General features: G+C 52.7%; 61 protein-coding genes, 2 tRNA genes and 2 pseudogenes (1 of these 65 only partly in view). 38 read left to right on the top strand and 27 right to left on the bottom strand.

Going from position 1 to position 56,166, the window contains the following annotated elements:
* The 11 genes from BMW31_RS00005 to BMW31_RS00055 all read left to right on the top strand — a co-directional run.
* Positions 1-238, top strand: a 238-nt coding sequence (locus BMW31_RS00005; RefSeq protein ID WP_177166238.1) for an ATP-binding protein, incomplete at its 5' end; no start/stop codon positions are given.
* 164 nt (positions 239-402) lie between these two features.
* Positions 403-1,440, top strand: coding sequence for a conjugative transposon protein TraJ (gene traJ, locus BMW31_RS00010; RefSeq protein WP_091819500.1), 1,038 nt, complete (start codon positions 403-405; stop codon positions 1,438-1,440).
* A gap of 23 nt (positions 1,441-1,463) precedes the next feature.
* Positions 1,464-2,087: a conjugative transposon protein TraK gene (traK, locus tag BMW31_RS00015; protein WP_091819502.1), complete on the top strand. Its 624-nt coding sequence runs from the start codon at positions 1,464-1,466 to the stop codon at positions 2,085-2,087.
* Between the two features lie 4 nt (positions 2,088-2,091).
* Positions 2,092-2,382 (top strand): hypothetical protein, encoded by a 291-nt coding sequence (locus tag BMW31_RS00020; RefSeq protein WP_091819506.1) that lies wholly within the window; start codon positions 2,092-2,094, stop codon positions 2,380-2,382.
* On the top strand, positions 2,375-3,643 hold the full coding sequence (gene traM / locus BMW31_RS00025; RefSeq protein ID WP_091820190.1) for a conjugative transposon protein TraM: 1,269 nt from the start codon (positions 2,375-2,377) through the stop codon (positions 3,641-3,643). Before BMW31_RS00020 ends, traM begins: the two co-directional genes overlap by 8 nt.
* A gap of 30 nt (positions 3,644-3,673) precedes the next feature.
* Entirely contained in the window at positions 3,674-4,630 is a 957-nt protein-coding gene (traN, locus tag BMW31_RS00030) for a conjugative transposon protein TraN (RefSeq protein WP_091819509.1), read from the top strand.
* Positions 4,624-5,217, top strand: coding sequence for a conjugal transfer protein TraO (locus BMW31_RS00035; protein ID WP_091819512.1), 594 nt, complete (start codon positions 4,624-4,626; stop codon positions 5,215-5,217). Before traN ends, BMW31_RS00035 begins: the two co-directional genes overlap by 7 nt.
* Before the next feature lie 12 nt (positions 5,218-5,229).
* Positions 5,230-5,715, top strand: coding sequence for a DUF3872 domain-containing protein (locus BMW31_RS00040; protein ID WP_091819515.1), 486 nt, complete (start codon positions 5,230-5,232; stop codon positions 5,713-5,715).
* Complete coding sequence (locus tag BMW31_RS00045) at positions 5,702-6,208, top strand: glycoside hydrolase family protein (protein WP_091819519.1); 507 nt, start codon at positions 5,702-5,704, stop codon at positions 6,206-6,208. The genes BMW31_RS00040 and BMW31_RS00045 overlap by 14 nt, the downstream gene beginning before the upstream one ends.
* A 364-nt stretch (positions 6,209-6,572) precedes the next feature.
* Positions 6,573-7,025, top strand: coding sequence for a YjdF family protein (locus BMW31_RS00050; RefSeq protein ID WP_091819524.1), 453 nt, complete (start codon positions 6,573-6,575; stop codon positions 7,023-7,025).
* Positions 7,026-7,207: 182 nt separating this feature from the next.
* On the top strand, positions 7,208-7,663 hold the full coding sequence (locus BMW31_RS00055) for an HU family DNA-binding protein (RefSeq protein WP_091820191.1): 456 nt from the start codon (positions 7,208-7,210) through the stop codon (positions 7,661-7,663).
* Between the two features lie 48 nt (positions 7,664-7,711).
* Here BMW31_RS00055 and BMW31_RS00060 read toward each other — a convergent pair whose 3' ends face one another.
* The 8 genes and pseudogenes from BMW31_RS00060 to BMW31_RS00100 all read right to left on the bottom strand — a co-directional run bounded on the left by BMW31_RS00060 (position 7,712) and on the right by BMW31_RS00100 (position 13,413).
* Positions 7,712-8,986 carry a PcfJ domain-containing protein gene (locus BMW31_RS00060; protein WP_091819528.1) on the bottom strand — a complete coding sequence of 425 codons (1,275 nt, stop codon included), beginning with the start codon at positions 8,984-8,986 and terminating at the stop codon, positions 7,712-7,714.
* An 18-nt stretch (positions 8,987-9,004) separates the two neighbouring features.
* Positions 9,005-9,535 carry an antirestriction protein ArdA gene (locus tag BMW31_RS00065; protein WP_091819532.1) on the bottom strand — a complete coding sequence of 177 codons (531 nt, stop codon included), beginning with the start codon at positions 9,533-9,535 and terminating at the stop codon, positions 9,005-9,007.
* Positions 9,536-9,546: 11 nt separating this feature from the next.
* Positions 9,547-9,963 (bottom strand): PcfK-like family protein, encoded by a 417-nt coding sequence (locus tag BMW31_RS00070; protein WP_091819536.1) that lies wholly within the window; start codon positions 9,961-9,963, stop codon positions 9,547-9,549.
* A 61-nt stretch (positions 9,964-10,024) separates the two neighbouring features.
* A pseudogene (locus BMW31_RS00075) lies at positions 10,025-10,671 on the bottom strand (hypothetical protein).
* A gap of 128 nt (positions 10,672-10,799) precedes the next feature.
* Entirely contained in the window at positions 10,800-11,147 is a 348-nt protein-coding gene (locus BMW31_RS00085) for a hypothetical protein (RefSeq protein WP_091819548.1), read from the bottom strand.
* Between the two features lie 139 nt (positions 11,148-11,286).
* Complete coding sequence (locus tag BMW31_RS00090; RefSeq protein ID WP_091819551.1) at positions 11,287-11,754, bottom strand: DUF1896 domain-containing protein; 468 nt, start codon at positions 11,752-11,754, stop codon at positions 11,287-11,289.
* A 35-nt stretch (positions 11,755-11,789) separates the two neighbouring features.
* Positions 11,790-13,016: a site-specific integrase gene (locus BMW31_RS00095; RefSeq protein ID WP_091819553.1), complete on the bottom strand. Its 1,227-nt coding sequence runs from the start codon at positions 13,014-13,016 to the stop codon at positions 11,790-11,792.
* A 312-nt stretch (positions 13,017-13,328) separates the two neighbouring features.
* Positions 13,329-13,413: transfer RNA gene (locus BMW31_RS00100), tRNA-Ser, on the bottom strand.
* Between the two features lie 216 nt (positions 13,414-13,629).
* Here BMW31_RS00100 and BMW31_RS00105 point away from each other — a divergent pair.
* Positions 13,630-16,254: an endonuclease MutS2 gene (locus tag BMW31_RS00105; RefSeq protein WP_091819555.1), complete on the top strand. Its 2,625-nt coding sequence runs from the start codon at positions 13,630-13,632 to the stop codon at positions 16,252-16,254.
* A gap of 61 nt (positions 16,255-16,315) precedes the next feature.
* Here BMW31_RS00105 and BMW31_RS00110 read toward each other — a convergent pair.
* The 7 genes and pseudogenes from BMW31_RS00110 to BMW31_RS00155 all read right to left on the bottom strand — a co-directional run bounded on the left by BMW31_RS00110 (position 16,316) and on the right by BMW31_RS00155 (position 21,250).
* Positions 16,316-16,389 (bottom strand) — tRNA-Thr (locus tag BMW31_RS00110).
* 339 nt (positions 16,390-16,728) lie between these two features.
* A complete protein-coding gene (locus BMW31_RS00120) occupies positions 16,729-17,091 on the bottom strand; it encodes a hypothetical protein (RefSeq protein WP_091819560.1) in 363 nt (120 codons plus the stop codon).
* A 149-nt stretch (positions 17,092-17,240) separates the two neighbouring features.
* Positions 17,241-18,242, bottom strand: a pseudogene (locus BMW31_RS00125) (type IV secretion protein Rhs); the annotation flags it as partial.
* 301 nt (positions 18,243-18,543) lie between these two features.
* Entirely contained in the window at positions 18,544-18,909 is a 366-nt protein-coding gene (locus tag BMW31_RS00130; RefSeq protein WP_091819562.1) for a hypothetical protein, read from the bottom strand.
* An 856-nt stretch (positions 18,910-19,765) separates the two neighbouring features.
* Positions 19,766-20,194 carry a YbbC/YhhH family protein gene (locus tag BMW31_RS00145; RefSeq protein WP_091819564.1) on the bottom strand — a complete coding sequence of 143 codons (429 nt, stop codon included), beginning with the start codon at positions 20,192-20,194 and terminating at the stop codon, positions 19,766-19,768.
* A 216-nt stretch (positions 20,195-20,410) separates the two neighbouring features.
* The gene (locus BMW31_RS00150; RefSeq protein ID WP_094148831.1) at positions 20,411-20,809 is read right to left on the bottom strand and encodes a hypothetical protein; all 399 of its coding nucleotides are present in this window, start codon (positions 20,807-20,809) and stop codon (positions 20,411-20,413) included.
* Positions 20,810-21,250 carry a hypothetical protein gene (locus BMW31_RS00155; protein WP_091819569.1) on the bottom strand — a complete coding sequence of 147 codons (441 nt, stop codon included), beginning with the start codon at positions 21,248-21,250 and terminating at the stop codon, positions 20,810-20,812.
* A 953-nt stretch (positions 21,251-22,203) separates the two neighbouring features.
* On the opposite strand from BMW31_RS00155, the gene BMW31_RS00160 reads away from it, so the two are divergent.
* From BMW31_RS00160 to BMW31_RS00205, 10 genes are all read left to right on the top strand, one after another.
* Positions 22,204-22,725, top strand: coding sequence for a DUF4199 domain-containing protein (locus BMW31_RS00160; RefSeq protein WP_255404760.1), 522 nt, complete (start codon positions 22,204-22,206; stop codon positions 22,723-22,725).
* Between the two features lie 43 nt (positions 22,726-22,768).
* Positions 22,769-23,731, top strand: coding sequence for a glycosyltransferase family 2 protein (locus BMW31_RS00165; protein WP_091819575.1), 963 nt, complete (start codon positions 22,769-22,771; stop codon positions 23,729-23,731).
* Positions 23,719-24,198, top strand: coding sequence for a DUF6452 family protein (locus BMW31_RS00170; RefSeq protein ID WP_091819577.1), 480 nt, complete (start codon positions 23,719-23,721; stop codon positions 24,196-24,198). Before BMW31_RS00165 ends, BMW31_RS00170 begins: the two co-directional genes overlap by 13 nt.
* Positions 24,146-24,841 carry a DUF6048 family protein gene (locus tag BMW31_RS00175; RefSeq protein WP_091819579.1) on the top strand — a complete coding sequence of 232 codons (696 nt, stop codon included), beginning with the start codon at positions 24,146-24,148 and terminating at the stop codon, positions 24,839-24,841. The genes BMW31_RS00170 and BMW31_RS00175 overlap by 53 nt, the downstream gene beginning before the upstream one ends.
* Positions 24,842-24,854: 13 nt before the next feature.
* Positions 24,855-25,886 (top strand): FAD:protein FMN transferase, encoded by a 1,032-nt coding sequence (locus BMW31_RS00180; protein WP_091819582.1) that lies wholly within the window; start codon positions 24,855-24,857, stop codon positions 25,884-25,886.
* Positions 25,887-26,067: 181 nt separating this feature from the next.
* Positions 26,068-26,736, top strand: coding sequence for a Crp/Fnr family transcriptional regulator (locus tag BMW31_RS00185; protein ID WP_091819585.1), 669 nt, complete (start codon positions 26,068-26,070; stop codon positions 26,734-26,736).
* Positions 26,737-27,035: 299 nt separating this feature from the next.
* Positions 27,036-29,219, top strand: a complete 2,184-nt coding sequence (locus BMW31_RS00190; protein ID WP_091819590.1) for a M3 family metallopeptidase — start codon at positions 27,036-27,038, stop codon at positions 29,217-29,219.
* Position 29,220: 1 nt separating this feature from the next.
* The gene (locus BMW31_RS00195) at positions 29,221-29,649 is read left to right on the top strand and encodes a deoxycytidylate deaminase (RefSeq protein ID WP_091819594.1); all 429 of its coding nucleotides are present in this window, start codon (positions 29,221-29,223) and stop codon (positions 29,647-29,649) included.
* Between the two features lie 50 nt (positions 29,650-29,699).
* The gene (locus tag BMW31_RS00200; protein ID WP_091819596.1) at positions 29,700-31,349 is read left to right on the top strand and encodes a S41 family peptidase; all 1,650 of its coding nucleotides are present in this window, start codon (positions 29,700-29,702) and stop codon (positions 31,347-31,349) included.
* A complete protein-coding gene (locus BMW31_RS00205) occupies positions 31,346-31,894 on the top strand; it encodes a 5-formyltetrahydrofolate cyclo-ligase (RefSeq protein ID WP_091819599.1) in 549 nt (182 codons plus the stop codon). Before BMW31_RS00200 ends, BMW31_RS00205 begins: the two co-directional genes overlap by 4 nt.
* A gap of 502 nt (positions 31,895-32,396) precedes the next feature.
* On the opposite strand, the gene BMW31_RS00210 is transcribed toward BMW31_RS00205, so the two are convergent.
* Together BMW31_RS00210 and recF are read right to left on the bottom strand one after the other, a co-directional pair.
* The gene (locus tag BMW31_RS00210) at positions 32,397-32,687 is read right to left on the bottom strand and encodes a DciA family protein (RefSeq protein ID WP_091819604.1); all 291 of its coding nucleotides are present in this window, start codon (positions 32,685-32,687) and stop codon (positions 32,397-32,399) included.
* Between the two features lie 2 nt (positions 32,688-32,689).
* The gene (recF, locus tag BMW31_RS00215) at positions 32,690-33,787 is read right to left on the bottom strand and encodes a DNA replication/repair protein RecF (protein WP_091819607.1); all 1,098 of its coding nucleotides are present in this window, start codon (positions 33,785-33,787) and stop codon (positions 32,690-32,692) included.
* A gap of 205 nt (positions 33,788-33,992) precedes the next feature.
* Here recF and BMW31_RS00220 point away from each other — a divergent pair, with 205 nt between their 5' ends.
* From BMW31_RS00220 to BMW31_RS00240, 5 genes are read left to right on the top strand one after another with little or no spacing between them, the layout of a single operon-like run.
* Complete coding sequence (locus tag BMW31_RS00220; RefSeq protein WP_091819609.1) at positions 33,993-34,694, top strand: tetratricopeptide repeat protein; 702 nt, start codon at positions 33,993-33,995, stop codon at positions 34,692-34,694.
* The gene (ribH, locus tag BMW31_RS00225; protein WP_091819614.1) at positions 34,694-35,170 is read left to right on the top strand and encodes a 6,7-dimethyl-8-ribityllumazine synthase; all 477 of its coding nucleotides are present in this window, start codon (positions 34,694-34,696) and stop codon (positions 35,168-35,170) included. The genes BMW31_RS00220 and ribH overlap by 1 nt, the downstream gene beginning before the upstream one ends.
* A gap of 6 nt (positions 35,171-35,176) precedes the next feature.
* On the top strand, positions 35,177-35,674 hold the full coding sequence (locus tag BMW31_RS00230) for a 3'-5' exonuclease (protein ID WP_091819619.1): 498 nt from the start codon (positions 35,177-35,179) through the stop codon (positions 35,672-35,674).
* 34 nt (positions 35,675-35,708) lie between these two features.
* Positions 35,709-36,428: an AlkZ-related protein gene (locus tag BMW31_RS00235; protein WP_091820192.1), complete on the top strand. Its 720-nt coding sequence runs from the start codon at positions 35,709-35,711 to the stop codon at positions 36,426-36,428.
* Positions 36,429-36,431: 3 nt separating this feature from the next.
* Positions 36,432-36,812 carry a hypothetical protein gene (locus BMW31_RS00240; RefSeq protein WP_091819622.1) on the top strand — a complete coding sequence of 127 codons (381 nt, stop codon included), beginning with the start codon at positions 36,432-36,434 and terminating at the stop codon, positions 36,810-36,812.
* 117 nt (positions 36,813-36,929) lie between these two features.
* Here the strand turns inward: BMW31_RS00240 and BMW31_RS00245 are convergent, their stop codons facing one another.
* Positions 36,930-37,517, bottom strand: a complete 588-nt coding sequence (locus tag BMW31_RS00245; protein WP_255404761.1) for a DUF4738 domain-containing protein — start codon at positions 37,515-37,517, stop codon at positions 36,930-36,932.
* Between the two features lie 163 nt (positions 37,518-37,680).
* Positions 37,681-38,088 carry a hypothetical protein gene (locus tag BMW31_RS00250; protein WP_091819629.1) on the bottom strand — a complete coding sequence of 136 codons (408 nt, stop codon included), beginning with the start codon at positions 38,086-38,088 and terminating at the stop codon, positions 37,681-37,683.
* Between the two features lie 293 nt (positions 38,089-38,381).
* Between BMW31_RS00250 and BMW31_RS00255 the strand changes: the two genes are divergently transcribed.
* The 5 genes from BMW31_RS00255 (at position 38,382) to BMW31_RS00275 (ending at position 41,953) form a co-directional block, all read left to right on the top strand.
* Positions 38,382-39,002: a hypothetical protein gene (locus BMW31_RS00255; protein ID WP_091819631.1), complete on the top strand. Its 621-nt coding sequence runs from the start codon at positions 38,382-38,384 to the stop codon at positions 39,000-39,002.
* 27 nt (positions 39,003-39,029) lie between these two features.
* Positions 39,030-39,272, top strand: coding sequence for a hypothetical protein (locus BMW31_RS13225; protein ID WP_143049118.1), 243 nt, complete (start codon positions 39,030-39,032; stop codon positions 39,270-39,272).
* Positions 39,273-39,439: 167 nt separating this feature from the next.
* A complete protein-coding gene (locus BMW31_RS00265; RefSeq protein WP_177166244.1) occupies positions 39,440-40,114 on the top strand; it encodes a DUF4230 domain-containing protein in 675 nt (224 codons plus the stop codon).
* An 88-nt stretch (positions 40,115-40,202) separates the two neighbouring features.
* Entirely contained in the window at positions 40,203-40,793 is a 591-nt protein-coding gene (locus tag BMW31_RS00270) for a DUF4230 domain-containing protein (protein ID WP_091820193.1), read from the top strand.
* Between the two features lie 413 nt (positions 40,794-41,206).
* Entirely contained in the window at positions 41,207-41,953 is a 747-nt protein-coding gene (locus tag BMW31_RS00275; protein WP_091819637.1) for an MBL fold metallo-hydrolase, read from the top strand.
* A gap of 292 nt (positions 41,954-42,245) precedes the next feature.
* Here the strand turns inward: BMW31_RS00275 and BMW31_RS00280 are convergent, their stop codons facing one another.
* Together BMW31_RS00280 and BMW31_RS00285 are read right to left on the bottom strand one after the other, a co-directional pair.
* Positions 42,246-42,884 carry a response regulator transcription factor gene (locus tag BMW31_RS00280; protein ID WP_091819639.1) on the bottom strand — a complete coding sequence of 213 codons (639 nt, stop codon included), beginning with the start codon at positions 42,882-42,884 and terminating at the stop codon, positions 42,246-42,248.
* Positions 42,885-42,901: 17 nt separating this feature from the next.
* A complete protein-coding gene (locus BMW31_RS00285) occupies positions 42,902-43,384 on the bottom strand; it encodes a PaaI family thioesterase (RefSeq protein ID WP_091819640.1) in 483 nt (160 codons plus the stop codon).
* 171 nt (positions 43,385-43,555) lie between these two features.
* Between BMW31_RS00285 and BMW31_RS00290 the strand changes: the two genes are divergently transcribed.
* On the top strand, positions 43,556-43,912 hold the full coding sequence (locus tag BMW31_RS00290; RefSeq protein WP_091819642.1) for a DUF190 domain-containing protein: 357 nt from the start codon (positions 43,556-43,558) through the stop codon (positions 43,910-43,912).
* Here BMW31_RS00290 and BMW31_RS00295 read toward each other — a convergent pair.
* Positions 43,909-46,455 carry a DUF5686 and carboxypeptidase-like regulatory domain-containing protein gene (locus BMW31_RS00295; RefSeq protein ID WP_091819644.1) on the bottom strand — a complete coding sequence of 849 codons (2,547 nt, stop codon included), beginning with the start codon at positions 46,453-46,455 and terminating at the stop codon, positions 43,909-43,911. The two genes, BMW31_RS00290 and BMW31_RS00295, sit on opposite strands and share 4 nt — an antisense overlap.
* 377 nt (positions 46,456-46,832) lie before the next feature.
* Between BMW31_RS00295 and BMW31_RS00300 the strand changes: the two genes are divergently transcribed.
* From BMW31_RS00300 to BMW31_RS00315, 4 genes are read left to right on the top strand one after another with little or no spacing between them, the layout of a single operon-like run.
* On the top strand, positions 46,833-47,303 hold the full coding sequence (locus BMW31_RS00300; protein ID WP_091819646.1) for a phosphatidylglycerophosphatase A family protein: 471 nt from the start codon (positions 46,833-46,835) through the stop codon (positions 47,301-47,303).
* Positions 47,291-47,725: a GtrA family protein gene (locus BMW31_RS00305; RefSeq protein WP_091819648.1), complete on the top strand. Its 435-nt coding sequence runs from the start codon at positions 47,291-47,293 to the stop codon at positions 47,723-47,725. The genes BMW31_RS00300 and BMW31_RS00305 overlap by 13 nt, the downstream gene beginning before the upstream one ends.
* Complete coding sequence (locus BMW31_RS00310) at positions 47,722-48,372, top strand: CDP-alcohol phosphatidyltransferase family protein (RefSeq protein ID WP_091819650.1); 651 nt, start codon at positions 47,722-47,724, stop codon at positions 48,370-48,372. Before BMW31_RS00305 ends, BMW31_RS00310 begins: the two co-directional genes overlap by 4 nt.
* 11 nt (positions 48,373-48,383) lie before the next feature.
* Positions 48,384-49,235: a phosphatase PAP2 family protein gene (locus tag BMW31_RS00315; protein ID WP_091819654.1), complete on the top strand. Its 852-nt coding sequence runs from the start codon at positions 48,384-48,386 to the stop codon at positions 49,233-49,235.
* Here BMW31_RS00315 and BMW31_RS00320 read toward each other — a convergent pair.
* The 5 genes from BMW31_RS00320 to BMW31_RS00340 form a co-directional block, all read right to left on the bottom strand.
* Positions 49,204-49,914, bottom strand: a complete 711-nt coding sequence (locus tag BMW31_RS00320; RefSeq protein ID WP_410524419.1) for an HAD family hydrolase — start codon at positions 49,912-49,914, stop codon at positions 49,204-49,206. The genes BMW31_RS00315 and BMW31_RS00320 overlap by 32 nt on opposite strands.
* Complete coding sequence (locus tag BMW31_RS00325) at positions 49,911-50,858, bottom strand: CDP-alcohol phosphatidyltransferase family protein (RefSeq protein ID WP_091819660.1); 948 nt, start codon at positions 50,856-50,858, stop codon at positions 49,911-49,913. The genes BMW31_RS00320 and BMW31_RS00325 overlap by 4 nt, the downstream gene beginning before the upstream one ends.
* Positions 50,821-51,648, bottom strand: a complete 828-nt coding sequence (locus tag BMW31_RS00330) for an ATP-grasp domain-containing protein (protein WP_091819662.1) — start codon at positions 51,646-51,648, stop codon at positions 50,821-50,823. The genes BMW31_RS00325 and BMW31_RS00330 overlap by 38 nt, the downstream gene beginning before the upstream one ends.
* Positions 51,645-52,370: a nucleotidyltransferase family protein gene (locus BMW31_RS00335; protein ID WP_091819665.1), complete on the bottom strand. Its 726-nt coding sequence runs from the start codon at positions 52,368-52,370 to the stop codon at positions 51,645-51,647. The genes BMW31_RS00330 and BMW31_RS00335 overlap by 4 nt, the downstream gene beginning before the upstream one ends.
* A 304-nt stretch (positions 52,371-52,674) precedes the next feature.
* Entirely contained in the window at positions 52,675-53,376 is a 702-nt protein-coding gene (locus BMW31_RS00340) for a head GIN domain-containing protein (RefSeq protein WP_094148823.1), read from the bottom strand.
* A gap of 137 nt (positions 53,377-53,513) precedes the next feature.
* Between BMW31_RS00340 and BMW31_RS00345 the strand changes: the two genes are divergently transcribed.
* On the top strand, positions 53,514-56,166 hold the 5' portion of the coding sequence (locus BMW31_RS00345) for an acyl-CoA dehydratase activase-related protein (protein ID WP_091819668.1). 1,676 nt of this gene lie beyond the right edge of the window; only the first 2,653 of its 4,329 coding nucleotides appear in the window; its start codon is at positions 53,514-53,516; its stop codon lies beyond the right edge, outside the window.

A 56,166-nucleotide genomic window follows, 5' to 3' on the forward strand; every position in this document is an offset into this window, starting at 1 on the left:
CGACGATGCCTTCCTCGTACCGCTGGACGCCAAGGAGCGCCCCATCCTTTTGGAAATCATCGAAGACCGCCATGACAGGAAGTCAATCGTCATGGCCTCTCAACTCCCTGTGGAAAACTGGTATGATGCCATCGGTGACCAGGCTGTCGCCGATGCCGTGCTTGACAGGATCGTACACTCATCACACCGCATCGAACTCTTCGGCGAAAGCATCCGCAAGATGAAGGCTAAGAAGTAAACAGGGCAAAATAAAAATGACCCCGCCAGTCAGGACTTTAGAGGGGGCAAAATAAAAAAGTTTTCAGGGGGCAACGTCGCTTTGCCCTCGGGGGTCAAACGCGCTCGGCTTTTCCAATCCCACAGGCAGGACAACAATAAAACATTTACCAAACAGATTCGCTTATGGATTTTGCCAGTTTACACGAGCTTCTACGCTCGACCTACGACGAGATGATGCCCCTCTGCGCCCAGATGACGGGTATTGCCAAGGGGATAGCGGGCTTGGGCGCACTCTTCTACATCGCCCTTCGGGTGTGGGCTTCCATTGCCCGTGCCGAGGCGATAGACGTGTTTCCGCTGCTCCGTCCCTTTGTGCTGGGCTTCTGCATCATGTTTTTCCCGACCATCGTGCTGGGTACGATGAATGCCGTACTCTCACCTGTGGTGCAGGGTACGGAGATGATGGTGCATCAGCAGGAGGGCAACTTGGCGGAACTGACCGCCAAGAGGGATAAGTTACAGGAGGAAGCATATCTGCGTAATCCCGAAACTGCCTATTTGGTCTCCAACGAGAAGTTCGATGAGAAGATAGAGGAAATGGGTATCATCGGTCCGGAGGATGCCGTGACGATAGCGGGGATGTATGCCGAGCGTGCCGCCTACCAGACGAAGCAATGGGTTATGAAATTGGTACACGATTTCTTAGAACTTCTCTTCCATGCTTCGGGGCTCATCATCGACACGCTGCGTACCTTTATGCTTATCGTCCTCTCGATACTCGGTCCGATTGTCTTCGGCATTGCCGTTTGGGACGGGCTGTCGGGCTCGCTCACGGCTTGGTTCTCACGCTATATCTCGGTCTATCTGTGGCTTCCTGTAAGCAGTATCCTGACGGCACTGCTCACCAAGATACAGGTCTTGATGATGCAGAAGGACATCGAGGCGCTCAGCGACCCGAACTATCTGCCCGATTCGGGGACGTGGTATTACATCGTCTTCTTCCTCATCGGTATCGTGGGCTACTTCTGCGTGCCTACCGTGGCAGGCTGGATAATCGAGGCAGGCGGCGGTATCGGCTCCTACGGTCGCAATGTCAATCAGACGGCACAGCGTGGCGCACAGGGTGCATACACGGGCGGCAAATATGTGGCAGGTGGCGCAGGTGCAGCCATCGGCAACGTGGGAGGTCGTATCAAGGGCAGGCTGTTCAAGGGAAAATAATCACCAATAAAGAAAGGAAAGAAATGGAATTCAAATCACTCACCAATATCGAGACTTCCTTCAGACAGATACGGCTCTACGCCTTTGTCTTCGCCATCGTGTGCGTGGCAGTGAGCGGCTATGCCGTCTATGCCTCGTATGCCTTTGCCAAGGAGCAGCGGGAGAAAATCTATGTGCTTGACCAAGGAAAGTCGCTCATGCTCGCCCTCAGCCAGGACGCAAGCCGTAACCGTCCCGTGGAGGCAAGGGAGCACGTCCGCCGTTTCCACGAACTGTTCTTCACCATCGCGCCCGACAAGGATGCCATTGAGGGAAATATGCAGCGTGCCTTCCTCTTGTGCGACAAGTCGGCTTTCAACTACTACAAGGACTTGGCGGAGAAAGGTTACTACAATCGTGCCATATCGGGCAATGTAAACCAGCGCATAGAGGTGGACTCCATCCGTTGCAACTTTAACGCTTACCCTTACGAGGTAACGACCTACGCACGACAGTTCATCGTCAGACAGAGCAACGTCACGGAGCGAAGTCTTGTCACGACCTGCACGCTGCAGAACTCCGTCCGCTCGGACAACAATCCGCAGGGCTTCCTGATGGAGCATTTTCTTGTGCGTGAGAACAGGGATATTCAAACCTATAAACGATAAGGCTATGGCAAGGAAAGGAAACCATCCGCTCGCCCGCCATTATCTGAGGCTTCATCTGTGGCTCCGCCATCGGTGCGAGAAGCTCACGATAAGACAGCGCAAGGAAATCGTCTATGGGCTGAGCATTGTCTATCTTATCTGTTCCCTTTGGATGATAGCACAGCTCTTCCTGCCTCCAAAGGAGGAGAAACTGCCTATCCCCAAGGGAACGATAATAGACAGTAACATCTATACAGATAGTGTGTTTATACAACTTTATCAACGATATTCAACTAACAGCAATGAAAATGGATAATAAACAGAAAGAACAACTGAAGAAAGGCCTGGTCTTCGGAGGGCTGGGACTGCTATTCGCCCTCTCGATGTGGTTCATCTTCGCCCCGTCGGGCAAGGACAAGACCGCTGCCGGGCAGGGCTTGAACGACAGCATACCGCAGGCGACCACCGAGCAGCTGACGGGCAACAAGCTCAAAGCCTACGAGCTGGGCGACAAGGCGCACGAGCAGCAACAGGCACGCGAGGAGATGGGACGACTGTCCGACTACTTCGCCGAGAATACGGCTCCAACGGAAGCGGAACGTGCCGAAGCAGCCGCTTCCACGGCAAAGATTGAAAGCTCGATGCGCCGTTATGAGGAAAACAACCGTCTGCTTAACTCTTTTTATGCCCCCGATCCGCATGAGGAGGAGCGTGAGGCAATGCGTCAAGAGATAGACAACCTCAAAAAGGAATTATCCTCCAAGGACAGCAGGGAGGATGATGAGGAGAAACGACAGCTCACCCTCATGGAAAAGAGCTATCAGATGGCGGCGAAGTATCTGCCCAAGACATCTGCCATTCCTCCGTCCTTGGGCAATGCCTTCTCGGACGGCAAGGAAAGCACCGCCACAATCACCGATATGGAAACTGCAAAGGGGCAGGTTACGCAAGCCAGCACTCCCACAATGGAAGTATTGGCAGAGCGCAGGCAGGTGGTGTCCTCGCTTAATCAGCCGATGAGCGATGCGGATTTCATTGCGGAATACGGCATGAAAGCACGCAATTTAGGTTTCCATTCGCTCACAGGCACGGCTGTTTCCACGATGCGCAATACGCTCAAAGTGGTGGTGGACAGGACAACCACGCTCAAGGAGGGCGACAATGTGGTACTCCGCCTGCTGGAGACTGCCAAGGTGCAGGGACTGCGTATTCCACGGCAGAGCCGGTTGATAGCCGCTGCCAAGATTGAGGGCAACCGCATGCACCTGCTCATCAGGAGCATTGAGGTGGACGGGCATATCATAGCCGTCAAACTCTCGGCATACGACACGGACGGACAGGAGGGTGTGTATATCCCCGGCTCGGAGGACATCAACGCTCTCAAAGAAGTCGGGGCGAACATCGGCGGCTCGATGGGGACTTCGTTTACTTTCGCTTCATCCGCCAAGGACCAGATTATTTCCGAGGCAGCCCGTGGTGTGATGCAGGGCGCAAGCCAGCTTCTCCAAAAGAAACTGCGTACCATCAAGGTAACGCTCAAAGGTGGTTATCGCCTCTTTTTAGTACAAACAAAATAAAACCATAAAACATTCAAAATAATAGCAACAATGAAGAAACTTATTTTATCACTGGCTTTGCTTGCCACGATGGGAGCGACAGCCACTGCACAAGACATCGACAACGGCACACCGCTTGTGCCTAACCGCCCTCTCTCTTCGGGAGAACTCTTTCAAGGCATGAGCCGTGCCATTCCTGGCGCTCGTGTCGTCCTGCCGTACGGCTTGGACGTTACCTTCGACAAGACCGTGCATCTCATCTTCCCCTCTGCCGTCCGCTATGTGGACTTAGGCTCGCAGAACATCATTGCCGGAAAAGCGGAGGATGCGGAGAACGTGCTGCGTGTGAAGGCTGCCGTGAAGGACTTTGAGACGGAAACCAACATGAGTGTTATCTGCGAGGACGGCTCGTTTTATGCCTTCAACGTAAAATATGCCGACGAGCCGGATAAGCTCAGTGTGGAGATGAAAGACTTTCTGTCGCCAACAGACGGACGATTGCCAAGCAACCGTGCCGATATCTACTTCAAGGAACTCGGCAACGAGTCGCCCGTATTGGTTAAGCTGATGATGCAGACCATCTATCAAAACGACAGACGCACCATCAAGCATATCGGCACACAGCAGTTCGGCATGAAGTTCCTGCTTCGTGGGTTGTATGCCCATAATGGTTTGCTGTATTTCCACACCCGTATGGAAAACGGCACGAATATGCCGTACTCGGTGGACTTTATCACGTTCAAGGTGGTGGATAAGAAGGTCGCAAAGCGTACTGCCATTCAGGAGCAAGTATTGCAGCCCTTGCGTGCCTACCATCAGGTGATGCAGGTGAAAGGCAAGGATAGCGAGCATTCGGTGTTTGTGCTGGAGCAGTTTGCCCTCTCGGAGGACAAGCAGCTGGAGGTAACACTCTATGAGCGAAACGGAGGGCGCACGCTGACCTTTTATGTCGAGCAGGAAGACCTGTTGCTCGCCAAGAAGATTGACAACCTCAAACTCAAATGGTAGGTGCTATGAAGAAGAAACTCATTTTATCGGTTTGCGTGGCGGTGGCAATGGCTTTTAGTCTGCCATCGCACGCACAACGGCTGATACCCAAACAGAAAGGAATGGAAGTCATGGGCAGCGTTCCCCTTATCAAAGGAGAAAAGTTCTTTGCCAAGGATAACTTCGGTGTGGGTGTATCGCTCACCCGTTACTTGAAGCGTGAGAACTATACCTTTGTCTTGGCAGAGTATGAACAGCAGAATATGCCGTATAGGAATTATGGCATAAAACTCAAGGATGCCCAGCTTCACTTGGGCTATATGCACCCGATACTCTCCGACAATGGCAAGAACGTGTTTCTCTATGGTGGCATATCCGCCTTGGGTGGCTACGAGGAACTGAACGAGGACAAGAAGCTGCTGCCCGATGGGGCAACATTGCTCGACCGCTCGCGCTTCGTCTATGGCGGTGCCGTGCATCTTTCCTTAGAGTGCTTCCTGACGGATAATGTCCTCCTGCTGCTCAAAGGGCAGGGACGGATGTTGTTCGGTACGGATGTGCATCGTTTCCGTCCTGCACTCTCGGCAGGGCTTAGGTTTAATTTTTAAGCAAGAAGAAAAATGAAAAAGAAGAATTTAAGTTCAATATGGGTAATGGGCGTGCTTGCCTTTGCCGTGTTTTGCTTATCTGCTTGTGATAGGGAGTTGGATGTGGAGCAGTCTTATCCGTTCACGGTTGAGACGATGCCCGTTCAGAAGGACATCGTCAAGGGACAGACGGCGGAGATACGCTGCACCCTCAAACGAGGGGGCGAATTTGCCGACATACGCTACACCATCCGATATTTCCAGCCCGACGGCAAGGGAACACTGAAAATGGACGACGGGACGGTGTTAAAACCCAACGACCGCTATCCGATCACGAAAGATGTGTTCCGCCTGTATTACACCTCGCTCTCCACCGACCGCCAGACGATTGACGTGTACGTGGAGGACAGTTTCGGTAAGATGCAGCAGCTGACTTTCAGTTTCAACAACGAAAAGGCGGAGGATAAGGAAAAATCCGCCATAGTAGTAACCAAAGCCTTGAACGATGCGAACGGCTAAACGCCTTGCCTTATTCTGTATGGTGTGCCTGTTCTGCCAGCCGATCCTTGCCCAGCGCAAGATGCGGTTGGCGGACTTGCCGCCTTTTGAGCGTGCCGTGGCCGTCGTGAAATACTTTGAGGGACTGCATGGCTGGAAGGATTATCCATACGTCGGATATGGTCATCAGTTGCAGCCGGGTGAGCACTTCACGGCAAACATGACGGAACGGCAGGCGGACTCGCTGCTCCGTGCCGACCTTTGGAAATGCTTTGAACACTTCAAGGGATATGGCAAAGATGCCCTGCTGCTGACCTTGCTTTCCTACAATGTGGGTATGGGGAGGTTGCTTGGCTATGGCAAGCAATCCAAAAGCCGACTGCTGCGAAAAATAGAGGCTGGGGATAGGAATTTCTATCGGGAGTATGTCTCGTTCTGCCGATACAAGGGCAAGGTCTTGAATGGATTGGTCAAACGCAGACAGGTGGAGTTTGTGATATTTTATGTACCTTGATAGAGTAAAAGGTCTGAATTTTAAATAGGTCTCTGTATTGTATGTATACTATATGGCAGTAAACACCATTCTTTTTCTCCAATATTATATGATAGTATAGAAATTTTTATTATCTTTGCAACCGAACATGTCAGCCAAGACGGGTTAGCTTCTGTTACTATCAGAAAATATCAGCGGAAGTTTCTAACTAAACAGTTAATATGGTTTGATGACCATAGGCTTGTATGCTCCCAATAAGGGGGTACGGAGAAGTGCTTTTTAGGGAAAATGTTCCCACAACGCTTCTTGACATCAGTATAGGGCAGCCCTAACCGTTGTGTGAGGTACTGCTTGCGTATTGAATTATTAATTGTTTAGATGGAATATGGCAACAGTAACAGAATTTAATGGCAACGAGCACATTGTCTCAATTGTCTATGATGAACCATTTTGGATTGCTCTTTTCGAGTCATTCTATGAGGGTACTTACTCTGTAGCTCGTGAGGTAATCGGAACTTCCGAGCCTACCACTTCCGATATTGTTATGTTTTTGGAGAATCTCGACTGGCAGCGGCTACATTACACGGTGCCAACAGTTGAGGAAAGGCAGAAAAAGTACAAGGTTAGTTTCAAGAAGCAACAGAAATTAGCGCAAAAAACTATGAAATCCTCTAATTACAAGTATGTTTACAGTAAGGCGCAGGAAGAACTGAAAAAACAGCAAGAGCAAGACCACAAGACGAAAAAGGCTTTGGCAAGACACCAAAGAGAAGAGGATAGAGAACGGAAATTTGAAATTCGGCAAGCTAAGAAAAAGCAGAAACATAAAGGAAGATAAATAGTTATATATGATGTCATTTTCTCTCAAATATGATGTCATATTTAGTTGGAAATGATGTCATATTTTCGTATATTTACCGTTGAAAACCTAAGAACATGCCAGCCGACAATGGAAAGCCCCTCACCTTGACTGGTGGCGAAGCATCAAAAAAGAGGAGCAAAACTAAATATCAAACAACTATGGCAAACAGACCATTAGCCTACACGCTTACCGAGCGTAAGGCAACCATCGGAGCGATGGCGGGGAAGACCGTGCTTCAGGCACGCCCCACAGGGCGCAAGCGTATTGACCACCGCAGTTTTTGCGACGAAGTGGGACACGCAACGACATTCACAGGCGCAGAGGTGGAGGCTGTGCTCCGCCTTGCCGCCGAAATTGCGAAGCGGCACGTGGAAAACGGAGACATCGTGGAATTTGGCGACATCGGTACGCTCACGCCATCCTTCCAGAGCAAAATCGTGGAGAAGGGCAAGACGGAGTTCAACCCCAACATCCACATCACCAAGCCAGTCGTGCGTCTTTCGCCTTCGCGCAAGTATTTCACGCTCTCGGGCGTAAGTTATGAGCGTGTGGAAGCACCGGCGAAGAAAACGAAACCGTCAGGTAGTAGTACTGAGGAAGAGGATTTACCGTGATTTTATTTGAAAGCGGAGTGATAACTTGTGGGTATCGCTCCGCTATTTTTATGCCGTCGCTTTCATTCGTTGGCTGATTAGCCTTCGGTTGGCATTGACAAGATTCACTATCTGCTCGTGGTATTCCGTGTTCTTGTTGCACACTCCACGACTTTGCACCACTTCCAAAGTCTTTAATGACACCTCTATCGTCTCTATCCGTTTGCCCTCAATGGTAGCCGAAAGGATAAGTGAGTCCTCTTTGAGATAATACTCATTGGAGAATACGCAATGGTGCATGGTCGCTCCCTCCTCCAAATGCTCCCGCACGCTCTCCAATACGTGGACTTGGATTGTTCCGTCCGTGAATGATATACCGAAGAACTTGGATTTTAGTTCTTGGAAACGCTTTTCATCTTCCATCGCCTTTTGCCGTTTCGTGGCAATCTCCTCCCTTTCCCTTTGTCTGTTGAGTTCCGTATGTCTGCGGTCGTGCTCGGCTTTAAGGTCGGCAGGACAAAGGTACTTCAGGCTGTGTGTGTCCCTGCCCAATCTGCGGAGCATGTCCACATAGTCGCACCAAAGGGAAATGTCGGTTATCTCGTAGCCGTTGCGGACTGCAATCTTATAGGACTGCCAATACTCGTCAAACGCTTTTCTTTTGCCAAGAAAATAGCGCAGGTGGTCTGTACGTCCCGACTTCATCAATGTTTCGGCTCGGCTGTCGGAAAGCAACGCAGGTATCAGCGTTGTTGGCTCTATGCCATAGAAATTGTCCTCAAAGCCATTCCTGCGCAGGGTGTCCGACACCTTGAACTTCGGATATATCGGGGAAGTGGCAGCATATCGGTAGGCATCGTTGTCGTTGCGTATTGCCATAGGGGTGTAGAACGAAAAGGTATCGACGTACCAACCCATCGTGCGTGGAATGGCGACTATGGCTTTCCTTCCCTCAGCGTTCCACCAATACTGCCCGATTTCAAGCGCATGATATTCAGCCTTGCAGCCTTTCTCCATTTCAGCCACGAGAAGGAACATTCGCAATACTTGGTACTCTCCGCAAGCGGTAAGCGTGGTGAAATACCGTTTCTGTTGCAATTTACGTTCAAAGGTTTCTCTGACCTGCAACCTTGCCCTGCAATGGGGGCAGGTGCAGGTTTCTTTGGGTTTGCCCATCACCCAACTAAGTCCGCAGTCCATACAGGTGGTGCGACCTTTGGGCAGTCGGTAGGCAAAGTGGCTTATGCACTCACGGAAAACCCACCTGCTCTGTGTCTTGGTTATCGGGCGAAGGTGCTTGCTCTCGGCAAGTATTGCCTTCTCAAACTTGTTTCTCGGTTTCATTTTCTGTCCTCCTTGTTTTTACTCGTCACGGAATACATATCCGCTCTCAAACCAATACCCCTCGTCAAAGAGTTCGTCTGCATACTTGTCATAATCGAAGTACCGCTCTGCAAACTCGGATAGTTCGTGTTCCATTCCTACTATTTCCCTTGCAAAATCTTCTTTGCTCACATATCTGCCCACAAAAGCGGAATGAAATTGCTTCATTAGGAAATAAACGGAAGAGGTCAAGTCCTTGCCGGTATTCTCCACCCATATCCAAAAGGCACTCATGTTCATACTGTCCAATTTCTCCAACTCGTCCCGAAGTTCAAAGAAGTTGCTGTCCAAATGCCCCTCGTCAATGAGTTCTTCGGGAATGTTCTCCCAATCTTGGAACATCAATTCGGGTTCTTCCTCGTCTTGGTGGAGTTCGTGGCACACTTCCATAAACTCGTCTTGGTCGTAACAACTCGAAAGGTCTATCCACTTACCTTTTAGTGAGCCTTCGTTGTACTTCCCATAAGTACTTACATAGATGCGTGCTTCGCTTAAATCGTATCGTTCCATAATCTTTACTTTTAGATGTCAAACAATGAAGGCTGTATCACCTCTGCCGTTTCTTTCTTTTGAGGTCTTGCATTACGGCTCTGTATCTTGGCAAGTTCCTCACGTTGATATTGCGCAATGGCTTGCTTGCGTGCTTCTGCCTTCTCCTCCTCCGTGAGTTCCACAACGTGGTTTACCATTACTCGGCAGTCGGTTGCCTTTCCCACCTCTATCTCGTCCTCGTCATAGTAGTGGACTGCCATAGAGTAGATTTCATCGTCGTCAAATCCGTTGCAGCCACATTTCTGCACTTGATTAAGAATGTAGGTTACACACTCCTCAATGCTTTTTTTAGGTTTCATCAAGTTGGGGGCAAACAAAGGGTCTGTCATAGCACGCTGATTGAGGTATTCGGCTATCGTGCGTGTGAAATGTTCTGTTCCTTTCATAGTCGTATATGTTTTGATGTTGTTAATACTTGGGAATTTGGCTTTCACTTCGTCCGCCGATTTACAATTCCACAATCTGATTGATGCGTCCATATAGGTAGGCTCTTAGGCTCGTTCTGTCGGGTGCGTAATACTCTGCCCATTGTCCGTATTGAGCCACAAGGTATTTCTTCAGCACATCGAAGAAGTCAAATCGCCAACCTTGCAAGGGAACGGCTGTACGGAAGTAGGTGTTTGAGTTCACGGCTTCACATAGCCAGTCCTTTTCTTCACGGCTCATACGCTCGCCACGATTGAGTTTCGCACGCAGGAGGTACACCTTGCTGTTTGAAAGGCTCTCCAATGGGTTCACGTCCCATTGCACGAACTTGGTTGCCAACACTTGCTCACTTTGTCCAACCACAGAGTTAATGCGGTAATGAGAGGAGGAGCTATATCCTTTTTTCTTCATCGAAGATGTTGTATATACTTTCTGCTTATCCATAGCGACATTTTTTTATGCGTCCAAAGATCGGAGTATGCTGATTCCTTTTTGTAGCAATACACGAGGTAGCGGGGCGGGGCTTGCACAAGGTTTTGGCGAAAAATACTACCCGCAGGGATGGAGATTTTTCAGACAAACCGGAGGCACCGACCTTGGGAAAACCGCAAGCCCCGTACTACCTTTGCGGATAAAAAGGGAACAGCATCCGTCTTGCGACATCGCATATTGTGGAGATATGGAAGAGAAGCGAAAGTGCAACGCCTGAAACGGAAAACAAAAAAGGTGGCTATCTGCAAAATGCGAGATAACCACCTCATGAAATATAAATGAAAAGTTTACAGAAACGTGCTTCTCAAAGCACGCAGAGCAGGATGGCGCAGAGTATCGCCAGCCAGAACAGAAAGCTCAGAAGCGTAAATGTCACTTTCAGGATTACACGGACTATAAAGCGCAGTATCAGAAAACCTGCAATGACTGACACGGCAGTTACGACTTGCGGCGTTACCATCTTTGAGATAAGGTAAACTGCACCGATGACAAGGGAAAGCAGAAGGACGGGTTCGATGAAGCGTGTCCAACCGAAGCGGCGGACTTGCTTGGGAGAAGTAGGCTGCTGCCTGTTCCTGTCGGTCTTGTTCGATGCGTCTGCCTTGATGAAGGCAGGTGTGTGAACGTCTTGATTCATGATGATTGTATTCATAATCGGGGCTTTTAATAGTTCAAGAGCGATAACAAGATGCGCAGACTACACAAAGGCAAGTGTTTGCAGAACTCTTGGCGTGTGGAGTGGAGCGTGTATCTTGGCTCTTGACACTACAAAAGCTCCCGATGGTGTTACATCAAGTTATGCTCTCACTGCCTATCGTTGGCAGACCATTGACCTCGATGAGCAGAACGATTGTCCCTGTCAGCTCGGTGTATAGTTTCTCATACTCCGGACTCGCACTGAAGTCGTCCGTCAGTTCATACTTGTCGAAGACGCTTTGCACAGCCTTGTTTTTCAGAAGTATCGGGGAAAGCCTTTCGGGAAGTGGGGAGGGCAGTTCCTTCTCAAACTCATTTTCCAGCACGGAAACAAGCGTGTCGTATTTGGAGAAATGTAACCCTCGATGCAGCACCTCGCTTGCCATTGTCTCCGCTTCCGGATGCGAGAAGCCTTGCGCCACTGCATCGCAGTAAGTAGTAAGGGCATCATCGGCTCTTGCCGTTATGAACGGCTTGTCACTCAGCATTTCGGGGAAATGCTCACTGAGGTAGTTCTCCAACTTCAGACGGAAGTAGGAAAGTTCTTTCTTTGTCGTTTCCATAAATCTTTTATTTTAGGGTTGTTATACTTTATTTGTTATCGGATCCCCATCGCCTTGTTGAACTTGTCGAGCTTGCCAGAAAGTTGCTCCATATCATGCTCTATCTTCTTGTTGGTGATGCGGGCGTAGATTTGTGTGGTCTTAATATTGGTATGTCCCAGCATCTTCGACACGCTTTCCATCGGAACGCCCTTGCTCAGTGACATCGTGGCGAATGTATGGCGGGCAAGATGGAAGGTCAGATTCTTCTTGATGCCACAAATATCGGCAATTTCTTTCAAATATGCGTTGGTTTTCTGATTCGTTAATATGGGAAACAGTTTGCCGTCCCGATAGGTCTTGTGGCTGTACTTGGCGATGATACTCTTGGGTATATCCAGCAAGAGTACATTTGTCTCCACGCTGGTCTTCTGTCTTTTGGTCATAATCCACTGCTTGTCATCGAGCGTAACGATGTTGTCTGGTGTGAGATTGGACACGTCAATATATGCCAGTCCCGTGAAGCAGGAGAATATGAAAACGTCCCTTACCAGTTCTAAGCGGTGGATATCCAGTTCTTTGTTAGCAATCTTCATGATTTCCTCGTCCGTGAGAAAGCCGCGATTGACAGGCTCCAAGTGAAAACGGTGGTTGAGGAAGGGGTCGTGAAGAAGATAGCCACGTTTTTGCGCATAGATGGTTACGGTCTTGAGTGCCTTCATTTTCTTGACAGACGTGTTGTATGCGCAGCCTGCCACCGTGCTCAGATACAACTCAAAATCCTGTACTACGGATGGTGTGAACTCTGTGAGCCCTATATCCTTCCTTCCATGCTTATAGACAAGGAACTCTGCGAAATGTCTTCTCAAAACGCTGTATTTCTGAAGGCTGTCCTTGCTGATGGTATGTCCTACACGCTGTCTGACATCTTCGTTGAACCTGTCGAATACAGGGAGAAAAGTTGTGTACTCCCTGTCTTTCCCCACAAAAAACGAGCGGATTTTCTCCAATGACAGGGAGGGGTCGTCCTCAAATTTGTGATAGATGTTATTCAGTGTAGCAGAAATAGAGTCCAATGCGGCATTGGCGGATAAGGCTTCAGCCGTCCGGCCTTTGAGCCGACTTGTGGCATTGTTCCATACAGTCTTGTCCACGAAGATTTTCGTAGATCCAAAATTAGCCATCTCTCCGTTAAGGAATACCCGGAGCATTACAGGCGACTTTCCTTCTTTGTTCTCATAGTTTGAGCGTAGGTAGAAGGACACCTTGAAATTTGTTCTCATAATGCATCTTTCTTTTGTGTAGCACTCGGCTGCAAAGTTAATACTTAATACGTTGAAAAAGAAAGAGTTGATGCCGTCAATATGGTATTCAGAATACCGTCACTGCTACATTTTTTGCTGCTGCATTTTTTGTGTAGCAGTATGTGTAGCAGAAATTGACCGAAAGATGACCGTCAAAACATAAGGTTATGCCGTCAGGCAACGGAGGTATATACAAAGAAAAATCGTTGTAAAACCTTGATTTTACAACGATTAGCTAATTTTTGAAGGCTAAAATGACAACCTTTGTGAAGTCCTTTTGAAGCCTATTAGCGGAGAGAGAGGGATTCGAACCCCCGGTGCCTCGCAGCACGACGGTTTTCAAGACCGTTGTAATCGACCACTCTACCATCTCTCCTAATGATGGCCCATGTTGCTTCCTTTTACAAAAGCGAATGCAAAGGTATAAATTTCTGGTCAAAACCATGAACAGGAAGGACAAAAATAACAGTGTATTAACCTATATTAACTATACAAAATCAATGAGCGTTCCTTAAAAAAAGTAATTTTGCACACTGATGACAGAAAACTTTCTCATTAAATACAGGAGGTTTTCTCATTAAAAGAGAACGAGATGATATACCCTACAAACTTCGAATCAAAAATAGGTTTTAACGAAATACGAACCTTGCTCAAGAAACATTGCATGTCTATACCAGGCAAGGAACTGGCCGACGGGATCGCTTTCCAGAGCCAGGCCGACACCATCAACACCCAGATGGAGCAAATACGAGAATTCAGGCGCATGCAACAGCTGGACGAGGAGATACCCTTCAGCAGCTTTTCCGATCTAAGAGAAACCCTGAAACGTATCCGCATAGAAGGCTCATTCATGGAAGAGGAAGAGCTTTTCGACCTACGACGCTCACTCGACACCACCCGAAAACTCAAGGAATTCCTGACTCGCGGCACTGCAACTACAACTGCCTCGCAACCAACCGAACCCAACGAAAACGAAAAAGACACGGCCGAAGCCCTGTTCCCTGCCCTGGCCGCATTGACCGAAGGCGTTATCACTTTTCCGCTCATCATTCAACGCATTGACCAACTGCTCGACAAATTCGGTCACATCCGCGACACTGCTTCCCCCGATCTGGCACGTATCCGACGCGAGTTGGCACACACACACAGCTCTATTTCGGGTATTCTGAACGGTATCTTGCATGCCGCACAACGCGATGGGCTATTAGATAAGGACGTTGCTCCAACCATGCGTGACGGCCGACTGATGATTCCAGTAGTGCCACAGATGAAACGCAAGATACATGGCATTGTTCATGACGAAAGCACCTCGGGCCGCACTGTCTATATTGAACCGGCCGAAGTGGTAGAAGCCAACAACCACATACGCGAGTTGGAGGCGGAAGAAAGGCAAGAGATAGTCCGCCTGCTAAAGGAGACCACCAAGCTCGTGCGGCCTCATGTTGCCGAAATTCTCTACTCGTACCAGTTTCTGGCTTACATAGATTTGGTGCAGGCCAAGGCCGAACTGGCAAATGATTTTGACGCTTTTGAGCCGACGGTTGCCGACACTCCCGTAACCGACTGGATAAGGGCACGCCACCCGTTGCTGGAACAGAAACTCAAACGGGGTGCCGAAGCCACTCGCGGCATTGTGCCCTTGGACATCACCCTCACCCCCGAGAAGCATATCCTCATCATCTCCGGCCCCAACGCAGGCGGAAAATCAGTCTGTCTCAAGACCGTAGGTTTGCTGCAATACATGGTGCAGTGCGGCCTCTCCATCCCCGTGGGCGACCGTTCGAAGGTTGGCATCTACCAGGATTTGATGATCGACATCGGCGACGAGCAGAGCTTGGAGAACGACCTTTCCACCTACTCCAGCCATCTGTTGAACATGAAGAACATGATGCGGCAGGCTTCTGATAAAACGCTCATCCTCATCGACGAGTTCGGCACAGGCACCGAGCCGCAAATTGGCGGCGCCATAGCCGAAAGCGTTCTTAACCAGTTCTGCCGTCGTGGCGCATGGGCCGTCATCACTACCCACTACCAGAACTTGAAGCACTTTGCCGATACGCACGAATGCGTAGCCAACGGTGCCATGCTTTACGACCGCCACGAGATGCGCCCCCTCTTCCAGCTGTCCATCGGAAGACCGGGCAGCAGCTTTGCCATAGAGATTGCGCGCAAGATAGGATTGCCCGAAGAGGTCATTGCCGAGGCCAGCGAAATCGTTGGCTCCGACTACATACAGAGCGACAAATACCTGCAGGATATTGTTCGCGACAAGCGCTACTGGGAGGCCAAACGCCAGGCCATACACCAGCGGGAGAAGGAACTGGAGCGCGCCATGCAGCGCTACGAGATCGACCTTACCGACATGGAGCGCCAGCGCAAGGAAATTCTGCGCCGAGCCAAGGAAGAAGCCATGCAGCTGCTGGCCGAAAGCAACAAGAAGATAGAAAACACCATACGCGAGATAAAGGAGAAACAGGCGCAGAAGGAAGAAACCCGCAAAATTAGAGCCGAACTCAACGAGTTCAAGGACCAGCTTGCGGATGTCGACACAAAAGCCAAAGACGAGGAGATTGCCCGCAAGATAGAACAAATCAAACAGCGCAAGGAGCGCCACCAGAAACACAAGGAAGAGAAGGCCAACCGGCAGAAGCAGGCAGCAGAATCGCTGCGCAAGGCTGCCATGCGCCCTTCGGAAGAAGACCTAAAACCGAAGGTGGGCGACACCGTCCGCATGAAAGGTCTGTCGTCCGTAGGTACCTTGGAGTCTATTGACGGCAAGATGGCAGTGGCCATCTTCGGCGGCATGCGTACCAAGCTGCGGCTCGACAGGATTGAGAAGTACCTCCCCCACCCTGCCGACGGCACGGCAGAACAACCCGCCAACAAGACCAAGGCCGCAGAGCTGCAAGAGAGCTTGCAATCCTACAACATGTCGCACATGACGCAGGAAACCGTAGACAGCCACAAACGTAACTTCCATCAGGATCTCGACGTGCGCGGCATGCGGGGCGACGAAGCGCTCAATGCCGTGCAGTATTTTATCGACGACGCCATCCTGGTGGGCATGCCGCGCGTGCGCATCCTGCACGGCAAGGGCAACGGCATCCTGCGGCAGCTTATCCGCGACTATCTGGCAGGCATTCCCAACATCACCCGCTACGCCGACGAGCACGTACAGTTCGGCGGTGCCGGCATCACGGTGGTAGACATTGGATAAACTCAGCAGGACATAAAAAAGAAGAAATGAAACCCATCATTTCATTCCTTCTCTTGTTTTGAGCCTCTTGTCGGATTCGAACCAACGACCCCGAGATTACAAATCACGTGCTCTGGCCAACTGAGCTAAAGAGGCGGGTGGGCAAGCTATTCATATCGCGCCGCTACAACCAAGTACCCTTGCTATGTTCCCATCCTGGGGGATTCCGAGGGAGCTGGCCGTATGAGACTTGCCCATATCACTTTTGCGGGTGCAAAGTTAGCGTTTTTTCTTCACTTCCGCCTCTCTCCAGCCATAAAAACCCATTTGCTTAGCATTAATTAACAAAGGCTATAGTCCAAGCAGATAGAGATAAAACGCAGGAGCATGCAGCAGAATTACAGGCACAAACACAGAACAATCGTTCCTCTGCCTCATGCCGATGAATACAAGGTGCACAATGCGGCACGGCCTAACGCCAAAGATTCCATCCACTTAGTTTTCTGATGAGTTTGTGAGTTCCTTCCATCCGATAATCCTGTCTTTGTCTTCGTTACAGATTACGCGGGCAGTATGCTTCTCTTTAGCACCGGTTCTTGAAACTACATAGTACACAACAGTGGCAGCGTAACGCACTTCGTTATTTTCCTTATAGTCCGCGCTTAAGAACTTTTCGCCAAATTCAACCCTCTGCCCATTGGTAAGCCGAGAGGAAACATAAGTAACGACTGCTTTCTCAAAATTCTTGTTTTCCCAGTTTCCATGTCCAGGCAAGTGTATATGCCCGCTTGTAACAAACGCAACCAACAGAACCAAAGCTATGCAAGCTGCAATCTTCATAAATTTACTTTTCTCCATCTTTGTGTAAATTCTATTATATTAAACATTGATACAAAGTTACCATCGCATTTTATTTTTCAGTGTATTTTCAAATTAACTGCACACTCCACAGGCAAATATACGCTATATCCCTCATATCTGCAAGCGTGGGGCAGGGTTTCCATTTGCTCATCGCCTACAAGGAGTCTGTTCTCCTCGTCCCACTTGAACTTCTGCTCGGTAACCTTCTATTCCTCCTTGCCGTAACGTTTTACACGGCTGGTGTTGATATAGACAAGATTACGCTGCCTTCGGTGATTATTCTCACGCTCGGCAAAGCTCAAACAAGTTTGGCTCTGCTCTCGCTCAATCGAATAATTGGCATCGTAAGTATAGCGGTGACCGTTATTCACTTTGTCGTTCTCACTGGCTGTTCCTTCCGTGCGATAGTTCACGTCTCGGACATTCGCCAGCTGGAACTTATGTCCCGTAGAGTCCTGATAGGTGTAGGTGAGGTCGTAGCCTGCACTCAGTGAGCCATTGAACTGCACGTTCTGCTGGGTCAGGTGCTGCTTCTTACTCGTGATGCGGTGCATGTTATCATAACCCATCGCAAGGGTGTAGGATGCCGTCTTGCTGTCAGCTCCCGTGTAAGTACCCGTTGCACTTGCCAGACGGTACAGCGCATCGTAGGTGTACTGGTGGTTCATCTGCCCACCGGCCTTGCCGCTCTGCGGAAGCGGGGCACCGTTCTTCACGCTGAGCACGTTGCTCACCGCGTCGTAGGTATAGGCGTTGTCCATGATGGTGCCCGCCTTGGCATTCACTACGAGGTTCTGCAATCTGCGGCGCTGCGGGTCGTAGCTATAGAAGGTTTCGGCACCGTTGCAGTACTTCAGATAGGTGCGCTGCTCGAACTTGTCGTAGCCGATCTTGTTCACATAGTCGTAGCCGTAGGACTTGTAGCCACGCACATGGTCAAGCTGACCACCGAGGTTGTAAGAATAAGTAATCTTCTCCTCGTCGGGATAGATCATCTCCAGCAGTCGGTTGTGGCTGTCGTAGGTCCATTGCGTCACGTAGGTGGCAATAGCCTGATTAGGCACAATCATCGTGCGGCGGGTCTTGACAACCTCGCCCATCTTGCCGTAGAAGTATTCGATGGCACCGCTGCCGTCCTCACGAAGCATCAGCCTGCCGATACGGTTCTGGGAGGCATTGCGCCCACCATAGTAATACTTCACGTTATTCTCCGGATGGTCGGGATAGTTGATGGCCGTCAGACGTCCGTAGTCATACTCATAGTTGATGGTCTTGCCTTCTTTCTTGAGGTTGGCGGTCTGCTTGGTCACCACGTTGCCCAAAGCGTCGTAGGTGAAGGTGGTGATACCGCTGGCAGGATGATTGACCTCCGTACGACGGTCGCCCATGTCATAGACGGATGTCGTCACGTTGCCCTCGGTGTCGGTTACCTTCATATGCCCATAGCCATTACCACTCATCAGATACCATGCAAGTTTCAGGAATATATTTGCTCTTGAACCATTCTGGAATTTTAAATAGCTTTGAAACTATTCCATATTCACATCCATCATATAAAACAAACAGCTTAATTCCTCCTTTTCTAATTTCCATTTTCTGAATGTAAGCACCAAAAGAGTTTATTCTTTCTTCGTTAATAATTTTTTCTTTTATATATTTGTTTAGTGTCAACTTCTCAAAGTAAACACAATGAGTCTTTTTTAGCATTTCTTTTATAATAGTATTTTCAATGCTTGGGGCTTGAATTAAACATTCTGCCGTTTCAGGAAGAATATTTAGTACGTCTATAAAAAAAACATTTTCTTCTTGTTCCATTTATTCTAATCTTTATGCCCATTATTCGGAAGAACTTTCTTGTTAGGGTGCAAATCGACATTCATGTGTCTTTGCGGTGCCATTCCTTTTCCTCCTAGGGTCTGAACCATAGGAAGCAAAGTCACCGAGCTTGCCGACAACACGCTGGCTACCGATATAGGATTGCTCCAAGACTGATGTGAGCATTGCTTATGTCACCTGTTGACAGAGAGGTTTCACGCACGATACGGTCAGCCACCATCCTGTTTGTAAGGTGCTGTTGCGAAACAGACTGTGCGAAGTACACCGTACACCTTGCGCTTACCGATAGGCTGCGTCTTTGATTTTACCTCTAATTCAATCATACTCTTTAATTATTTATGGTTATCAATTATTTAACATCTTTCTTTCCTGTTTATTGCTCTCGTCTTTTGATACCTTTATAAGGGTAATAAGAGACACCCCTTATATGGGATACGGAAGCATACCCTTGTATGGGTATTTAGTTGTTATTATCAATGTTTGTGAGAAAATTGTTATCTAAACTTTTGAGGAATATGTCTACGCTGATTCTCCCATGACCACATTGTGGGGCGTTTACTCTGTTGAAACCATTTACAACCAGACTTCATCCAACTCTCTCTTCTCTATACTCCTTAATTGATTCTATTGTGTAATCCTCATTACCAAATTCCACACCACAACAAGGACATATTTCAGGTCGGAGTTTGTCCGTCATCTCCCCACGGCTCAAAACTTAGTTTATAGCCACAAACTTTACAGTATTCCATTTTTACTTTTGATTTTTCCAATACTTAATATATTCTTTCGTTAGATATTTTTATGACTTCCAAATAATCACAATAAAACAATGATATTACTCACCATGCGTCAAATTTAATACACATCCATTATCCTTATTAATGGTCATAAATACAACACCTCCTTTCGTTGTATGCAATGTTCCTTCTATCGTCCAGTATTTATCATTGACAAGTGTTATTTGAAGTGGCAATTCTGAGTTTAACTGCCGCTCTCCATACACTGCTTTAATAATGGGAATAGCTACTTTACATGCTGTTTCGGCATCGGGTATAACGTCCTTTTTAAACAAACTTTCTGTATTTCCGGAATTTACCGAAGTTGAGTAATTTATACCCTGAACCGAATCTTGGGTTTCCTTTTCTATTGCTATGCCTTTATTAACAAATAGAGTTCGTTCTTTAGTGTTATAGGTGCGATAATAATACCCTCCAAGGAAACAGAGTATTGCTAATATCGGAGCAAAAATATATTCTTTCTTCATTATCTGTCAATTATACTTATTACTTACCTTAAGTTTTTAATATCGCGCTCATGGTTGATGCGGGATGTAGTTCTATATAACTTGATACAGATTTCATCCTGCCCGGCTCTCTATTGTCGCTTGGCATATTATTGCCAAGCACTTTTGTTTTCCCCGTCCTTAGATTAAATGATTGCAAAGAGCCATTTGGCGTAACGAGGAAAGATAATTGTCCTTTCATAAATATTCCCATAGCTTTCGTCCTTTAAAAGATTCTTTTATCAGCAACACCCCTGGGAGAATTAAAAGCATGTCTAAGAACATATAGAAGATGTATAGGTGAGGATTTACTTTTTCTTGTATAACACTCTGATCCTTGGCTGAATAGCGGACAAGAATAGAATCGCCAATGGAAACAGAACTATCTATACTGCCTGCATCATAGAATTGATTTCCTATTCTTACTGTCGCACTTCCAACAGGTCTGGAGACACGGCCTTCTATAGCAACTACTTCTGCATTGACCAACTGCCCGTTTACTCTAACATCCCAGTCTGTCATAATAAAATAGGCAATCATGCTAAAGCAGATGATGCACAGAAGACCTAAAGAAAGCAATATGACATTAATCTTCATTTATTCTCCGTTCATTATCATTGAATGTATAGCCTTTTCTTCACCGCCCCAGCCAACCATCTCTTCAAACAACACAGTTTTGTCTTTCTTTATCTGATAATATTGTATCACGCTCTTTGTACAGTCGGTGCCGAACAATCTATACTCGATACCGCTCCGCCGGTTGGTTTGTGTTTTTGAGCGGATGGATATGTCTATGCACAGAAGTCCGACTTGATACCCGGCATTGTCTTTTCGTTCTTTGCAGAAATATTCTTCATACATATTTATCAAATAGGCCGGAGTTGATGATTTCTCATTCACTTCATGCTCTAAGGGGAAAATCTCATCACCTTGCATGAGCATGGTAAAGGGAAGGAACTCCCCAAATTCTGAAAGGAACGCATAGAGATATTCTTTTGCTCTCTCTATCAAGGCTAACTCTTCATCAGTCAGAAACATAGTCCTATAGGGTATTTATTTCACGGTTGGTTTATAAACCCGAGTATTGAGATGCCGACTTCACACAAAACAGAGTTGTGCAGAGGCATGCTTCGCAGCTCCGGTTATGTTTCATTGAAAACAATTACACTCATGTTTCCACCTCCTTTCTGAATCGTCATTGTTTTGCAGGCAAATATACGTTATTTCTCTCATACAAGCAAGAGCTGGGTACGATTTCCGTTTGTTCGCGCTTGGTTACAAGGCATAAAGCTGCACGACTTGGCAACAGCTCACTGCGTTTTCTCCCTCCGCTTCCATGTAGTAAAGCGGCCTTATCTTATTACATTCTTTTTGACAAACACCCTCTGTAGTTTTACGTTTTGACGAACGGAGGGGCGTTTGGGCGCAAATACGCAAAAATGGGCGGTGCATATAAGAGGCTGATAACCAGATGCTTGTATTTTACTGATATTTTCACGCCCCTTTGGAGCTGTCCTTCAAGGGTGGAAAAACTGATTTTTCGGGTGCCGAAAACCATGTTTTAACCGTCTTGGAGCTATCCTTTAAGGAGGCTGAAGGCGTGCTTCAAGGGCGTTGGCGGCATGCTTTTGCGTGGCAGATGGTGATTATCGGAGGTCGAAAGGGGTGTTTGAGAGGCGTCTGTTTTCTACTTCGTGCGAAATCAGTGCACGCTTTTCAGTCATGTTTTCTTGACAAACAAGCCAGCTGCCCCCTGCCCTCCCGGCCGGCAAAGCACCCTGAACCGGGCACAGGGCGAAGCATGCCGGACTGCAAAGAGCCCGGAGATGGTGCTCTACCTGTACCCATCCGGCCCGCCGCTGCACCCAATTCGCACCGCTCGGGCTAAGGTAACGAGGCCGACGGAGCAAGTTTCTATCAAAAAAATGTAAATGTTGGCAAACTTTCTCTGTTATCTGAATGAAAATGAGTACTTTTGCATCGCTATGAATATGGGATTTGCGCAAGCGTTAGTTCAGCTCAAGGCTTTCGCCCGACAGGATGGCCTCATCGTGCTCCTGCTATGGACGGCCAGCTTTGCGGCCACCATTCTCATGCCCCAAATGCCCTGGGGCAACCTGCTGGCCCTGGCCACGCCATTCGTTGTTTACTGGCGGCTGGCCGGCTTCCGCGACTATGCACTCGGCGGGAGCATCAGCTTCTGGCGCGCCTTTGCCTACTCGTGGTACACGCTCTTCTACGCATCGCTGCTCTTCTGCATCGTGCAGTACGTGTACTTCCGGTTCCTGGATGGCGGCCGCTTCTTCGATATCATGAACTCAGGGCTCAGGATGCTGGAACCCATCTACAAGGAGCAGGGGCTCTCAGTGCAGGAACTCAAGGACTCGATGAGCCTCCTGCAGACGCTCAAGCCCATCCAGCTGGCCTTCGTGGTGCTCACGCAGAACATCTTCATAGCCGTGCTGCTAAGCCTCCCCATTGCCCTCATAGGCAGGCGGAAGAAAAAAGGCTGACGGCCGGAGACCGACTTTTGACAGTGAATTTTGATTTTTTGAAATGGATATATCAGTTGTAGTACCTCTGTACAATGAGGAAGAATCTTTGCCGGAGCTGCATACCTGGATACGCAGGGTGATGCAGCAGAACGGCTTCAGCTACGAGATTATTTTCGTAAACGACGGCTCCCGCGACCGCTCCTGGGACGTCATAGAGCAGCTCGCGGCCCAGGACGAGAACGTGAGGGGCATCAAGTTCCGCCGCAACTACGGCAAGAGCCCTGCCCTGTACTGCGGTTTCAAGGAGGCCGAGGGCGACGTCGTGATTACCATGGACGCCGACCTGCAGGACTCGCCCGACGAGATACCGGCGCTGTACCGCATGATTACGGCCGAGGGTTACGACATGGTGTCGGGCTACAAGAGGAAACGCTACGACCCGCTTACCAAGACGCTCCCCACCAAACTCTTCAACGCCACGGCCCGGAGGATTTCGGGCATACACAACCTGCACGACTTCAATTGCGGCCTCAAGGCCTACCGCAGGGACGTAGTGAAGAATATTGAGGTGTACGGAGAGATGCACCGCTACATTCCTTACCTGGCCAAGAGCGCCGGCTTCGTCAAGATTGGCGAGAAGGAGGTGCACCATCAGGCCCGCAAGTACGGCAAGTCGAAGTTCGGTATCAACCGTTTCTTCAACGGATACCTTGATTTGCTCACGCTGTGGTTCCTCAACAACTTCGGTAAGAAACCCATGCACGTGTTCGGCTTCTTGGGGTCAGTGGTCTTCTTCATCAGTTTTGTAGCCTTGGCAGTGCTCGGCGCCGGCAAACTCATTGAGCTCAGCAACGGCGTTTACGGTCATCTGGTTACCGACTCGGCCTGGTTCTACATCTTCCTCACCTCGATGCTCATCGGCACCCAGTTCTTCCTGGCCGGCTTCATCGGCGATCTCATCAGCCGTTCGAACCCCGGACGCAACGATTACCAGATAGAAAAGACCATCAAATGCGAAAAGTAACCGTACTCCTGCTCATCGGCTGCGCCGTGCTGGCAGCCTGCTCGACCGTAGACTGCCCGCTTAACAACACGGTAATGGCCACCTACAAGCTCACCGGCAGCGCCGTTCCGCTTTCTGCCACGCTAACAGTAAGCACCGCGCGGCCCGACGGCAACGACTCCGTACTGCTGAACCAGGCGCAGCAGGTTGACAGTTTCAGCCTGCCCATGAGCTACAGCCATCCCGAAGACGTGCTCTACTTTGAGGTGCAGGGCACCGCACAAACGCTCAAGGACACGGTGAGGATACAGAAAACCGACAATCCTCACTTCGAGTCGGTGGACTGTAGTCCGGCCATGTTCCACACCATCACGGGCGTAAGTTCCACCAACCACGCCATCGAGTCCATAGAAATCAACAATCCCAACGTCAGCTATGACACATCCAAGGCTCAGTTCCTCCTTACTTTCAAGAGCAATATCAATTAGTCTCCTGCTCCTTGCAACCCTCACGGCGAGTGCCCAGGGGCAGCACAAGAAGATGGTGCAGCAGCCTGACACCATCCCTCTGCTGCGCGGAGTGTCGGTATCGGCCGACCTTGTGGGACTGGGTCAAATGCTCTGGAGCGACTATGGGCAGTACGAAGCAGCACTGAGGGTGAACCTGAAAGACAAGTTCTTCCCCATCGTAGAGTTAGGTATCGGCAAGGCGGATGCCGACGACGTGACGACCAAACTCACTTACAAGACCTCGGCTCCCTACGGGCGTATCGGCATGGACTTCAACGTCATGAAGAACAAGCACGACGACTACCGCGTCTATGTGGGGTTCCGCTACGGCTTCACCACGTTCAAGTTCGACGTTTCCGGCCCCCCACTGTCCGACCCGGTGTACGGAGGAGAGGCGCCCTTCAGCTATACCGGCAACAAGAGCACGTGGCACTGGCTCGAAGGAGCGGCCGGTGTAGACGCCCGGATATGGGGCCCCGTGAGGCTGGGATGGAGCGTGCGGTACCGCCGCCGCATTACGGCAAGCAACCCGCAGATAGGCCAGCCCTGGTACGTTCCAGGCTTCGGCAAGGCCGGAGGGTCGCGACTGGGCGGCACCTTCAACGTAGTTTTAGAGATATAACCCCCGAGGCACGATGAAAAATCGCAAGCAATTATACTGGCAGCTGCCGTTCCTGCTCTTCCTGATTGTGGGCACGGTGTTCGTCATCAGGCAGCAGCATGCCATGCCCTACCGCCAGAACCACGGCATGATATTCGGCACCGTGTATAACATCACTTACCAGAACGACGCCGACCTGCAGCCGGAAATCATCCGGGAGCTGCAGAAGGTGGACCGCGAGTTCTCGATGTTCAACCGCCGGTCAACCGTTACGGGCTTCAACAACAACCGCTCGTGCGAGATGAGCAGCATGTTCAGCGAGGTCTACGAACTCGCTGCAGAGGTGAACCGAGAGACCGGCGGCGCCTTCGACATCACCGTGGCACCGCTCGTAAACGCATGGGGATTTGGCTTCAAGACCCGCCAGATGCCCGACAGCAGCCAGGTTCGCCGTCTTTTGCAGGGCGTGGGCATGCGTCATCTCACGAAGAAGAAAACAGGCGGGCGCACGCTTCTGGTAAGCAACAACCCGCTTACGATGCTCGACTTCAGTGCCATTGCCAAGGGCTACGGCAGCGATGTGGTGGCCCGACTGCTGCGCCACAAGGGCATCAAGAACTTCATGGTAGAGATTGGAGGCGAAATCGTAACGAGCGGCATGAGCCCCAAGCGCGTGCCGTGGCACATCGGCGTGACCAAGCCCACGGACGATTCGCTGCAGCAGAACACGGAACTGCAGACCGTGCTCAACGTAACAGACAAGGCGATGGCCACGAGCGGCAACTACCGCAACTTCTACTACAAGGGCGGCCGCAAGTATGCGCACACCATAGACCCGCGCACCGGCTACCCTGTACAGCACAACATCCTCTCTGCCACCGTGCTGGCAGCCGACTGTGCCACGGCCGATGCCTACGCCACCAGCTTCATGGTGCTGGGTCTGGACGGTGCAAAGAAGGTCTTGGAGAAGCATCCCCGCCTGATGGCCTACCTCATCTACTCCGATGCCAAGGGCCGAAACGCCGTCTGGTTCTCCCCTTCTCTCAAGGATAAGATTATGCAATAGATTTGGGTGTTGGGTGGTAGGTGATGGGTGTTGGTGAATGGTTTTGAAACTAATCATTAACACGAAGCTCCCAATTTCTACCATCCGAACTACCAACACCCAACACCACCATTCATTAACACCCATCACCTAACACCTAACACCCGTAAATCCAACACCCAACACCTAACACCCAAAAAGAATGATAACCCTCAACCATCAGCTGCTTCAACTGCCCCTGTTCCTGGGAATGAACCGTGACGACCTCTCGTGGGTGGTTGCCCACACCAAATTCGGCTTCATGAAGTACGCCGAAGGCAAGCCGATTATCAACGAGGGAGAGGTCTGCACGCGCCTGTTTTTCCTCGTGAAAGGCACCGTGAGCATAACAACAACGGCCGACGACCACGAATACAGCTTTACCGAAGATACCGCCGCGCCCGACCTGCTGCAGCCGGAGTGCCTCTTCGGGCTCAACCAACGCCACACTCACAGCTACACCGCGAAGACCAACTGCAACTTCATTGTACTGGGCAAGGACGAAATCACGCAACTCTCTGACCAGTTCCTCATCTTCCGCCTCAACCTGCTCAACCTCATTTCCACCCGCCTGCAGAAGCTCGACCACCGCCCCTGGCGCCACCAGCAGGACGACTTGCGGAGCCGGCTCATCCGCTTCTTCCAGGACCACTGCCTGCGGCCGGCCGGCTGCAAGGACGTGAGCATCCGCATGACAACCCTCGCCCACGAGCTTAACGACAGCCGGCTCGACGTTTCGCGCGCCCTGCACGGTCTCCAGGACGAAGGCCTGCTCACGCTCAGGCGCAGCGGCATCCACATTCCCGCACTCGAGAAACTCATCCTCGCCTAACCTCCGGCCCGCCCGTTGCAGCCCGGCTGGCGTCTTGCCGTTGCCGCTTTTCGGTCTCAAAGGATAGCTTCAGGAACTTTCGACAAGTGTCGCACATGAATTCGACACTTGTCGCACGATTGTGCGACACCTGTCAAAAGTTCCCCCAACGCCCCTTCCGGCACCCATCACCCCGCACCCGGCACCCGTCACCCACACCACGACGCACGCCGCATATAATATTCGTTAAAAACAAGGATTGCTGTTTAGCGGTTCATAATCTTTTTACTACCTTTGTAAGGTAAAGTATCACAATTAGTATGAGTGAAAACCAGATAGAGACAAGCCAACGAACAAATCCCTTTTTTACCGACTATCATACGCCGCATGACACGGTGCCCTTTGACCGTATAGGCACTGCTGACTACGAGGAAGCATTCATGGAGGGCATCCGCCGTGACGACGAAGCCATTGACAAGCTCGTGAACGACCCCGAGACGCCCACCTTCGAGAATACGCTCACACGCGTTGACCTAAGCCACGGCGAGCATTATTACGACCTGCTGGACCGCGTGAGCAACGTGTTCTCGTGCATGCTGAGCGCCGAAACCAACGACGAGCTCGACGCGCTGGCCCAGAAGATGAGCCCCATACTGACCCGCCACGCCAACGACGTGAGCCTGAACAGCAAGCTCTTTGAACGCATCAAGTACGTGCACGACCATCCCAACCGCCCACTCAACGCCGAGGAGCAGATGCTGCTCGACACCAGCTACGACGGATTTGTACGCAGCGGAGCCCTGCTGGACGACGAGGGAAAGGCCAAACTGCGCCAACTCACCGAGGAGGCAGGCGTGCTCACGCTGCAGTTCTCGCAAAATCTGCTGAAGGAAAACAAGGCCTACGAGCTGCACATTACCGACGAGCAGCAGCTGGACGGACTACCTGAAACGGCTCGCGCAGCGGCAGCCCAGGCGGCCAAAGAGCGGGGGAAGGACGGCTGGGTGTTCACACTCGACTTCCCGAGCTTCAGCCCTTTCATGACATATTCTACCCAACGCGAGCTGCGCAAGCAGATGTACATGGCCCGCAACACCGTTTGCACGCACGCCAACGAGTACAACAACCTCGACATCTGCAAGCGGCTGGTTAACCTGCGCAGGGAGATGGCGCAGCTGCTGGGCTACAACACCTATGCCGACTACGTGCTCCAGCACCGCATGGCCAGCAACACGGCCAACGTGTACAAGCTGCTCAACGACCTCATTGACGCCTACCGGCCCGCCGCCATCAAGGAGGTAGAGGCCATCGAAGCCATCGCCGCACGCGATGTCCAGCCCTCATCACCCAACACCCAATACCCATCACCCACCACCCAACACCCATCACCCATCACCCAACAGCATCTATCACCCAACACCCAACACCCATCACCCGCCACCCCGCTACGTCCCTGGGACTTCGGCTACTACAGCCACAAGCTCCAGATGGAACGTTACAACCTCGATGCAGAGATGCTCAGGCCCTATTTCAAGCTGGAGAACGTCATCAAAGGCGTGTTCGGACTGGCCACGAAGCTGTACGGCATCACCTTCAGGGAGAACAACGAGATACCCGTTTACCATCCTGACGTAAAGGCCTATGAGGTCTTTGACCAGGACGGAAGCTATCTGGCAGTGCTCTATGCGGACTTTTATCCGCGCAAAGGCAAGCAAGGCGGCGCCTGGATGACGGAGTTCCAGGGCCAGTGGATTGACTACAAAGGCCGTAACATACGCCCCCACGTGAGCCTGGTGATGAACCTCACCAAGCCCACCGCCGACAAGCCGGCCCTGCTCACGTTAGGAGAAGTGGAGACGTTCCTGCACGAATTCGGCCATTCTCTGCACGGCATGCTGGCCAACACACGGTTCCAGAGCCTGAGTGGAACCAACGTCTGGTGGGATTTCGTTGAGCTCCCGTCGCAGTTCATGGAGAACTATGCCGTGGAGAAAGACTTCCTCCGCACCTTCGCCTTTCACTATCAGACGGGCGAACCCATCCCCGACGAGCTGATAGACCGCATTGTCAGGAGCCGCAACTTCAACGCTGCCTACGCCTGCATGCGGCAAGTGAGCTTCGGATTGCTCGACATGGCCTACTATACTAAGGCCGATGAGTTCACGGAGGACATTATTCCATTCGAGAAAAAAGCCTGGGAGAAGGCCATCATCATGCCCCAGCTGCCCGATACCTGCATGACAGTACAGTTCTCGCACATCATGGCCGGAGGCTACGCTGCCGGCTACTACAGCTACAAGTGGGCCGAAGTGCTCGACGCCGATGCCTTCAGCGTGTTCAAGAAGAACGGCATCTTCGACCGCAAAACAGCCCGGAGCTTCCGCGACAACATTCTCTCACGGGGCGGAACAGAGCACCCCATGACGCTCTACAAACGCTTCCGCGGTCAGGAACCCACCATAGACGCGCTGCTGGAACGCAACGGCATCAAAACAAAACACTAACATGGACAAGCAGACATTACTCGACTACCGTTACCTCCGCATGGCTCAGATATGGGCGGAGAACAGCTATTGCAAGCGAAGACAGGTCGGCGCGCTCGTTGTAAAGGACAAGATGATAATCAGCGACGGCTATAACGGCACGCCGAGTGGCTTCGAGAACGTGTGCGAAGACGACAACAACGTAACCAAGCCCTACGTTCTGCATGCCGAGGCCAATGCCATCACCAAGCTGGCCCGCAGCAGTAACAACTCCGACGGGTCAACTCTCTACGTCACGGCATCGCCCTGCATCGAGTGTGCCAAGCTCATCATACAGGCCGGCATCAAGCGAGTAGTGTACGGAGAGAAGTACCGCCTGGAGGACGGAATAGACCTGCTGCGGCGTGCCGGCATCGAAGTAGTGTACAAGGAGCTGCCGGGCAACGAATGAGCTGCAGCCCACACACGCAACAAACAAATACGAATTACGCAACAAGAAATATGAATTACAACAAGTCCAACCGCTACATGCCGCTGCTGATGGCGCTCTGCGTCGTCCTGGGCATTGTGATAGGGTCTTTCTATGCCAATCATTTTTCGGGCAACCGGCTGAACATCATCAACAGCGGAAGCAACCGACTGAACAACCTCCTGCACATTATCGACGACCAGTACGTTGACAACGTGAACATCGACTCGCTGGTAGACAAGGCCATTCCGCAAATTCTGGCCGGCCTGGACCCCCACTCCGTCTACATCAGTGCTAAGGATGTGCAGCTCGCCAACGACGGACTGAAGGGCTCGTTCTCCGGGGTCGGCATCGAATTTACTATCCGGCAGGACACCATCCACGTGCAAAACGTCATCAAGAACGGCCCGGCCGAGCGCGCGGGGATTATAGCAGGAGACAAGATAGTGAGCGTAGACGACAAGCCGTTTGTGGGCAAGATAGTAACCACGGAGGAAGCTATGCACCGCCTCAAGGGCCCCAAGGACACCAAGGTTAAGATTGGTGTGGTGCGCTACGGCAGCAAGAAAGTGCAGTCGTTTACCGTTACCCGCGCCGACATTCCGCAGAAGAGCATCGCTGCAACCTACATGCTCGACGACACGACGGGCTACATCCGCATCAAGAGTTTTGGCGAAACGACCTATGCCGAACTGCTTATAGCGCTGGCAAAACTGTCGCAGCAAGGCTTCAGTAACCTCGTGATAGACCTGCGCGACAACACGGGCGGCATCTTGCAGAGTGCCGTACAGATGGCCAACGAGTTCCTTCCCAAGAACCGACTCATCGTTTACACCCAGGGACGGAAGAGCCCCCGCCAGGATTACCGGTCCGATGGCCACGGCAGCTACCAAGACATACCGCTCGTGGTGCTCATCAACGAGGGGTCTGCTTCGGCCTCCGAAATCTTCACCGGAGCCATGCAAGACAACGACCGGGCAACCATCATCGGCCGCCGTTCGTTCGGAAAAGGACTCGTGCAGCAGCAGATAGCCTTCCCCGACGGCTCCATGATACGCCTCACCATAGCCCGTTACTACACGCCCTCGGGCCGTTGCATCCAGAAACCCTATACGCTTGGCGACGACGCCGACTACGAGCAAGACCTCATTACACGCTATCAGCACGGCGAATTCTTCTCGCAGGACAGCATCAAACACACCGGACCGGCCTACCATACGAGCATAGGAAGGGTGGTTTACGGCGGCGGCGGCATTACGCCCGATATCTTCGTGGCCGAAGACACCACCGGCATGACTTCCTACTACAAGCAGGCCGCCATGAGCGGACTCATCCTCCAGTTCGCCTACTCGTACACGGACGACAACCGGCTGAAGCTGAACAACTTCAAGGAAATGATGGAGCTGTCGGACTACCTGACCAAACAGAACATGGTAGACAAGTTTGCCACCTACGCCGACAAGCGCGGACTGCAGCGCCGCAACCTGCTGATCATGAAGAGCCACAAGCTGCTCGAGGAGTTCATCAACAGCCGCATCATCTACAACATGCTCGATGAGCAGGCCTGGATGCAGTACCTCAACGTGGACGACCCGGTGATACGAGCCGCCCAGAAGGTGTTCCGCGATAACGCGGCCTTCCCCAAGAAGCCCGCTCCGGCACCAAAGGAGCGCAAGGCATGAACACCGCAAACCTTTCAAAGCAACAGTTACGCGACTACGTACGCCGGCAGAAGCGCCTCCACACACCTGAAGAGCTGCTGCAACTCTCGCACGCGAAGGAGGACAGGCTGCTCGCCCACCCCCGCATACAGCATGCCCAAATCATCCTGCTGTACTACTCCCTGCCCGATGAGGTTTGCACCCACCAGGCCGTCGAACGGCTTACAGCGCAGGGAAAGACCATTCTCCTGCCCCGCGTAGTTGACGGCGAACGGATGGAGATACGCCGCTATACCGGCCCGGCCGACCTCAGCGAGAGCAGCTACCACATCATGGAGCCCACCGGCCCGCTCTTTACCAGCTACCGGGAGATAGAGGTCGTGGTGGTTCCGGGCATGGCCTTCGACCGCCACAACCACCGACTGGGACGCGGGCGGGGCTACTACGACCGCTTTCTGCAACAGGTTCCGCAGGCATGGAAATTGGGCATTTGCTTCGATTTCCAGCTCTTCGACACCATTCCCGCAGGCCCCTACGACGTGCCGATGGACGAAATAATAGGGTAAAGGGCGAGCTTACACCTTATATATAATAGCAACTTAGAGAACCATTTGCTTCTTTTTGCGTCCCAACCTTTACCTTTCTTGCTCTTCACCGGGCTGTAAACCGGCTATGGCTCATCAGTTATCAACCCTTCCTCCGCCTCCCTTTTCCAAGGGGAGGATACCAGTTACCGTTGTTGCTTTTATGCAGCTGTTTATACGAACATATCGGAAGAAGCGCTGCAAAGGTTCCTCCCCTTAGAAAGGGGAGGCGGAGGAGGGGATGATTTACTGTCAACTCGCGTTGCTGAAAGAATGCTTCGGAAGTACAAAAGATATGCTTCACGAACTTTCGACACTTGTCGCACGATTGTGTGACACTTGTCGAATTCATGTGCGACAAGTGTCGAAAGTTCCCGAAAGGCATCTTTAACGACCACGAACAATAACGCAGGCAACCGGAAAGGGCAACGGCAAAAGCCGCTGCCGGGGCTTGCGGCCAAGAAGAAAAGAAGATGAAAAAACTTTAATAGAAACGGATATCGGCAATGACCTGCGCACCCACGTGTTCGTTCAGACGCCTGACGAGCTGCGAACGCATCATACTCAGGTCCTGACGGAGGGCCGGATTCTGTATCTTAACGTACAAAGTTTGGTTGCGGATGAACTTTTCGGCCGTGTAACGGTCGACCGACGGGCCCGCCACCTGCGCCCACGCATCCACCAGCCGCTTCTGCATGAGGGGCGTCTCGAGGCCTTCCTGCCGCAGCAGTTTCTTCAGTATCTCGCTCAGAGGCTGTACATCGCGCTTGAACATGGCTATTCCTTGAATTCACCGTTGTGCACGGTAAAGAGTTTGTAATCCAGCGCCGAGTGGCTCAATATCTTGTCCAGATGGTCGCGGTTGGTGTCGGTAATGAAGATTTGGCCGAACTCCGGGCGCGATACCAGCTTCACTATCTGCTCTACGCGGCCGGCATCGAGCTTGTCGAAGATGTCGTCGAGCAGCAGCAGCGGTGTGGTGTTGCTGGCCGTGCGGCGCAGGAAATCGAACTGCGCGAGCTTGAGCGCCAGCACAAAAGTCTTGTTCTGCCCCTGGCTTCCCTCGCGTTTCATCTGGTAATCGCCTATGAGCATCTCCAGGTCATCACGGTGTACGCCGTGCAGACTGTAGCCTACGGCGCGGTCCTTCAGGCGGTCGCGCCGGATGACATCCAGCAGCGGGCCGCGCTGGCAGTGGGACACGTAACGCAGGGAGACGGTCTCTTTTTGTGCTGAAATATCTTGATAGATTTCCTGAAACACCGGAACCAGCTCGCGTACAAACTCCTCCCGCTTGCGGAAAAGTATCTCCCCCTGCGTTGCCATTTCCTGTTCCCATATCTCCATGAGCGCCATGTCGGGCTCCTGCTCCATGCGTAACAGGGCGTTGCGCTGCTGCAGTGCCTTGTTGTAACGGGTCAGGGCGTCGATATAACTGTGGTCGTACTGCGAAATGACGGTATCCATCAGTCGGCGCCGTTCTTCCGACCCGCCCTCTATGAGCGACGTGTCAGAGGGAGAAATGAAGATGATGGGGATGAGCCCTATGTGCTCCGAGAGCCGCTTGTACTCCTTCTTGTTGCGCCTGAAGTGCTTGCGCAAACCTTTCTTCATGCCGCAGTAGATGTGTTCCTCGTCGCCGTTGTCGTTCAGGTAGCTGCCCTCCAGGACAAAGAAATCACAGTCGTGAGTAATCACCTGCGAGTCTATGGGGTTGAAAGCGCTGCGGCAGAAGGACAAGTAATATATGGCATCAAGGAAGTTGGTCTTCCCTTCGCCGTTGCTGCCGATGAGACAATTCATCTTTGGAGATAAGTCCAGCGTGGCTGCGCGTATATTCCTGTAATTGACGATGGATAGCTTGCGGAGTATCATAGACTGCAAAATTAATCAAAATAGGCGAAAAACGAAAAAAACAGGAAATATATTTCACCATCTCCAAGAAAAAGAGTAATTTTGCAACTTGTGGGAAAACAGGGCTCCGAGCGCCCCTGCAGCCTCACCGGGCACCCGCAGCAGAGGCCGCCGGCAGACCGGGGGCACAACCTTGAAAGAATTAAATAAAAAAGCAAAACATAAAATGGCAAACAACAAAAAACAGGCAAATGCAGAGACTTACGACACATTTGCAAAATCAGAGGCATTCTTCGACAAGAACAAGAAGCTCATCCTTGGCGTGGTAGCAGCACTCATCATCGTCATTGCAGGCTGGTTCTGCTACAAGGCGTTCATTGGTGGGCCGCGCGAGGAGAAGGCACAGACCGCGCTGGGTCGTGGCGCCGAATACTTCAATGCCGAGCAGTTTGACAAGGCACTCAATGGCGACGGGGCCGGATATGCAGGCTTTGCGAAGATTGCCGACGAGTATGGAAGCACCGATGCCGGCAACTTGGCCAATCTGTATGCAGGCCTCTGCCAGTTCAAACTCGGCAAGTACAAGGAGGCAGCCGACTATCTTGAGAGCTATGATGCAGGCAGCGATGCCATGATTAGCCCGGCAGCACAGGCTGCACTCGGCAACACCTACGCCCACCTTAACCAGCTGGACAAGGCTGTGAGTGCCCTGAAGAAGGCTGCCGACATGGCCGATTCCAAGGCCGTTGACAAGGCTAACAACAGCCTCTCACCCACTTTCCTGCTGCAGGCAGGTGAGATTTTGGAGAGCCAAGGCAACAAGGCCGAGGCTCTGAAACTCTATCAGGACATCAAGAAGAAATATGTGAACTCTGCACTCGTACAGGGCCAGGAGATTGACAAATACATCGAACGCGCTTCAAGATAATGGCAACTGCTTTACATCACCTCTCCGACTACGACTTTGACAAGGTTCCCGATGCCAGCAACATGTGTTTCGGCATCGTGGTGGCCGAATGGAACAAGGAAATTACGGGCGCATTGCTTGACGGAGCCGTGAGAACACTGCAGAAACACGGCTGCCTGCCCGAGAACATTCACGTGAAGACGGTGCCCGGGAGCTTTGAACTGGTGTACGGAGCACAGCAGATGACGAAGAACGACGGGTTCGATGCAGTCATCATCCTGGGCTGTGTCATCAAGGGAGAGACGCCTCACTTCGACTATATCTGCCAGGGCGTGACCTACGGCATTGCCCGTCTCAACGCCTCGCAGAACATTCCGGTAATCTACGGACTGCTGACCACGAACGACTTTCAGCAGGCTCAAGACCGCAGCGGAGGCAAACTGGGCAACAAAGGTGACGAATGCGCAGTGGATGCTATCAAGATGGCAAAATTCTGAAAGTGGTTGAAAGACTTCGCAGCAATAGACTTTGAAACGGCAAACGGCTCGCGGACGAGCGTTTGCAGCGTTGGTGTGGTGATAGTAGAGAATGGTGAGATAACCGATTCATACTATCACCTCATTCGTCCTATACCCAACTTCTACACCATGTGGACCACGGCCGTGCACGGACTCGTGTATGCCGACACGGCCGATGCACCCACTTTTCCGGAGGTGTGGGCAGAGATAGCTCCCAAAATCAGGTATCTGCCGCTCGTTGCCCACAACAAGGCGTTCGACGAAAACTGTCTGAAGGCTGTGTTCAGTGCCTACGGCATGGAATATCCTGATTATCCTTTCTATTGTACCCTGATAGGTGCACGGCGCACGTTCGCCCGCGGCACGCTGCCCAACTACCAGCTGCAAACCGTGGCAAAGGCATGCGGCTACGACCTGACGCAGCACCACAACGCCCTGGCCGATGCCGAGGCATGTGCTGCCATTGCACTGAAAATACTGTAACCATCCCTTCAGGAGAATGCTCATGGACAACGGCATGATAGCAAACATAGAAGATCTGGAACGGCTGATAGCCCACAGAGGCTTCCTGCCCTTCTTCTTCAGCGGCATTCCCTACTTCTCCTTAGATTACTACACGCCGCAAGAGCTGTGGTTTCCGGACGAAGGCATGGGCGTGTGGGACTGGAAGGGGCCGTCTATCATCGAAGGAGGATTCGCCTACGGCAAGTTCTTTGACGGCAAAGCAGGATGGATTAGCATGGACTGGTTCCCTGACTTCGTGAACTACAGGCGGAGTATCAGCAAGCTGTCGGAACAGGAGAAGGTTATTCTTAGCACGATAGAAGAGCACCAGTCGCTGCTGTCAAAAGAGCTGAAGAAGCTCTGCGGCTACGTAAAACCTCGCCGGCAGGTGGAGCGAAACCCACTGCTCAAGCTGTCGCAAATGGCAGAGAAAGAACTGAAGGCAGCCCATCCAAAGCGCACGAAAGGCAAGGAAGGCTTCGACACCGCCATTACAAAACTGCAGATGGCCACCTACGTGGTGACTGCCGACTTTGAATACAACTACGACAAGCAAGGCCGGAGGTACGGATGGGGCGTGGCCAGGTACTGTACTCCGGAGGATTTCTTCGGTCGGGAGAACTTCTCGCAACTGAAGCGCACGCCAGCCGAGTCGCACGAACGCATCTTCCGCCACCTGCGCAAGCTGCTTCCGCAAGCCTCGGAACAACAAATACTAAAGATAATAGGATAAGATATGAAACTCATTCACCTCATGCAGGCTTATAATTTCGAGGAGATTATGCCTGTTGTTAACGACATGTTTCCCGGTACGAGCAAGTATCGCGAACCCCTGAAGAAAGCCTACGACATCCTTGTAAAGATGAAGCCGGTTGACTCAAAGAAAGCTATACGCTACAAAGTGATGCACGACGAGGCCGGCAACCAGAACTACATGGGCGCAGAGGACTCATGCTTCACCTCCACGTGGGAGGTGAGCTTGGGCAAGGAAGTGAGCCGGGAGAAAGGCGTGGACTTGTCGGACGTAGAGCTGGCAGCCAACTGTCTGGTCAATCTTTGCTTCCTTGGCAAGTATCCCAAGGAGTTTGAAGAGGCCCGGAAGCAGCTGATGAGATAGGCCGAAAACAACAACCAACAGCCCCGGAAACAAAAAGGACTATGCAGAAAGGTGATGTTTCACCGCTTTTCTGCATAGTCCTTTTGCTATAATATATATAAGGTAACGCGCCTGGAGCTACATTCCTTCAGCCTCGGCGGCATCAATCTCGGAGCCTCCTTCGGCCGCACTGCCGCCCGTATCCAGCTGAGTATCCTTGCTGATACTCACCTCGCCGAAGCGTGAGAGCTTCAAGACAAGCGGAATAAAGTCGTCGCTGCTCTTGTCGGGAGACCCTACGCTGGCTGCAAAAAACAGCATGTCGCCCTCCGTACGGTCATAGACAATGCCCGTCAGCGCACCGTTCTTCTTGTAGTTCTCGCCTATGTAAGCGGCAAAATCACCCTTCGTAAACGTGCGGTTGAAGAATTCCGAGCCGTCCTTTCGGGTGATGCGGAGCGTTATCTTGTTGTCGTAATACTTCTGGTTGCCGTCGAGTACGGTCGGCAACGATGTGTCCGCAGCGAACCGGATGCCCACGGTATAGGTGCTGCCCAGCCACTCTATCTTGTGCGACTGCGAATAGTCGCCCATCTTCTTGGTACCAACGGGCTTTACGATGACGGGCTTCTTGGCGATGATATCCGTTGATTCAACTTTCTTCTTGCACCCGGCAAGGCTGCAAAGCATCATCAACGCGGCGAGCGCAGAGCATGAAATCTTCATTGTTTGCTTCATTAACGGGGGCAAAGGTAGTAAAAATAGTTGGTATAAACATAAAAAGCACCTCCAAAAAATGGAGGTGCCTGCTATCCCGAGCATATCTCATACCCTTATGGAGACATCACACAAGGTGATGAATGTTCGGTTTCCATAGGCCAACCGGCCTTTAATCATTGCCCGGCAGACGCTGTGGACGGTGATGGAAGCCCTGCCTACGCTGCTTTCGGTCTTGCTGCAGCTTGGCATAAACATCGTCGCCGAGGATGTCCTTCAGTTCCTTTTCATAGGCTGCACGGTTCTTCTGCACTTCCTCACGACTGAGTTTGAAGTCTTTCCTCTCCCCACGGAAGCGGCCCATCGGCAGCTTGTCGGCATACTCCTCATTCAACTTGCGCAGCTTGGCAGCCTGCTTGTCGGTCAGGTTATACCGCTTCACCATGCGGTCGGTGCGGTCTTGTTTCACCTGGGTAGTGTCGCAACACTTGCCGCACTGTTCCTTACATTGTTTTTCCTGTGCAAAAGCAGATGTGCTCATTGCCAAAACGGCCACCATGGCCAGTAACATTTTCTTCATATTCTCTGTTCTTTTAAGTTTCCTATAGAGGCCGACTCCTGGTCATGCCCCGTACATTTTATTTTGTTGTAACTGATTGTTTGACGCGCCGCAGGATATAAAGTTTAATCTTCCTGCACTTTTTAATCCGAATAAAATACTCTTTGACATATTTTTGCTATATTTGTCCTGTCCGCAGATAAACCTGCTATTTAAAGACAAGCTCAATGAAGAAATACGGCCACAACAGCCTCAACGGCTTCTTCACTGGCCTGTTTCCGGCATGAAAACGCAAATATCAGAAATACAAAAAGATGAAACTTTGGCAGAAGATTACAGGGATTGTCATCCTGGCCGGCATTGCCTGGACCGGCTTCTGGGTGTGGATAAACGCCCTGGTCGACATGAAGTACATGGTGGAACCATTTGCCCAATCAGATAAACAATGGGGAATGGTAGAGAATTACTATACCCTCGTTACCCACATTTCCATCGCTTTGGTCATCAGCCTGCTGTTTTCCGTCTTCCTCTTTATCTGTCTCTGGCGGAAAGGAAATGAATTACAGGAAACTAAGAGCGCGAATATGAAGAAAGAAAAATCACTAACCTATTGGCACATTAACGTCAACGGAGAACACCTCTATATAGAAGTAGAGGAGCCCGCCCACGAATGCAGCAAGATTGTGTGGGCAAAGCAAGACGGCAGCATGGAGTTCTGCGGCTACCCAGACAAGTCTTGGGAAGAGATGACAGAAGCGGAGCAAGAGGATGCCGAAACACTCGTTTCTCCCGAATTTGACGCTTTGATTGCCCAGATAGAGGACTACCGACATGAGTGCCGGTTAACCTACAGCCTGCAACCGGAGGAAGGCATCAGCAAGGAAGAGTTCTTCCGCCTTTGGAACCAGAACGACTTATGCTACTCCACAACCTGAAACAACAATCCCGAAAGCACCCTACAGATGAAACGATACCAAAAGATTACAGGCGTAGTTGCCTTATTGGCACTGGCTGCATACGACTACTATGCCGTGACAAGTGCCCGAATAGGCATACAAACTTATAAAGGAGCGTTTATCACCATAGCCGATGTAAAGGGCTATACCATATCACAGATTGACCGGATAGGGCTTCTTGTTCTTGCTCATTTTGTCCTCTTAGTCATCCTCTTCATCTGCCTTTGGCACAAAGGAAAGAAGTCATAGACTGCCGATAGCCCAAGCCATTCGGCCGGCAGGATGGCTCCGGCGGAAGCGATAAACACGTGCACCAACCTCACTTTTTGCCTCCGCCGGCGCGCCATGTCATTTTTTTTGCCTACATTTGCAGCGTCCGCGCAACACATAAGCGGCAAACCACAACCCAGAAGATGATGAAACGACTACCTATTTATATTATAGGGCTCGCGCTGTTGATGCTTTCGTGCTCCGAAAAGAAGACGGCAGCAACGTCGAAGCCCATAGACACCATTCCCATGATGGTGATGCAGATACAGAAGTGCTCGCGTCTGTACGCCACGGAGATGCGCCTGCACAAAATCATTACACACGACGACAGCAAGCGACTGAGCGGAACATTCCTGAACAAGGACTTCTCCATCGACCTGCCTCTTGGCAAACGGAAGGTGGCCATACCCATAGACGCCACCGTGAAGGCCTACATCGACTTTGCCGACTTCAGCGAACGCAACGTGAAGAAGCACGGCGACAAGGTGGAAATCATCCTCCCCGACCCTCGGCTCACCCTCACCAGCACCAAGATTAACCATGAGGAGGTAAAGCAGTACGTGGCTCTTACACGCGGCAACTTTACCGACGAGGAGCTGACCAGCTACGAGCGCCAGGGCCGCGAGGCCGTTATACGCGACCTGCCCCAGCTCCAGATATTCGAAATGGCACGCAGCAGCGCCGCCCGCACACTCATTCCCATCATCGTGCAGATGGGTTACAAGGAGCAGGACATCACCATCACCTTCCGCAAGAAGTTCACTCTTGACGACATACCCGCCATCATCGACAAAACGACAGTTGAACATGCAAAACAATAACCCTACCCCCACGCCGGATGAAAAGAAGCCGGTACCGGCCGGCTCGTCGTTTTCGCACGACCTGTTCTCCTTTCTCAAAACCGTCTCCATGACGGTATGGATGGTCATCTTCTCTGCTGTACTGCTGGCGGTGGCCGTGGTTTTCATCGTTGTATGGCTCAACCGCGACAACAGTCTGCGCCTGGAACAGAACGGCAAGATTGACATCACGCCCACGCAGGTGCGCTCCATACGCGACATAGGCGAATGGGAGTTCCTCTCAGTGAGCGATGAAGAGCTGGTGGACACCGTGAGGCACGGCTTCTTTGGCGACGACGAGCTGGTGCGCATCTACTACGGCACCCTCCGGCTGGGCGTAAACCTGCACGAAGCCAAGCCCGGATGGCTCAAGGCCAACAAGGATACAATAGTGGCAACGCTGCCGCCCGTGAAGCTGCTCGACGAGGACTTTATCGACGAAGCCAAGACTAAATCCTTCTACGAAGAGGGCTCCTGGAGCCAACAAGACCGCGAGGCACTCTACCGCAAGGCCTACCGCAAGATGAAGGAGCGCTGCCTCAACAGCCGCAACATAGCCAGCGCCGAGCAGAATGCCGCCCGCCAGTTCGACAACCTGCTGCGCTCCATGGGCTTTGAGCATGTAAGGGTGACATTCGAAAAGCCGGAAAAGAAGAAATAAGCTGCCGCGTTAAACGCGCTGCCAACAACCTGCAGCCCGACGGCGGCAACCGCCCGGCGGGTAAAAAGGCACACGCCTGGTACAAGAAATCCCCGGAGCAGCACTCCGGGGATTTGCAATCACTAAAACCATTTAAAACCTAATAATACTTCAAAATCGTTATTCTACAAGAATAACACCTGACTTTTATAACTCACAACTAAACCTTCAACAATCTTTTTTACCAAGAACCAATTCCTTGATTGAATGCTATTCCTGAAAACGAGAATACAAGTTTCCGGGTACAAAGTTAGGGGCAAAAAATGCAAAAGGTTCAGTTATTTGTATAAAAAATGTATTTTAAGAGGGCAAACGATTGCACAATTCAGAAAAAAATGCTTCCTTTACGCAGCTATAACCAATCACATCGCAACATGAAACAGAAACTTCTACTGCTCTTGTGCGTCACTCTGATAACGGGATGCACGCAGGCCAACAATCAAAACGATATGGAAAAAGATTCTTTCAAGACACGTAGCGGCAAGTCCGTTACCCTCACTCCCATCAAACATGGCAGCCTGGAGATAAACTACAACGGCACGGTGTTCGAGATAGACCCCGTGGGCCAGGCCGTTGCTCCGGCCACCGACTACGCCAAAATGGCCAAGGCCGACTTCATCTTGGTAACTCACGAGCACCAGGACCACTTCGACAAGGCCGCCATCGAGGCCCTTACCAAGGACAACACGCAGCTGATACTCAACCGGCGGTGCTTTGACATGATGGGCAGCGGTACCGTAATGGCCAACGGCGACTCACTGCAACTCTTGCCGGACGTCATGCTCTACGCCGTTGCTGCTTACAACACAACGCCCGGTCATACGCAGTTCCACCCCAAGGGACGCGACAACGGGTTCATCCTCCAGCTCGACGGGCTGCGCATCTACATTGCCGGCGACACGGAGGACATACCCGAAATGGCGCAGATACGGGACATCGACATCGCCCTCATGCCCTGCAACCAGCCCTACACCATGACACCCGAGCAACTGCACCGCGCTGCCGCCATGGTTAAACCCAAGGTGCTGTACCCCTACCACTTTGGTAATACGGACACGGAGCAGATGGTTGAAGCCACCAAGGGCATGGGCATAGACGTGCGCCTGCGCTCCTTCAAGTAGCCGCTGCCGGCTCCGGGCAACATTACGTGCCATAGGGAAGCCCGAGGCACCGGACATCGGTCTCTCCGTATGCAGCCTCTGCACGCAGCTCGGGGGTTGTATGCGGGGTGTTGCGTGCCTGCACTCATCACCCAACACCCCACCTTCTGGAACTTTTGACAGGTGTCGCACAATCTTTCGACACTTGTCGCACGACCGTGCGACACCTGTCAAAAGTTCCAGGAGCATATCTTCAAGCCCCCCGGAGGGTAATTCCGGCACCCCTGGGAGCGCCTTTTAACGGTACGAAAAGTCAGATGTAATAGTCGGCCGAGTCAACAAGTCCGGCGCGGAGGGCATACTTCGTGGCCTCGTGCACGTTGTTGACGCCTAACTTACGGAAAATGTTCTTGCGGTGGGTGTTCACGGTGTGGAAGCTGGAAAAGCGCTTCTCGGCTATCTCCCTGGTAGTCATGCCGAGGGCGATGTCCTTCAGTATCTCGGTTTCTGTCTTGGTTAAGTTTACCTTTTCGTCCCTTACGGGCTCGGGATGGAGCAGCATCTCCATCATGCGTTGGCAGATAAAGCGCCGCCCGCTGACGGCGTAGGCCAGCCCTTCTTTTATCTCCGAGAGGGGCGACTCCTTGAGCAGCACGCTGAAATGCTGGCTGCTGGCAAGCAGGAACCTTACGAAGTCCACGCTCAGGTCCTCGCTGAAGAGCATCCACTCCACCTGCGGAAAGCGCTGGTTGAGGATGAGCAGCTCGGCTGCATCGTTGATGTCGAAGAGCGTGTAGTCCACAACAACCACGCTCCCGGGGTGCTGCACGAGCTGTAGCAGCAGTTCGGCCTTGTCCGGAACGTACTTGTATTCCACCCCGGTCATGCGTTCGCAGAGGTACATCAGCCCTGCGCGGGTGATGCCTTGATTGTCGGCAATCAGTATGTTCATGTGCTGGCGTAAGGTTTCTACATCGGTAACAGCTGCTCGTCTTCCAGCTCGCAGTGCGTAAATCCCATCTCCTGGGCCTGCTCCCGGCTGCAGGCATAATAGGTGGCGGTGCCCTCTACGCACACTGTTCCATCGGCATTCTCTATCTGCACGTCGATAAACACCATGCTGCGTTTCTGCTCCCGTATGCAGGCGCGTATGGTCAAGTCGTCCGTTACGCGCACGGGGTGATGGTAACGCAGGTCGAGGTGGGTGGTGAGTCCGGTAGTCTGCAGCTTGCGGGTTATGACCCAGCCGGCCGTTTCGTCAGCCAGCGTGGCCAGAATGCCGCCGTGCATCACGCCGACCCAGCTCTGCAAGTGTTCTTGCGGCCGCCAGTAGGAGATTATCTGGTCGCCGTCTTCGTAGAATTCCATGTGCAGTCCGATGGGATTGTCGGGGCTGCAGCCAAAGCAGTCGTATCCTTCTTGATGTAGCCAGGGGTTCTTTATCTTTCTCATAAGCAGCAATTTTAGCACCGGGTACAGGCCTCCACGAGCGGTATTTCTGCCACCGCGGAAGGCAGGATGCACCTGTGGTTTGTGCAAAAATATATAAATAAATTCGTAATCTGATGCTTTCGAGCTCATTATTTTATTATATTTGCACAACTAACAAATACCAAAAGAGCCATGGAAAGAAACGAAAAAGCGAAGAAACTCAGAATATACGTCAGCAATACCGATGCCTATCGCAACGAGCCTCTGTACCAGGTACTGGTGCGCACGGCCCGCGAACTGGGCATGGCCGGCACCACCATTTACAAGGGAGTGATGGGTTACGGCACCAGCTCCGACCTGTTGCCCCTCGATTCCTGGGCCAACGCGGAGAAAGTTCCGGTGACTATAGAAATCATAGACAGCCAGGCAGCCGTGCAGGACTTCATGGCTACCGTCGCCCCCATCCTGCAGGAGCAGCCCAAGGGGTGCCTGGTCACGATGCAGGATGTAGATATCCTCTACATCAAGCACGGCCAAAACCGCGATTAGAAGCTCAGGGCAAAGCTGAACCTCACGCCGTTCTTCTTTGTTCCCGGGTGCTCGTTGTAGTTGAAACGGTGGATAAAATCGACGCCGAAGAACTTGAAGATGTTGTGTACTCCTGCCACTATCTCCATGTAAGGCTTCTTGGAATCCATGACGTATGAGTCTGCCGGGAAGCTGAAAAGCAACGGGTCGGCGGCATTGGAGGCCAGGAACGGGTTGTTCTTGTCGGTGAGCTGGCCGAACATACCTTTGAAGGCAACGTACTCACGCCACTTAAGATGCTTGATGAGCGGTATCCGGTTGAGCAGCTTTCCATTCATATCCCACGCTATGGACCAAAAGGCATAGCGGTCGTTGAGGAACTCCATGTTGCGCATTAGTGAGAAGGTGCCCTCGTACTCAAAGTAAGTTACGTTGACGGGCGGCATGATGAGCAGCGGGAAAGGCACCTTGTTCCACTGTGCCCCGCCGTCGAGATGGGTGTCAACGTAGCCCCAGCTGCCCAGCCACCAGCGCTTGTAGATGTTCAGCTGGGTGTAGTTGAGCTTGTATTGTCCGCCGAGGAAGTGCTTCAGTCCCATGGTGTGGGTAAGCGTGAACTCCGGAGAATCCAGGTTGATGGGCAGGCGCTGCTGTTTTGTGTTTACAAAGGTCTGGCCCGGACTGTACTTAATGCCGAGCGAAACTTCGGTCGTTCGTATCTTGTGAACTAAGGAGCCGTCGGCCAGCTTGCTGAAAACAAGGTCGCCCATAGGCTGGTCGCTCTCGGCTTTAATGCCTCCGTTGAAGCTCAATCCCCACAGAGTCTCGAAGTTGAAGCGCAGGTGCTGGCGGTTGTAAAGGTACATCTGCTCCACTTTCTGCGTACGGAATGCCATGAAGGCATTATCCTTGTTGTGCAGCAGAAACTTGTCCGCAGGCGACATGACATCGTAACTTGACTCGAAGGTGATGCTCTGCTGGGGGAATTCAAACCACGCATTCTTCTTCCGGTTGAAGCTGTAAGTGAGCTCGGAGCCGTAATAATGGCGCCTGCTCTTGGTGCCATAAGCGTAGAAACCCGTCCAGAAAAGGTGCGGATTCAGCCTTGCCGTGGTCCTTCCACTCATCCTGAGACGCAGCCCGTCCACAAAGTTAGAGGAGACGATGGTATTGATGGGGCCGATATCGAACTTGTTGTTCTCCTTCGTTCCCGATGTTTCAACGTAGTTTTCTACCAGCGCCTTGACGCCTGCCAGCAGCCACTTGTAGTTCTTGGACTGCTCCATGCGGTGGATGAAGGCATCCATGGACGACTCCGACTTGGTGAGTTCCACCGCCCGGTACTGGTTCCAGAAGGCCTCGTCGCGGTCCATCGCGTCGACCTCCCGCCGTGTCTTGGCCTTTCCCTTGAACAGGTTTTTGGGCAATTCGTCGAACGCATAGTCGCTCAGTCGTGTCGTCCGGATGCAGATAGCCTTAGCAAGATACTTGTTGAGTTTAAGTTCCGCCATCATGTCATCGGTCGTAAGCGCCCATTCCCCGTTAGGAAGTTTGCTGAAAACCTGCTGTATCTTCATGTTCTCCACAAAGTTCACGTCGCTCTTCTTGGGTATTATCATGTCGCAGCGCTTTACGTGCAGCGACGAGTCTGCCAGCACATAGAGGTCTCCACGGAAGCCGAAATCCTGCTGATTGTTGGGCAGGAACTGCAAGTGATAGCACAAATCGCGGTCTACGTAGACCGTATCTTCGATGTAATAGCGGTAGAACGAGATGGCTGTCTCGCCAATCGGCGAGGTGAAAGGATACTGGAGCAGGCGGATGTGGTCGTCGTAAATATCCACGTCGGTAAACACATCCTTCAAAACTGTATTGAGTATTTCGCCCGTTTGGATAACGTTGTTCAGCCCGTCGCTCTGCTCTCCCTTGATAATGTCTTTCTCCGTGCGGGGTTCCTTGCGGTAGATGTGCTGGCTCACGGTTTCGTTCACCGAGAGCGGCAGAATGAGTTTGTTGTTGTACTGCGACATTTCAACATAGTCTACCAGCCAGGGCGAGCGCTTGAAAATGCCCTCCTCGAGGTCCGTGGGCTGGATGTCGTTGACGCCGAAGGTCAGCTTCTGATATTTGTTGTACTGATAGTAGTCGTGGTTCTCCAGGTGAGTGCGCTTCTTGGCGGCTATCACACGGCGCATGAGATCCACTGCCGGGTTGTTCTTACGCGTGTAGCGGCCGCGGCGCGACTTGATGACAACCTCCTGTAACTTGTTGGTCGAGCTCTTGAGAGCTATCTTGACGGTCTTGGTGCCGGGCGTTACGGTCTGCACCTGTGACGCATATCCCACGGAACTGAACGTGAGAACCCAGCCGTCGTGACGGTCGATGGCAAAGCGGCCTTCACCGTCACACGACACTGCTACTTGGTGTCCTTTGTACGAAACGCTGGCATAAGGGATGGCGTAATCATCGTCGGCATCAACTACCTGGCCGGTAATCTTGTCCTGAGCGGCTGCACCCAGGGACGTGATGATGCACACCAGTAACGCCAATATATATTTCTTCATCTTCTATCCGTGACTAATCAGAAAAACTACATTATCCTAAATAATCTGCAAAGTTAAGCATTTGTTGCGACACAAGAAAACTTTTTGCGCTTTTTAAGTGTTTACGAAGCAAGAAAAGGGGCCGGAAGGCACTCCGCGGAGCAGTCGGCCGGGCTCCTTGCCGCAGGCGTCGGGGGTGCATGAAGGTATGCTTCGGGAACTTTCGACACTTGTCGCATGATTGTTTGACAGGTGTCGCACGATCGTGCGACAAGTGTCGAAAGTTCCTGCTCATGGTCTTCAAGCCCCTGAGAGGGATGCGTAAAAAGCGCAATTTCGGAATTTTTCCCGTCTCGGTGTGCGTATCTTGAATATTTTCAGTACCTTTGCACATTCGTATGACACGACCATCGTTTTTTGCGATTCTCATCGGAACGGGCTTTGGCAGTGGCTTCTGGCCTTGGGGACCGGGAACTGCGGGCGCACTGCTTGCCACCCTCGTATGGCTGGCGGCGGGCTGTTTCGTGCAAGGCTGGGCACTCGCTCTCCTCACGCTGGGGCTCTGCATCGTCTTCGGCGCAGCCGGAACGTGGGCTACGGCACGGCTGATGCCGGCCTGGGGCAACGACCCCAAGCGGGTGGTAGTAGACGAGATGGTGGGCGTGTGGATACCTCTGCTGGCCGTGCCGGCCTTGAGCTGGCCGCTCGCTCTGTGGGCTTTTGTGCTCTTCCGCTTCTTCGACATCGCCAAACCTCTGGGCATCCGCGCCCTCGACAGGCGCGTGGGGGCTTTCTGGGTAATGGCCGACGACATTCTGGCCGGCCTCTACTCGCTGGTTGTTATACTGCTGACGCAATGGGTAACATAAGGAACGCCATCTGGACTTTTGGCAAGGCGGAGACTTCGGCGAGCATAGCATCGGCCGCAGACTTCGGCATCACCATCCTGCTGGCGCAGGTATGCGGCGTGTGGTATGCCCTGGCCTCGTTCCTGGGAGCCTTGTCGGGCGGCATCGTCAACTGCTGCATCAACTACCGCTGGGTGTTCCGGTCGCAGTCGCAGAAGAAGAGCAACGTGGCGCTCAAGTACTTCCTGGTGTGGACAGTAAGCATAGCACTCAACACCTACGGCACTTACTTCTTCACTGAACTTACGGGTATCAGCTTCATCATCATCAAGGCAGCCGTCTCCATCATAGTAGCAGTGCTCTGGAATTACCAGATGCAGCGGCTCTTTGTATTCAGGAGCCACCGGAAAAGGGATGAAATTAAAATCAAGAACGATATATGAATTACAGAGATTACTTACAGAAAGTGATATATGTCATCATCAATCCGCTCATCAGAGGGATGATAAAGATTGGTTTTACGCCTAACCTCGTTACCACGCTGGGCTTTATCGGCAACATCGTGGCTACGGCTTTCTTTGTCTGGGGAGCCCTGCTGATGAAGGACGGGCAGGCTGACAGTGCGTACGCTGTTATAGGCTGGGGAGGAGCCATCATCCTCTTTGCCGGACTGTTCGACATGATGGACGGCCGATTGGCACGCCTGGGCAACATGTCTTCTGCCTTCGGAGCGCTCTGGGACTCTACTCTCGACCGCTACAGCGAGCTCATCACGCTCTTTGGTGTTACCCTCGTATTCCTCGAAAACAACTGGTTCTGGATGGGGGTAACGAGCTTTGCGGCGATGGTTGGCTCCATCATGGTGAGCTATGTGCGCGCAAGAGCCGAGGGACTGGACATAGACTGCAAGGTGGGACTGATGCAGCGCCCCGAGCGGGTGGTGGTTCTGGCCGTGGTGGCCATCGTCAGCGGCTGCACCGCCAACCTGTGGTGGCTGGCCGGCGGCATGATGGTAATAGCCGTGCTGGCCAACATCACAGCTTTCTGGAGAGTGGCTCACTGTTATCGGGAACTAAAAGGCAGGGAGTAAGACAGGGGCAGATGTACAGCGTTTACATTGTTCTTTTGTACGTGATCTTGGTTGTTGCCAAGCCCACAAGGAAGTTTGCGGCGGCTTTTCTGCCGTGGGTGGTCTTCGCATGTACCTACGACTGGATGCGGCTTTGGCCCAACTACGAGTTCAACTCCATTGACGTCAAGGGGCTGTACGATGCCGAGAAGGCCCTCTTCGGCATCAGCACGGCGGGCGGCAGGCTCATTCCGAGCGAGTATTTTGCCATCCACCACGCCGCTGCGGCCGATGTTCTGGCGGGTCTCTTCTATCTGTGTTGGGTTCCGGTGCCGCTGTTTTTCAGCTTCTATCTGTACTTCAAGCGGCAGTACAGGTGGTTTCTCCGCTTCACGATAGCTTTCCTTTTCGTTAATCTTGTAGGCTTCTGCGGCTATTACATCCATCCCGCAGCCCCGCCCTGGTACGCCATGAGCTACGGTTTTGAGCCCATTCTGCACACCCCGGGCAACGTAGCAGGGCTGGCGAGGTTCGACAGTTTGCTCGGCATTCCGGTGTTTCATCAAATCTACGGAGAAAATGCAAACGTGTTCGCTGCCGTTCCCTCGCTCCACGCTGCCTACATGCTAATAACCACCATCTATGCTTTTGCAAGCCGGCGGACGAAGGGCATGACGGCTGCTTTTGCCTTTATCTGCATCGGGATATGGTGGACGGCCGTGTACACCGGCCACCATTACGTGATTGATGTTATCCTCGGCATCCTTACGGCCATCGTAGGAATAGGGCTGCTGGAGCTGGTCATCTTCCGCGTTCCCTGCATCCGGCGGGGCCTGGACAGGTATGCAGCCTTCATTGCAGCAACTCCTGAAGGCTCGAAATAACCCTGTCGGCCGCGCAGGGAGCATTCTCCGCGAGGCTTTCGAGCCACTGCTCACCCTTCAGCCAGGTAACTTGGCAGCCCGCTTTCTTGGCAGGCAGCACGTCTTTCTCATAGCTGTCGCCCACCACCATCACCTCTCCGGGCTGCACGCCTAACTGCTGCACGCCCAGGAGAAAGATGCGTTCGTCGGGTTTCTTCACGCCAACGAGCGCCGATTCCACCACACTCAGGAACACGTCATCAAGCCCGAACTCGCGCAAGACGACGTGCAGATTGCCGTAGAAGTTGCTCACCAGCACCAGCGGACAATCCCTTTTCAGCCTCAGCAGCACGCTCCGGCTGGCCTTGCAGGTAGCCTGCACCCTGGCGTAAAGGTCGCTTAGCAGGTCCTGGCGCAACGTGGCGGCAGCCTTGCCGGTACAGGTCAGGATGCCTTTCTCCAGCAAATAAGACAGCTGCAGGCGCAGTTTGATGTCCAGGGTGCGGTGGAAAGTGTACTCACTTTGTATGATGGGCTGCCTGCCCAACGCACGTTCGGTGTAGACATAGGCCTCGCGGAAGTCGGCTTCCCGTATGCTCGGGCAGTGGCGCTCATACGCATGCCACAGCATCTTTGCCCAATGGCAGCCGTCGGTATCTATCGTTCCGCCATAATCGAAAATATATCCTTTTATCATCATTGCCTGGATTGACCGGTCAGCTGTTCGCTCATGCGCCTGCACAAGGCCTCGTGCTGCTTGTGCATATAGATGTAGAGGGCGTGCAGGACGGTAATTTCAAAGAAGAAATACACCCACGGGAAGTTGGCCAGACAGGTGACATAAAGCACCAGTGCACGCACGTTAAAGGTGAGGATGTTGGTGTACGGTATCAGCCGTCGACTACCCCGGAGAAACTGCTCACGCACTGCGGCGGTGCCGGCAGTCCCCTGCGGACCGGCCGCAGCCTGCTGCCAGAGGGCGAAGAACTGCTGAAAAGCAGGCGTGCGAGCCTCCTGCCGCTTGCAGTAATGGGCGTAGAAGTAATGGTAAAGGCGCAGCACGACGGCCTCGCGGGGCGTCTGTCCGTAGACTGCAAGCTGACTGCGATAGCTGTCGAGCTCCTTGTTGCCTTGCAGGAAGTAGAGGTGTATCTGCCTGTAATAATCGCTCAGCGAGCTTTGAGACGAATGACAAATAAGCCCGGAGACGGCCGCCAGCGCCCATATCCAGATGCCCCACTCCACGTCGGTGTAAGGCATGAACTGCCCGTCGAGCCGCAATGCCAGCGCCAGATAGATGCAGAAGAACCACAACTCGCCCGAGAAGCCGTCGAGCGCACGGCCCAGCGCCGAGGTCTGATGGGTGAGGCGGGCCAGCTGACCGTCGGTAGAATCGCAGAGATTGGCCAGAACCAGCAGCGCCACACCGGCCAGATTGTGCGCCAGATCGGTAAAGTAGAACATGTAACCGGCCGCAGCACCCAGCACGATGGACAGCAGCGTGACCGCATTGGGCCTGACTCCGAGGCGTTGCCACAGCATGGCAAACACCAAGCCTACGGGCCTCGTGAAGTGTATGTCTAACCATTCTTCGGTCTCGTTGGACTTAAAAGAGTTGTGTAAGAGTTGCTTGAAATCTGTCATGGTGCATTTTCGAGTTGATGAGATGTACAATGGCACGGGCTGCCTCTTGAAAACAAGGCGAGAAACTGGGCCAGTCATTGAAGTCGATAAGATAGTAGCGGCCGTCGGCACCCACGATGGCATCGCCGCCATAGACCTCTACCTGCGCCAGCCGGGCAAGCCGTTGGACGTCGTGCTGCAGGTCAGCGGCGGCGAAGGGGTAATGGTGCGCCCGGCCGTTATGACGCTCGTTGCCGAACTTGGAGAGACCGTCGTCGGCCGGATAGAAGTAACGGAAGAAGCCTCCTGCTACGCCGTAGAACTTGATAACGTCGCCTGCCACGTGAGTGCTGACCACCGTCTCGCCGATGCCTCGTGCCCGGAAGCGGCGGCGGGCGGCAGCAAGTTCGGCCTCGTCGCGGCAGAACACCACGTCGTCGCGGCTCTGCACGTAGCCTTCACCACGCTTCAGCCAGCAGCTGCCGGCGGTGTACGGCGGCGGCATCGGTATGCCGCAGCGGCGCATGAGGCCGTCTATGGTCTTGCGGCTGCACGCCCTCACGCCCCGGGTGCTGTTAATCACGAGCGCCCCTTCGCGCTCCCGCTGCTCCAGCAGCGCCAGAGCCTGCGGGCTGCGAGCCATGGACAGGTAGACGTGGGCCGTGCTGCAGGCCGCCAGCTCCAGCTCCGGAACCACGCTGACATCACCCTCCAGCCCTTCGGCTACGGCCTGCAGGATGGCCTGGTCACGGTCTACGGAGTTGGGCGAGAAGCCCGCATCGCGCTGTATGGCTATGATGTGTCGTCTCATTCGCGTGCCAGAAAGAGTTCTGCCTTGGCTATATCCGAGGCGTGGTCGATGTCGAACACCTTGCCGAAGGTGTATGCCCGCAGCCGGCAGCCGTCGCGCAGCAGCGCCCGCTGATAGCTGCGCAGGCGGCTCTCGCCGCCCTCAACGCAGGCGCGGAGTGTGGGCAGCGTGGCGGAACCGAGCCCGTAGATGCCTGCAGAGACACGGGTGCAGCCGCGGGTGCTGTCATCCCGGAAGCCGGCAACCCTGCCCTCGGCGGTCGTTTCGACGTAAAGCGGCCGCTCATCGTCCACGTACGGGGTTACGCCCATCAGTCCGTCGAGGCCTTGCTGCAATGTTTCGGCGAACGATTGGACAAACCTGCCGAACTCGCCTGCACTGAACACCGTGTCTACTGTTGTGAGTACGAACGGCCCGCCGTCCATAATCCGCTGCAACTCGTACAGACTGTGCATGGAGCTGGGCGTGCTCTTGGCGATGAAACGCAGCGGTACGGGCCTCCCCTGCAGGCCGTTCTCCTTGACGGAGAGCAGGTGCCGGCTCACTGCATGGGCCTCCTGGTTGCAGATAACGCTAATCTGGTGGGCGTCGTTCTGCATGAAGATGCGGATGAGTCGGTCTATCAGGCACTCGCCCCCCACCTCAACCAGCGGCTTGGGTTGCCTTACGCCCTCGGCTGCCAGCCTGGAACCGGCGCCGGCAGCTATGATTGCATAGTTCATTTGTTTCGTTCTTTCCGTATAAGGTCACACAAAGATACACAATTCTCACGGAAAGATGAAACTTTTAAGTTTAATTTCACTTTGCCGGCCGCTGCCTGCGGGCGCTCCGTCTTGCGGCGATGCAGCCCGCGGACAAGACCAAGCGGCGGTGAAACAGCCCCACTCCGGGGTGGTTGGAAGATAACCGAAAAGGTGCCGAAAGGCACATCCGTGAACTTTCGACACTTGTCGCACATGAATTCGACACTTGTCACACAATCGTGCGACAAGTGTCGAAAGTTCGCGAAGCATAGCTTCAGCACCCTCAATTGGGGCGTGCCACGACCAGTCCGTCGGTGTCTATGTCGCCCGTTCCTTTCTTGTCCTTGCTAAAAGTGCGCACGTTGCCCTTGAGCGAGATGTCGCCCACGCCGTAGAGCGTGCAGTTCACATTGCCCGAGTTCACGAAGTTGATGTCAATGTCGCCCACGCCGCGCAGGGTTACATCTGCCTGCTGGGCCTGCAGCTTGTCGATGTCAATGTCGCCGGGGCCCTCCAGCCGCACCTTGATATGGTCGCAGATAACGTCTTCCAGCTTCACGTCGCCCACGCCGCGCAGCGCTACGGCCAGCGTGTCGGTATCTATCCGGCCGTCGGCATAGAAGCCGCCCACGCCGCGGAAGTCTACTTCGATGAGGTCGGGCGAGGTAAGGTAGACCTTTACCGGGTGCTGGCGGCTCAGGTTCAGGAGGCGTTGCCGCATGGCGCTGCGGATGTTCAGTTCGCCGTTACGGGCCGATATGACCACGTTCTTCACGTCACGCTCGTCACCGACAATCTTCACACTCGGCACATCTCCTTGCGTATAATAGACGTCGCAGGCAGTTTCGGCCTTTATCCTTTCAAACGGCACCACCTTTACTACACGTTCCACTTTGGGCCCATTGTCATGGTTCACGGTCCTTACGCGGCACGATGCCATCGTTGCCACGGCCACAAGGGCCAGCAGACAGGTTGTTTTCTTCATCTTCTTACAGGTTTTGTTGCTGTCCGTTTGACGCAAAACGTGCTCTAAAAGTTGCAGAGAGGTGTAAAAAACGCAAAAATATTTCGACGTCTAAGTTATTCTTCGTATTTTTGCATAGAAACATAGGAGATTTCAGAATGTACAACTCACGCCTGCGATTAGGTCTCGATGTTGGTTCTACTACAGCAAAAATAGTCGCTTTAGACGCCAACGATAACATTGTCTATTCACGCTACGAGCGGCACAACGCGCGTGTTGGCGAGCTCGTGTCGCGCTATATCGACGAGTTGCAGGGGCAGTTCGGCGACGTTGAGGTGAGCCTGTGCGTTACCGGCTCGGTAGGCATGTCGACGGCGGAGCAGCTCGGGGCCGAGTTCGTACAGGAGGTTGTGGCCGCCACTATCTACGCCCGGCGGCGCCATCCGGAAGCTAAAGCCCTCATCGACATAGGGGGCGAGGATGCCAAAGTTGTGTTCTTCAACGGCCGCAACACCGAGTTACGCATGAACGGGAACTGCGCCGGCGGCACCGGAGCATTCCTCGACCAGATGAGTGTGCTAATGGGAACGGAGAACAACCGCATGAGCGAGCTCGCCATGCAGGCCACTCACATCTATCCCATGGCTGCACGCTGCGGCGTGTTTGCCAAGACCGACATCCAGAACCTGATGTCCCGAAACCTTCCGGAGAGTGACATTGCGGCCAGTATCTTCCACTCCATCGCCGTTCAAACAGTCACTACGCTGTCGCACGGATGCGACTTTACGCCGCCCATCCTGCTCTGCGGCGGTCCGCTTACGTTCCTTCCGGCCCTGCGCAAGGCCTTTGCCGACTATCTGAAGCTGGACGAGAAGGACTTCATCGTAAGCAACCGGAGCAACCTGATACCTGCAGTGGGATGCGCCCTGCACAGCAGCGAGAAGCAGGAAACGGTGACCCTGTCCCATCTACGCAAGCTCATAGACACCAAACGCAAGCTCTCATGGCACAGCGACCTGGCTCCGCTCTTCGACAACGAAGACGAGCACCGCGCCTGGACAGCCTCCAAGCAGCAGTACGCCATGCAGGTACAGCCCATGAAGGCGGGCAGGCAGCCCGTTGTTATCGGCATCGACAGCGGCTCAACGACCACTAAAATCATCGCACTTGATGCCTCCGGCAGCCGGCCGGACGATGTCAAGGGGCACGATATCCTCTTTTCATACTACACATCGAACCTTGGCAACCCCATCCAGGCCGTCAAGAACGGGCTCGAGAAGATGCAGCAGGAGGCCCGGCAGGCCGGTTGCGAGCTGGCGGTAGTGGGGAGCTGCTCCACCGGTTACGGCGAAGAGCTCATCAAGTCGGCCTTTAACCTGGGCTCGGGCATCATAGAAACCATGGCTCATTACCAGGCCGCAGCCAGCCTGATGCCCGGAGTTACCTTCATCCTCGACATCGGCGGGCAGGACATGAAGGCCATCTTCGTTGACCGCGGGGCCGTTGTACGCATGGAACTCAATGAAGCATGCTCCTCGGGGTGCGGCACTTTCCTCCAGACTTTTGCCAACAACCTGGGCTACCAGATACAAGACTTTGCCAACATAGCCTGCACCGCGCCCTCTCCCTGCGACCTCGGAACGCGCTGCACGGTGTTCATGAACTCCAAGGTGAAGCAGGTCTTGCGCGAGGGAGCAAGCATAGCAGACATCTCGGCGGGACTGGCATACTCGGTGGTGAAGAACTGCCTGTACAAAGTTCTTAAACTGCAAGGCCACGACACCTTGGGAGCAAACATCGTGGTGCAGGGCGGCACCATGCGCAACGATGCCGTGGTGCGCGCCTTCGAGCTGCTTACGGGCGCCAAGGTGGCCCGCAGCAACATGCCCGAAATGATGGGCGCATACGGCTGCGCACTGCATGCGCTGGCCCAACCGGATGCAAGCCGCGAGACCGGAGCCGGCGCCGTAACGCTCGAGATGCTGCTCGACGGCGCCTCGTTCCAGACCCGCAACCTGCAGTGCAAGGGCTGCGAGAACCGCTGCTACGTAACAATGTACCGGTTCGGGGGCGGCCGCAAGTTCTATTCTGGCAACAAGTGCGAGCGCGTATTCAACAATTACGGCAGGCAAAAGGTTAAGGGCGAGAATATTTACCCGTACAAGTACCACCTGCTGTTCGATGAAGAAAGAACGCCGGACGAAGCGGACAAGCCGAAGGAAGGACAGCTGCGCATCGGCATTCCGCGCGTTCTGAACATGTACGAGGACTATCCTTTCTGGCACACGCTCATGCAGCAGGCCGGCTTCCGGGTCGTGTTGAGCTCGCCGTCCAATTTCACCAACTACGAGGGAGCACTGCATACGGTCATGAGCGACAACATTTGTTTCCCCGCGAAGCTGGTGCACAGCCACATCCGTGAGCTGGAGCAGAAGGCCGACCGCATACTGATGCCATACGTGGTCTACGAACACAACGACGACGAACGCACCATGAACTCCTACAACTGCCCCATTGTGTCGGCCTACTCCGACGTGATACGCAGCGCCATGGAGCCCAAGATACCCCTCGACTCGCCCGTTATCAACTTCGCGAACCCCAAACTCTTGAAGAAGCAAGTTACCGTTTACCTCAAAGGACTGGGCGTAGCACGGAGCGTGATAAACGCCGCCTTCGACCGCGCTGTGGCCGCCCAGCGGCAGTACACGGTACGTTTGAGGCAGAAATGTGAGGAGATACGCGCCGAAAGCAGGCGCCAGGGACGCCTCACCATCGTGCTGGCAGGCCGGCCATACCATACCGACCCGCTCA

It is taken from the genome of Prevotella sp. kh1p2 (assembly GCF_900111525.1).
GTDB lineage: Bacteria > Bacteroidota > Bacteroidia > Bacteroidales > Bacteroidaceae > Prevotella.

Coding starts and splice junctions, on each gene's coding strand:
- BMW31_RS00285 (WP_091819640.1), bottom strand. CDS start 43,384: ATGAGAAAGATAAAGAACCCCTGGCTACATCAAGAAGGATACGACTGC.
- BMW31_RS00255 (WP_091819631.1), top strand. CDS start 38,382: ATGAAACTTTGGCAGAAGATTACAGGGATTGTCATCCTGGCCGGCATT.
- traN (WP_091819509.1), top strand. CDS start 3,674: ATGAAGAAACTTATTTTATCACTGGCTTTGCTTGCCACGATGGGAGCG.
- traJ (WP_091819500.1), top strand. CDS start 403: ATGGATTTTGCCAGTTTACACGAGCTTCTACGCTCGACCTACGACGAG.
- BMW31_RS00275 (WP_091819637.1), top strand. CDS start 41,207: ATGAAACAGAAACTTCTACTGCTCTTGTGCGTCACTCTGATAACGGGA.
- BMW31_RS00235 (WP_091820192.1), top strand. CDS start 35,709: ATGATAGCAAACATAGAAGATCTGGAACGGCTGATAGCCCACAGAGGC.
- BMW31_RS00155 (WP_091819569.1), bottom strand. CDS start 21,250: ATGTTTCTGACTGATGAAGAGTTAGCCTTGATAGAGAGAGCAAAAGAA.
- traM (WP_091820190.1), top strand. CDS start 2,375: ATGGATAATAAACAGAAAGAACAACTGAAGAAAGGCCTGGTCTTCGGA.
- BMW31_RS00145 (WP_091819564.1), bottom strand. CDS start 20,194: ATGAAGAAAGAATATATTTTTGCTCCGATATTAGCAATACTCTGTTTC.
- BMW31_RS00150 (WP_094148831.1), bottom strand. CDS start 20,809: ATGAAGATTAATGTCATATTGCTTTCTTTAGGTCTTCTGTGCATCATC.
- BMW31_RS00245 (WP_255404761.1), bottom strand. CDS start 37,517: ATGAAGATTTCATGCTCTGCGCTCGCCGCGTTGATGATGCTTTGCAGC.
- BMW31_RS00205 (WP_091819599.1), top strand. CDS start 31,346: ATGAACACCGCAAACCTTTCAAAGCAACAGTTACGCGACTACGTACGC.
- BMW31_RS00045 (WP_091819519.1), top strand. CDS start 5,702: ATGCGAACGGCTAAACGCCTTGCCTTATTCTGTATGGTGTGCCTGTTC.
- BMW31_RS00305 (WP_091819648.1), top strand. CDS start 47,291: ATGGGTAACATAAGGAACGCCATCTGGACTTTTGGCAAGGCGGAGACT.
- BMW31_RS00325 (WP_091819660.1), bottom strand. CDS start 50,858: ATGACAGATTTCAAGCAACTCTTACACAACTCTTTTAAGTCCAACGAG.
- BMW31_RS00160 (WP_255404760.1), top strand. CDS start 22,204: ATGGGATTTGCGCAAGCGTTAGTTCAGCTCAAGGCTTTCGCCCGACAG.
- BMW31_RS00200 (WP_091819596.1), top strand. CDS start 29,700: ATGAATTACAACAAGTCCAACCGCTACATGCCGCTGCTGATGGCGCTC.
- BMW31_RS00060 (WP_091819528.1), bottom strand. CDS start 8,986: ATGAAACCGAGAAACAAGTTTGAGAAGGCAATACTTGCCGAGAGCAAG.
- BMW31_RS00055 (WP_091820191.1), top strand. CDS start 7,208: ATGGCAAACAGACCATTAGCCTACACGCTTACCGAGCGTAAGGCAACC.
- BMW31_RS00165 (WP_091819575.1), top strand. CDS start 22,769: ATGGATATATCAGTTGTAGTACCTCTGTACAATGAGGAAGAATCTTTG.
- BMW31_RS00280 (WP_091819639.1), bottom strand. CDS start 42,884: ATGAACATACTGATTGCCGACAATCAAGGCATCACCCGCGCAGGGCTG.
- BMW31_RS00320 (WP_410524419.1), bottom strand. CDS start 49,914: ATGATGATAAAAGGATATATTTTCGATTATGGCGGAACGATAGATACC.
- BMW31_RS00070 (WP_091819536.1), bottom strand. CDS start 9,963: ATGAAAGGAACAGAACATTTCACACGCACGATAGCCGAATACCTCAAT.
- ribH (WP_091819614.1), top strand. CDS start 34,694: ATGGCAACTGCTTTACATCACCTCTCCGACTACGACTTTGACAAGGTT.
- BMW31_RS00065 (WP_091819532.1), bottom strand. CDS start 9,535: ATGGAACGATACGATTTAAGCGAAGCACGCATCTATGTAAGTACTTAT.
- BMW31_RS00190 (WP_091819590.1), top strand. CDS start 27,036: ATGAGTGAAAACCAGATAGAGACAAGCCAACGAACAAATCCCTTTTTT.
- BMW31_RS00120 (WP_091819560.1), bottom strand. CDS start 17,091: ATGGAGAAAAGTAAATTTATGAAGATTGCAGCTTGCATAGCTTTGGTT.
- BMW31_RS00295 (WP_091819644.1), bottom strand. CDS start 46,455: ATGAAGAAATATATATTGGCGTTACTGGTGTGCATCATCACGTCCCTG.
- recF (WP_091819607.1), bottom strand. CDS start 33,787: ATGATACTCCGCAAGCTATCCATCGTCAATTACAGGAATATACGCGCA.
- BMW31_RS00185 (WP_091819585.1), top strand. CDS start 26,068: ATGATAACCCTCAACCATCAGCTGCTTCAACTGCCCCTGTTCCTGGGA.
- BMW31_RS00335 (WP_091819665.1), bottom strand. CDS start 52,370: ATGAACTATGCAATCATAGCTGCCGGCGCCGGTTCCAGGCTGGCAGCC.
- traK (WP_091819502.1), top strand. CDS start 1,464: ATGGAATTCAAATCACTCACCAATATCGAGACTTCCTTCAGACAGATA.
- BMW31_RS00170 (WP_091819577.1), top strand. CDS start 23,719: ATGCGAAAAGTAACCGTACTCCTGCTCATCGGCTGCGCCGTGCTGGCA.
- BMW31_RS00315 (WP_091819654.1), top strand. CDS start 48,384: ATGTACAGCGTTTACATTGTTCTTTTGTACGTGATCTTGGTTGTTGCC.
- BMW31_RS00210 (WP_091819604.1), bottom strand. CDS start 32,687: ATGTTCAAGCGCGATGTACAGCCTCTGAGCGAGATACTGAAGAAACTG.
- BMW31_RS00290 (WP_091819642.1), top strand. CDS start 43,556: ATGGAAAGAAACGAAAAAGCGAAGAAACTCAGAATATACGTCAGCAAT.
- BMW31_RS00175 (WP_091819579.1), top strand. CDS start 24,146: ATGACACATCCAAGGCTCAGTTCCTCCTTACTTTCAAGAGCAATATCA.
- BMW31_RS00130 (WP_091819562.1), bottom strand. CDS start 18,909: ATGGAACAAGAAGAAAATGTTTTTTTTATAGACGTACTAAATATTCTT.
- BMW31_RS00195 (WP_091819594.1), top strand. CDS start 29,221: ATGGACAAGCAGACATTACTCGACTACCGTTACCTCCGCATGGCTCAG.
- BMW31_RS13225 (WP_143049118.1), top strand. CDS start 39,030: ATGAAACGATACCAAAAGATTACAGGCGTAGTTGCCTTATTGGCACTG.
- BMW31_RS00340 (WP_094148823.1), bottom strand. CDS start 53,376: ATGAAGAAAACAACCTGTCTGCTGGCCCTTGTGGCCGTGGCAACGATG.
- BMW31_RS00270 (WP_091820193.1), top strand. CDS start 40,203: ATGACGGTATGGATGGTCATCTTCTCTGCTGTACTGCTGGCGGTGGCC.
- BMW31_RS00020 (WP_091819506.1), top strand. CDS start 2,092: ATGGCAAGGAAAGGAAACCATCCGCTCGCCCGCCATTATCTGAGGCTT.
- BMW31_RS00265 (WP_177166244.1), top strand. CDS start 39,440: ATGAAACGACTACCTATTTATATTATAGGGCTCGCGCTGTTGATGCTT.
- BMW31_RS00310 (WP_091819650.1), top strand. CDS start 47,722: ATGAATTACAGAGATTACTTACAGAAAGTGATATATGTCATCATCAAT.
- BMW31_RS00090 (WP_091819551.1), bottom strand. CDS start 11,754: ATGGAAACGACAAAGAAAGAACTTTCCTACTTCCGTCTGAAGTTGGAG.
- BMW31_RS00250 (WP_091819629.1), bottom strand. CDS start 38,088: ATGAAGAAAATGTTACTGGCCATGGTGGCCGTTTTGGCAATGAGCACA.
- BMW31_RS00085 (WP_091819548.1), bottom strand. CDS start 11,147: ATGAATACAATCATCATGAATCAAGACGTTCACACACCTGCCTTCATC.
- BMW31_RS00330 (WP_091819662.1), bottom strand. CDS start 51,648: ATGAGACGACACATCATAGCCATACAGCGCGATGCGGGCTTCTCGCCC.
- BMW31_RS00040 (WP_091819515.1), top strand. CDS start 5,230: ATGAAAAAGAAGAATTTAAGTTCAATATGGGTAATGGGCGTGCTTGCC.
- BMW31_RS00240 (WP_091819622.1), top strand. CDS start 36,432: ATGAAACTCATTCACCTCATGCAGGCTTATAATTTCGAGGAGATTATG.
- BMW31_RS00220 (WP_091819609.1), top strand. CDS start 33,993: ATGGCAAACAACAAAAAACAGGCAAATGCAGAGACTTACGACACATTT.
- BMW31_RS00050 (WP_091819524.1), top strand. CDS start 6,573: ATGGCAACAGTAACAGAATTTAATGGCAACGAGCACATTGTCTCAATT.
- BMW31_RS00180 (WP_091819582.1), top strand. CDS start 24,855: ATGAAAAATCGCAAGCAATTATACTGGCAGCTGCCGTTCCTGCTCTTC.
- BMW31_RS00035 (WP_091819512.1), top strand. CDS start 4,624: ATGGTAGGTGCTATGAAGAAGAAACTCATTTTATCGGTTTGCGTGGCG.
- BMW31_RS00300 (WP_091819646.1), top strand. CDS start 46,833: ATGACACGACCATCGTTTTTTGCGATTCTCATCGGAACGGGCTTTGGC.
- BMW31_RS00095 (WP_091819553.1), bottom strand. CDS start 13,016: ATGAGAACAAATTTCAAGGTGTCCTTCTACCTACGCTCAAACTATGAG.
- BMW31_RS00105 (WP_091819555.1), top strand. CDS start 13,630: ATGATATACCCTACAAACTTCGAATCAAAAATAGGTTTTAACGAAATA.